The 57,671-nt window shown below is 43.3% G+C and carries 54 protein-coding genes (1 of these 54 running past the window's edge); 2 read left to right on the top strand and 52 right to left on the bottom strand.

All coding sequences use genetic code 11. The annotated features are described in order from the left end of the window. The 12 genes from smc to AC0VX1_RS08160 all read right to left on the bottom strand — a co-directional run. On the bottom strand, window positions 1-3,468 hold the 5' portion of the coding sequence (gene smc / locus AC0VX1_RS08215) for a chromosome segregation protein SMC (protein ID WP_413008760.1). Its footprint begins 96 nt before the window's first position; the window shows 3,468 of its 3,564 coding nt (coding positions 1-3,468); its start codon is at window positions 3,466-3,468; the stop codon falls past the left edge of the window. Window positions 3,469-3,488: 20 nt separating this feature from the next. After that, window positions 3,489-4,232: a ribonuclease III gene (rnc, locus tag AC0VX1_RS08210; RefSeq protein WP_034313726.1), complete on the bottom strand. Its 744-nt coding sequence runs from the start codon at window positions 4,230-4,232 to the stop codon at window positions 3,489-3,491. A 261-nt stretch (window positions 4,233-4,493) separates the two neighbouring features. After that, window positions 4,494-4,727: an acyl carrier protein gene (locus AC0VX1_RS08205; protein ID WP_034313729.1), complete on the bottom strand. Its 234-nt coding sequence runs from the start codon at window positions 4,725-4,727 to the stop codon at window positions 4,494-4,496. Window positions 4,728-4,784: 57 nt separating this feature from the next. Then, on the bottom strand, window positions 4,785-5,528 hold the full coding sequence (gene fabG / locus AC0VX1_RS08200) for a 3-oxoacyl-[acyl-carrier-protein] reductase (protein ID WP_034313733.1): 744 nt from the start codon (window positions 5,526-5,528) through the stop codon (window positions 4,785-4,787). Continuing rightward, window positions 5,525-6,472 carry an ACP S-malonyltransferase gene (fabD, locus tag AC0VX1_RS08195; protein WP_475470690.1) on the bottom strand — a complete coding sequence of 316 codons (948 nt, stop codon included), beginning with the start codon at window positions 6,470-6,472 and terminating at the stop codon, window positions 5,525-5,527. The genes fabG and fabD overlap by 4 nt, the downstream gene beginning before the upstream one ends. Before the next feature lie 24 nt (window positions 6,473-6,496). Continuing rightward, on the bottom strand, window positions 6,497-7,486 hold the full coding sequence (gene plsX, locus AC0VX1_RS08190) for a phosphate acyltransferase PlsX (protein WP_413021496.1): 990 nt from the start codon (window positions 7,484-7,486) through the stop codon (window positions 6,497-6,499). Window positions 7,487-7,509: 23 nt separating this feature from the next. Next, on the bottom strand, window positions 7,510-8,067 hold the full coding sequence (gene fapR / locus AC0VX1_RS08185) for a transcription factor FapR (RefSeq protein ID WP_034313744.1): 558 nt from the start codon (window positions 8,065-8,067) through the stop codon (window positions 7,510-7,512). Between the two features lie 118 nt (window positions 8,068-8,185). After that, the gene (gene recG, locus AC0VX1_RS08180) at window positions 8,186-10,237 is read right to left on the bottom strand and encodes an ATP-dependent DNA helicase RecG (protein WP_413021498.1); all 2,052 of its coding nucleotides are present in this window, start codon (window positions 10,235-10,237) and stop codon (window positions 8,186-8,188) included. Further along, a complete protein-coding gene (gene sdaAA, locus AC0VX1_RS08175) occupies window positions 10,234-11,118 on the bottom strand; it encodes an L-serine ammonia-lyase, iron-sulfur-dependent, subunit alpha (protein WP_063576897.1) in 885 nt (294 codons plus the stop codon). Before sdaAA ends, recG begins: the two co-directional genes overlap by 4 nt. Window positions 11,119-11,155: 37 nt before the next feature. Further along, the gene (gene sdaAB / locus AC0VX1_RS08170) at window positions 11,156-11,818 is read right to left on the bottom strand and encodes an L-serine ammonia-lyase, iron-sulfur-dependent subunit beta (protein WP_413000520.1); all 663 of its coding nucleotides are present in this window, start codon (window positions 11,816-11,818) and stop codon (window positions 11,156-11,158) included. A 428-nt stretch (window positions 11,819-12,246) separates the two neighbouring features. After that, window positions 12,247-13,917, bottom strand: a complete 1,671-nt coding sequence (locus AC0VX1_RS08165) for a DAK2 domain-containing protein (RefSeq protein ID WP_034313758.1) — start codon at window positions 13,915-13,917, stop codon at window positions 12,247-12,249. Between the two features lie 18 nt (window positions 13,918-13,935). Continuing rightward, complete coding sequence (locus AC0VX1_RS08160) at window positions 13,936-14,298, bottom strand: Asp23/Gls24 family envelope stress response protein (RefSeq protein ID WP_034313762.1); 363 nt, start codon at window positions 14,296-14,298, stop codon at window positions 13,936-13,938. A 252-nt stretch (window positions 14,299-14,550) separates the two neighbouring features. Between AC0VX1_RS08160 and rpmB the strand changes: the two genes are divergently transcribed. After that, entirely contained in the window at window positions 14,551-14,739 is a 189-nt protein-coding gene (gene rpmB / locus AC0VX1_RS08155; RefSeq protein WP_034313767.1) for a 50S ribosomal protein L28, read from the top strand. A 186-nt stretch (window positions 14,740-14,925) separates the two neighbouring features. Here the strand turns inward: rpmB and spoVM are convergent, their stop codons facing one another. The 18 genes from spoVM to AC0VX1_RS08065 all read right to left on the bottom strand — a co-directional run bounded on the left by spoVM (window position 14,926) and on the right by AC0VX1_RS08065 (window position 33,046). Further along, window positions 14,926-15,006, bottom strand: a complete 81-nt coding sequence (spoVM, locus tag AC0VX1_RS08150; RefSeq protein WP_034313769.1) for a stage V sporulation protein SpoVM — start codon at window positions 15,004-15,006, stop codon at window positions 14,926-14,928. A 122-nt stretch (window positions 15,007-15,128) separates the two neighbouring features. After that, complete coding sequence (locus AC0VX1_RS08145; protein ID WP_063591674.1) at window positions 15,129-15,782, bottom strand: thiamine diphosphokinase; 654 nt, start codon at window positions 15,780-15,782, stop codon at window positions 15,129-15,131. A 103-nt stretch (window positions 15,783-15,885) separates the two neighbouring features. Then, complete coding sequence (gene rpe, locus AC0VX1_RS08140) at window positions 15,886-16,533, bottom strand: ribulose-phosphate 3-epimerase (RefSeq protein WP_098184658.1); 648 nt, start codon at window positions 16,531-16,533, stop codon at window positions 15,886-15,888. Window position 16,534: 1 nt separating this feature from the next. Continuing rightward, window positions 16,535-17,416 carry a ribosome small subunit-dependent GTPase A gene (gene rsgA, locus AC0VX1_RS08135; protein WP_053534359.1) on the bottom strand — a complete coding sequence of 294 codons (882 nt, stop codon included), beginning with the start codon at window positions 17,414-17,416 and terminating at the stop codon, window positions 16,535-16,537. Between the two features lie 23 nt (window positions 17,417-17,439). Continuing rightward, entirely contained in the window at window positions 17,440-19,473 is a 2,034-nt protein-coding gene (gene pknB / locus AC0VX1_RS08130) for a Stk1 family PASTA domain-containing Ser/Thr kinase (RefSeq protein WP_063576900.1), read from the bottom strand. A gap of 5 nt (window positions 19,474-19,478) precedes the next feature. Continuing rightward, window positions 19,479-20,228, bottom strand: coding sequence for a Stp1/IreP family PP2C-type Ser/Thr phosphatase (locus AC0VX1_RS08125; RefSeq protein WP_034313784.1), 750 nt, complete (start codon window positions 20,226-20,228; stop codon window positions 19,479-19,481). A 4-nt stretch (window positions 20,229-20,232) separates the two neighbouring features. After that, window positions 20,233-21,327, bottom strand: coding sequence for a dual-specificity RNA methyltransferase RlmN (gene rlmN / locus AC0VX1_RS08120; RefSeq protein WP_034313788.1), 1,095 nt, complete (start codon window positions 21,325-21,327; stop codon window positions 20,233-20,235). Then, a complete protein-coding gene (gene rsmB, locus AC0VX1_RS08115) occupies window positions 21,327-22,679 on the bottom strand; it encodes a 16S rRNA (cytosine(967)-C(5))-methyltransferase RsmB (RefSeq protein ID WP_475470684.1) in 1,353 nt (450 codons plus the stop codon). Before rsmB ends, rlmN begins: the two co-directional genes overlap by 1 nt. Next, the gene (gene fmt, locus AC0VX1_RS08110; RefSeq protein ID WP_475470683.1) at window positions 22,666-23,625 is read right to left on the bottom strand and encodes a methionyl-tRNA formyltransferase; all 960 of its coding nucleotides are present in this window, start codon (window positions 23,623-23,625) and stop codon (window positions 22,666-22,668) included. The genes rsmB and fmt overlap by 14 nt, the downstream gene beginning before the upstream one ends. Next, the gene (def, locus tag AC0VX1_RS08105) at window positions 23,622-24,107 is read right to left on the bottom strand and encodes a peptide deformylase (RefSeq protein WP_098184662.1); all 486 of its coding nucleotides are present in this window, start codon (window positions 24,105-24,107) and stop codon (window positions 23,622-23,624) included. Before def ends, fmt begins: the two co-directional genes overlap by 4 nt. A 95-nt stretch (window positions 24,108-24,202) precedes the next feature. Then, window positions 24,203-26,614: a primosomal protein N' gene (gene priA / locus AC0VX1_RS08100; protein ID WP_475470680.1), complete on the bottom strand. Its 2,412-nt coding sequence runs from the start codon at window positions 26,612-26,614 to the stop codon at window positions 24,203-24,205. A 6-nt stretch (window positions 26,615-26,620) separates the two neighbouring features. Further along, window positions 26,621-27,829 carry a bifunctional phosphopantothenoylcysteine decarboxylase/phosphopantothenate--cysteine ligase CoaBC gene (gene coaBC / locus AC0VX1_RS08095; RefSeq protein WP_475470678.1) on the bottom strand — a complete coding sequence of 403 codons (1,209 nt, stop codon included), beginning with the start codon at window positions 27,827-27,829 and terminating at the stop codon, window positions 26,621-26,623. A gap of 225 nt (window positions 27,830-28,054) precedes the next feature. Next, on the bottom strand, window positions 28,055-28,261 hold the full coding sequence (rpoZ, locus tag AC0VX1_RS08090; RefSeq protein WP_101224607.1) for a DNA-directed RNA polymerase subunit omega: 207 nt from the start codon (window positions 28,259-28,261) through the stop codon (window positions 28,055-28,057). A gap of 3 nt (window positions 28,262-28,264) precedes the next feature. Then, window positions 28,265-28,879: a guanylate kinase gene (gene gmk, locus AC0VX1_RS08085; RefSeq protein ID WP_034313809.1), complete on the bottom strand. Its 615-nt coding sequence runs from the start codon at window positions 28,877-28,879 to the stop codon at window positions 28,265-28,267. 10 nt (window positions 28,880-28,889) lie between these two features. Continuing rightward, window positions 28,890-29,153 carry an extracellular matrix/biofilm regulator RemA gene (gene remA / locus AC0VX1_RS08080; RefSeq protein ID WP_034313813.1) on the bottom strand — a complete coding sequence of 88 codons (264 nt, stop codon included), beginning with the start codon at window positions 29,151-29,153 and terminating at the stop codon, window positions 28,890-28,892. A gap of 53 nt (window positions 29,154-29,206) precedes the next feature. Further along, window positions 29,207-30,082, bottom strand: coding sequence for a YicC/YloC family endoribonuclease (locus AC0VX1_RS08075; protein ID WP_475470675.1), 876 nt, complete (start codon window positions 30,080-30,082; stop codon window positions 29,207-29,209). Between the two features lie 157 nt (window positions 30,083-30,239). Further along, the gene (locus AC0VX1_RS08070) at window positions 30,240-32,918 is read right to left on the bottom strand and encodes a calcium-translocating P-type ATPase, SERCA-type (RefSeq protein ID WP_413021529.1); all 2,679 of its coding nucleotides are present in this window, start codon (window positions 32,916-32,918) and stop codon (window positions 30,240-30,242) included. Continuing rightward, entirely contained in the window at window positions 32,918-33,046 is a 129-nt protein-coding gene (locus tag AC0VX1_RS08065; RefSeq protein WP_262869245.1) for a hypothetical protein, read from the bottom strand. Before AC0VX1_RS08065 ends, AC0VX1_RS08070 begins: the two co-directional genes overlap by 1 nt. A 212-nt stretch (window positions 33,047-33,258) precedes the next feature. Here AC0VX1_RS08065 and AC0VX1_RS08060 point away from each other — a divergent pair, with 212 nt between their 5' ends. Beyond that, entirely contained in the window at window positions 33,259-34,980 is a 1,722-nt protein-coding gene (locus AC0VX1_RS08060; RefSeq protein ID WP_475470672.1) for an Rqc2 family fibronectin-binding protein, read from the top strand. 46 nt (window positions 34,981-35,026) lie between these two features. On the opposite strand, the gene pyrE is transcribed toward AC0VX1_RS08060, so the two are convergent. The 22 genes from pyrE to sigE all read right to left on the bottom strand — a co-directional run bounded on the left by pyrE (window position 35,027) and on the right by sigE (window position 57,661). After that, window positions 35,027-35,662, bottom strand: coding sequence for an orotate phosphoribosyltransferase (pyrE, locus tag AC0VX1_RS08055; protein WP_034313822.1), 636 nt, complete (start codon window positions 35,660-35,662; stop codon window positions 35,027-35,029). Further along, a complete protein-coding gene (gene pyrF, locus AC0VX1_RS08050; RefSeq protein WP_413021505.1) occupies window positions 35,656-36,372 on the bottom strand; it encodes an orotidine-5'-phosphate decarboxylase in 717 nt (238 codons plus the stop codon). The genes pyrE and pyrF overlap by 7 nt, the downstream gene beginning before the upstream one ends. Then, complete coding sequence (locus AC0VX1_RS08045; protein ID WP_413021506.1) at window positions 36,344-37,285, bottom strand: dihydroorotate dehydrogenase; 942 nt, start codon at window positions 37,283-37,285, stop codon at window positions 36,344-36,346. Before AC0VX1_RS08045 ends, pyrF begins: the two co-directional genes overlap by 29 nt. Beyond that, on the bottom strand, window positions 37,282-38,061 hold the full coding sequence (locus AC0VX1_RS08040) for a dihydroorotate dehydrogenase electron transfer subunit (RefSeq protein WP_054396938.1): 780 nt from the start codon (window positions 38,059-38,061) through the stop codon (window positions 37,282-37,284). Before AC0VX1_RS08040 ends, AC0VX1_RS08045 begins: the two co-directional genes overlap by 4 nt. Then, entirely contained in the window at window positions 38,058-41,264 is a 3,207-nt protein-coding gene (carB, locus tag AC0VX1_RS08035) for a carbamoyl-phosphate synthase large subunit (RefSeq protein ID WP_057278431.1), read from the bottom strand. The genes AC0VX1_RS08040 and carB overlap by 4 nt, the downstream gene beginning before the upstream one ends. Then, complete coding sequence (locus tag AC0VX1_RS08030; RefSeq protein ID WP_413021507.1) at window positions 41,243-42,349, bottom strand: carbamoyl phosphate synthase small subunit; 1,107 nt, start codon at window positions 42,347-42,349, stop codon at window positions 41,243-41,245. The genes carB and AC0VX1_RS08030 overlap by 22 nt, the downstream gene beginning before the upstream one ends. Next, entirely contained in the window at window positions 42,346-43,632 is a 1,287-nt protein-coding gene (locus tag AC0VX1_RS08025) for a dihydroorotase (protein ID WP_057278433.1), read from the bottom strand. Before AC0VX1_RS08025 ends, AC0VX1_RS08030 begins: the two co-directional genes overlap by 4 nt. After that, window positions 43,595-44,530, bottom strand: coding sequence for an aspartate carbamoyltransferase catalytic subunit (locus AC0VX1_RS08020; RefSeq protein ID WP_063576907.1), 936 nt, complete (start codon window positions 44,528-44,530; stop codon window positions 43,595-43,597). The genes AC0VX1_RS08025 and AC0VX1_RS08020 overlap by 38 nt, the downstream gene beginning before the upstream one ends. 197 nt (window positions 44,531-44,727) lie before the next feature. Beyond that, entirely contained in the window at window positions 44,728-46,017 is a 1,290-nt protein-coding gene (locus tag AC0VX1_RS08015) for a solute carrier family 23 protein (protein ID WP_413008732.1), read from the bottom strand. Between the two features lie 177 nt (window positions 46,018-46,194). Beyond that, entirely contained in the window at window positions 46,195-46,776 is a 582-nt protein-coding gene (gene pyrR, locus AC0VX1_RS08010; protein ID WP_057278480.1) for a bifunctional pyr operon transcriptional regulator/uracil phosphoribosyltransferase PyrR, read from the bottom strand. Between the two features lie 157 nt (window positions 46,777-46,933). Beyond that, window positions 46,934-47,851 (bottom strand): RluA family pseudouridine synthase, encoded by a 918-nt coding sequence (locus AC0VX1_RS08005; protein WP_413008730.1) that lies wholly within the window; start codon window positions 47,849-47,851, stop codon window positions 46,934-46,936. Further along, a complete protein-coding gene (gene lspA, locus AC0VX1_RS08000) occupies window positions 47,844-48,314 on the bottom strand; it encodes a signal peptidase II (RefSeq protein ID WP_034313851.1) in 471 nt (156 codons plus the stop codon). Before lspA ends, AC0VX1_RS08005 begins: the two co-directional genes overlap by 8 nt. A gap of 208 nt (window positions 48,315-48,522) precedes the next feature. Then, window positions 48,523-51,291 carry an isoleucine--tRNA ligase gene (ileS, locus tag AC0VX1_RS07995; protein WP_475471734.1) on the bottom strand — a complete coding sequence of 923 codons (2,769 nt, stop codon included), beginning with the start codon at window positions 51,289-51,291 and terminating at the stop codon, window positions 48,523-48,525. Between the two features lie 395 nt (window positions 51,292-51,686). Next, window positions 51,687-52,202 (bottom strand): DivIVA domain-containing protein, encoded by a 516-nt coding sequence (locus tag AC0VX1_RS07990; protein WP_034313857.1) that lies wholly within the window; start codon window positions 52,200-52,202, stop codon window positions 51,687-51,689. Window positions 52,203-52,287: 85 nt separating this feature from the next. Beyond that, complete coding sequence (locus AC0VX1_RS07985; protein WP_057278437.1) at window positions 52,288-53,061, bottom strand: YlmH family RNA-binding protein; 774 nt, start codon at window positions 53,059-53,061, stop codon at window positions 52,288-52,290. A 136-nt stretch (window positions 53,062-53,197) separates the two neighbouring features. Further along, entirely contained in the window at window positions 53,198-53,464 is a 267-nt protein-coding gene (locus AC0VX1_RS07980) for a YggT family protein (RefSeq protein ID WP_034313862.1), read from the bottom strand. A gap of 6 nt (window positions 53,465-53,470) precedes the next feature. Further along, window positions 53,471-53,935, bottom strand: coding sequence for a cell division protein SepF (locus AC0VX1_RS07975; RefSeq protein ID WP_057278438.1), 465 nt, complete (start codon window positions 53,933-53,935; stop codon window positions 53,471-53,473). Between the two features lie 21 nt (window positions 53,936-53,956). Beyond that, complete coding sequence (locus AC0VX1_RS07970) at window positions 53,957-54,628, bottom strand: YggS family pyridoxal phosphate-dependent enzyme (protein ID WP_413008728.1); 672 nt, start codon at window positions 54,626-54,628, stop codon at window positions 53,957-53,959. Window positions 54,629-54,630: 2 nt separating this feature from the next. Beyond that, window positions 54,631-55,458 (bottom strand): peptidoglycan editing factor PgeF, encoded by an 828-nt coding sequence (pgeF, locus tag AC0VX1_RS07965; RefSeq protein WP_057278440.1) that lies wholly within the window; start codon window positions 55,456-55,458, stop codon window positions 54,631-54,633. Between the two features lie 55 nt (window positions 55,459-55,513). Then, entirely contained in the window at window positions 55,514-55,783 is a 270-nt protein-coding gene (locus AC0VX1_RS07960; RefSeq protein WP_034313870.1) for a YlmC/YmxH family sporulation protein, read from the bottom strand. Between the two features lie 228 nt (window positions 55,784-56,011). Next, window positions 56,012-56,791, bottom strand: coding sequence for an RNA polymerase sporulation sigma factor SigG (sigG, locus tag AC0VX1_RS07955; RefSeq protein WP_034313871.1), 780 nt, complete (start codon window positions 56,789-56,791; stop codon window positions 56,012-56,014). Between the two features lie 150 nt (window positions 56,792-56,941). Further along, on the bottom strand, window positions 56,942-57,661 hold the full coding sequence (gene sigE, locus AC0VX1_RS07950) for an RNA polymerase sporulation sigma factor SigE (protein WP_034313874.1): 720 nt from the start codon (window positions 57,659-57,661) through the stop codon (window positions 56,942-56,944). Window positions 57,662-57,671 lie beyond the last annotated feature (10 nt).

The following is a 57,671-nucleotide window of genomic DNA, read 5'->3' as shown; positions in this document are numbered from 1 at the left end:
CTCTTCCATCGTGCCTTTGCGGTGAGTAATCACGATGAACTGCGTTTCCCTGCTGAACTTTCTTAAAAATTGGCTGAACCGGACGACATTCGCCTCATCTAGCGCTGCCTCGACTTCGTCAAGGATACAGAAAGGAACAGGACGCACTTTTAGAATGGAGAATAAAAGGGCTATGGCTGTCAATGCTCTTTCTCCGCCGGATAAGAGGCTCAAGTTTTGCAGTTTTTTTCCGGGAGGCTGTGCAATGATATCCACCCCTGTATTTAGCAAATCATCAGGATTCGTCAGTTTCAGCTCCGCCCTGCCTCCGCCAAATAAAGCTTTGAAGACTTGTTCGAATTCTTTACGGATCGAATAGAAAGTATCCGCAAAGCGGCGTTTCATTTCATCATCCATTTCATCGATGACTTGGAATAATGTATCTTTCGCCTGTTGAAGGTCTTCCTTTTGACTAAGAAGGAATTCATAGCGTTCAGCTACACGTGCGTATTCATCAATTGCACCTAAATTCACCGTCCCCAGTTCCTCGATAGCAAGCTTGATGAGCTTCACCCTTTTTTGAGCTTCGTCGGCAGGCATCATCAATGGATACTGTTCTTTAGCACCTTCAAAGGAAAGGGTATATTCTTCTCGCAAGTGGTCGAGACGATTTTCCAGTTCGACATCCAGACGAGTTAATTTCACTTCTTCATCCTTCATCACTTCGACAATGCCTCTATAAAGTCGATTTTCTTCTTTCAAGGACAGTTCGAGCGTTTCAACTTCCATTAGAAGCTCGTTTTTTTCCTGTTTTTTTATGGTGATTCCTTCAATTGCTCCATTTTTATCGAGCAATTTCTGCTGAGCCATATCTTCCAGGGACTCTTCCCCGCTTGAACTGTCTGTCATTTCATTGGTCAGGAGCCCTAAATCATCTTTGTTTTCAGCAAGCCTGCTTGATTCCTTAGAAAGATCCGATTCAATGCGTTCCATCTTCTCTTTTTGGTTTTGCAGCTGGCCACGCTTGGAAGCCAGCATTACCCTCAGTTCATTCGTTTCTTCAGCAAGGCTCTCTTTTGAAGATTGTTGTGATTGCTTTTGTTCGGTCATTTCGGAAATCAACCGGTCCAGACCATCAATTTCCGATTTACATGATTCCAAAAGTTCTTCCAGCTCTTCAAGTCTTGCCGTTTTTTGCTGTTGTTCTTCTAAATATGAATTTTTATCCAAATCATAAAGATGCAGCCGTTCATTCACATTTCTTTCCTGAAGCTCCACTTCACGGAGTTCCCCTTTAAGGGTTTGTTCTTGTAGCCGAAGTCTCTCTCCCGTTTTTCTGGTTTGTTCAAGCGTTTGCTCTTGAACACCCACATCCACTTTGAGCTGTTTGACTTGCTTTTCAAGCTGATTCGTTTTGACTTCCATGGCAGCAAGTTTTTGTTGGAGCTCCTCCAATTCCGTTTTCCTTGAAAGCAGGGAGGTCGTTTTTTGCTTTAAGGCTCCACCAGTCATTGAACCACCTGGATTGACGATATCCCCTTCAAGTGTTACGAAGCGGAAACGGTGCTGCATCATTTTCGCCAGGTCATTTGCCCCTTTTAAATCTGTGGTGATAATCACTGTTCCTAATAGGTTTTCAGCAATCGCTGCATGCTTATCATCATATTGGATCAATGAGGAACCAGTCCCTACAAAAGCTGAATGGCTCTTCAGCATCGATAATTGGTTAGCTGATATCTCTCTTGCCTTTATGACTGATAAAGGCAAGAAAGTCGCACGCCCATACCTATTTTTCTTCAAGAAGGAAATAGCTTCCCGTGCATGCTCTTCACGTTCCACGACAACATGCTGCATCGCTCCGCCCAAAGCCGTTTCAATGGCCGTTTCATATTCCTTTGGAACCTTTATCAATTCCGCAACTGCCCCTTCAATGCCTCGAAGAGTTTCTTTCGCTTTCAAAACCTCTTTTACACCCTGAAAGAAGCCAGCATAATCATCTTCCATTTCTTCAAGCAGTTCCTTACGCGATTTAGCCTGTTGAAGGAATTGATAGGCCTTATAAAGGGTGGTTTCTTGTTTTTGATACGTATCTTTTGCCGCATTCAATTTATTCTGCTGATTTCGGAAATAAGTGACATGCTCTTCAAGCTGCTTGGTCATATTGTCCATCAGCTGTGAATATTCCATTTTTTTAGCAGTGATTTCCATTCTTTCAGTTAAGAACTTTTCATTTTCCATATCAAGTTTTGCATTTTTATGTTCCTGCTGCGCAAGCTGCTGAAGCAGGTATTGTTTTTCGTTTTTGGCCGAGGCCTGCTTATTCAGCCACTCGATATAGTCACTCTTTTTCGCTTCGATCACCGCTTCGATATCACTATTGAATAGGCCGAGGCTTTTTTGTTTTTCATGTAAGGTTTCAGAAATCCCTTTCACTTCCAAATTCAGTGCATGCAGGATTTCCGTTTCCCTTTCCTTTTGCAAAGACAAACGCTCGACAGCGGCCTCACCTTCCACAATCGCTTTTTCCAGCTGTGACTTGTTTTGGGCGGCATTTTTTTTCCGTTCTTTCAAAACTTCTTTACGGCCTTCAAGCTTTTCAAGTTCTTCGCTGGCATTCAGGAGAATCTCCTGAAGGCCATTGATCGATGTCTCAAGCGTCGCAAGACTATCCCTTAACTTTTTGAGATGCGCTTCCCTGTCCTGAAGCTGTCCTGCCATTTGCTGTTCCATTTCATTATGTTTTTCAAGTTCCTGTGATAGTTTTTCCCATTTTTTATGAAGCTCTTCAATTTCATAAACGGTTAAAGCCACTTCTATTTGCTCTAGCTCGTCTTTCTTCGCCAAAAATTCCTTGGCGAGGGAAGACTGAATTTTTAACGGCTCAACCTGCCCCTCCAATTCATGGAGGATGTCATGGACACGGTTTAAGTTATCCTGTGTTTCCGTCAGCTTCGATTCCGCTTTTCGTTTTCTCGTTTTATACTTCAGGACACCTGCTGCTTCTTCAAAAATCACTCGTCTTTCTTCAGCCTTACTGCTAAGGATTTCTTCCACTTTCCCTTGGCTGATGATGGAAAACGCTTCTCTCCCAAGACCGGAATCCATGAAAAGGTCTATGATGTCTTTCAGACGGCAACCTTGATTATTAATGAAAAATTCACTTTCTCCCGATCGATATACACGTCTTGTCACACTGACTTCATGAAAGTCGATCGGCAGGGAATTGGTCTCGTTATCAAGGGTCAATGATACTTCCGCAAAATTCAACGCTTTCCTCGTGTCACTTCCCGAAAAGATGATATCTTCCATTTTTGCTCCACGCAGTGATTTCGCAGACTGCTCTCCAAGGACCCACCGGACTGCATCAGTCACATTACTTTTACCGCTTCCGTTTGGTCCAACCACTGCCGTGACACCAGGTACAAAATCTATCGAAATTTTCTCTGCGAAAGATTTAAATCCTACAACGTCCAAACGTTTGAGGAACATGACCTTTCCCCCTCTACTGTTCAACTATCTTGTTGATTTTTTTCTTTTAAAACGATCAATGCATGCTCGGCTGCATGCTGCTCCGCTTCTTTTTTGGACTTTCCTATTCCAGAGCCAAGTTCTTCCCCATTCAGGGAGACCGTCGAAACAAACTCCCGATTATGAGCCGGTCCTTTTTCCTGCAAGATCTTGTATTGCAGGACACCGATGGCATCGCGCTGGATCAGCTCCTGAAGCTGGCTCTTATAATCCATCACATGAGAAAAAGCACCCTCGTCTATCTTCGGAAACACGACATTCGTCAAAAACTGCACAACTGGCTCTAATCCTTGATCAAGGTACAAAGCACCAATATAGGCTTCGAATACATCCGCAAGCATGGCAGGTCGTTCCCTTCCACCTGTCATTTCTTCCCCTTTTCCGAGTAATACATATTCCCCGTAAGAAAGGCTATTGGCAAAAGCAACTAGTGAAGGCTCACACACAATGGCTGCCCTTAGTTTGGTAAGTTCACCTTCGCTCATCATCGGATATTTTTGATATAAGTATTTAGAGATGGTCAGTTCAAGTACAGCGTCCCCCAAGAATTCAAGCCTTTCATTATCTTCATAAGGCTTACGGCGATGCTCATTCACATAAGATGAATGTGTAAAAGCTTGTTTCAATAAATTTTCATCTTTAAAATGAAAACCCAGATTTTCTTGCAACTGTTTGAATTTATTTTCCTTGATTGATGGTTTACGATTATTTCCGTTCCTACGCATCACACAAAACCCTCCACGGTTCAAAAAGCATATTTTTCCAATATATAAAAAGAAACCTGGCAGGAATTCCTGTCAAGCTTTCCTATGTAACATCATACATGATTATCCGCTTAAAGAAAACTAAAGGCAAAAGACACTGCATGCAGGCGGAGCATACCCGTGAACATGCTCATTCCGTTATCTGCCGCTGAATCAAACTTCTTTAAGCAATAAGAGAAAGCCCCGTTAAAAAACGGAGCTTTTTAGTCAAATGACAATTCATTACATAGTGCTTTGTATGTAATTCACAGCATCACCTACTGTGGCGATTTTTTCAGCGTCATCGTCCGAAATTTCCATATCAAACTCGTCTTCGAATTCCATGACTAGTTCAACTACATCAAGGGAATCGGCACCAAGATCTTCTTTGAAAGAAGCTTCAAGTTTTACCTCTGATTCTTCTACGTTCAAACGATCTACAACGATTTTAGTTACTCTTTCTAATACATCTGCCAATGTGTTCACCTCCCCTCAAGACATTATAAATTATTTTCGAAAAAAATCAAAGAAAACTTACATGACCATGCCGCCATCTACATGAAGAGTTTGCCCAGTCATATATTTGCTTGCATCGGATGCAAGGAAAGACGCCACTGCAGCAATATCTTTAGGGTCACCGAAACGTGCAAGCGGAATTTGGTCCAGCATGGCTTTTTGGACGTCTTCAGGCAATTCCCCAGTCATATCCGTTGAGATGAAACCTGGGGCAATCGCATTGACCGTAATGCCTCTTGATGCAAGTTCCTTTGCCGTCGTTTTAGTCAAACCGATGACACCTGCTTTAGCCGCTACATAATTAGCCTGCCCTGCATTTCCGCTGACGCCGACGATCGATGCCATATTGATGATCCTGCCGCTGCGCTGCTTCATCATTTGCCTTGTAACAGCTTTGGTGCATAGGAACACGCCTTTAAGATTCGTATTGATCACAGAATCCCATTCATCTTCTTTCATGCGCATCAATAGGTTATCACGTGTGATGCCGGCATTATTAACCAGGATGTCCACTCTTTCAAATTGTTCGACGACCTCTTTGATCATGCTTGTCACTGATTCACTATTTGCAACATCGCATTGGATGGCGAATGCTTTCCGGCCCAATGCCTTGATTTCATCAACCACTTCATTCGCTTTAGCTTCACTGCCGGAATAGTTAATGGCAACGTCTGCTCCCTGACGGGCAAGTTCCAATGCAACTTCCCTGCCAATACCTCGTGATGCTCCCGTTACAAGTGCTTTTTTACCTTCGAGGATCATGCTTGTACCCCCTTCAATGTTTCAATTGTTTTAGTTAGAGTATCTATATCGGATACCGAATGAATTTGAACGGAACGATCAATTTTCTTTATCAATCCGCCCAACACTTTCCCTGGGCCAACCTCGATGAACGTATCCACGCCCAATTCAAGTAGACTTTTCACACTGTCCTCCCAAAGGACCGGTGAATACAGCTGTTCGATTAATTTTTCTTTTATTTCGGCAGGTGCCGTAATGGGCTGAGCCGTTACGTTTGAAATGACAGGAATTTCTGCCTGTTTGAAGCTTACTTCATCAAGGACACCCTGTAACTTTTCTGCTGCCGGTTTCATTAATTCAGAATGGAACGGTCCGCTCACTTCAAGAGGAAGAGCCCGTTTAGCCCCATTTTCCTTGGCTTTTGCACTTGCAAGTTTAACCCCTTCGGAGGTGCCTGAAATGACGATTTGCCCTGGACAATTAATATTGGCCAATTGAACGGATTCACCTGTGGCCGTAATTTCAGAAGTGACTTCAGATAGAGCTTCACGGTCCATTCCCAAAATCGCAGCCATTGAGCCTTGACCATTCGGTACCGCAGCTTCCATGAATTCACCGCGTTTACGCACTGTATAAACGGCATCTTCAAAAGAAATTGCACCAGATGCCACTAATGCCGTATATTCACCCAAACTGTGCCCGGCAGTATAATCGGGTTTGATTCCCGCTTCTTCCAACTCCTTGACAAAAGCATAACTCGTAGTCAATAAGGCTGGCTGTGCATTATAAGTCACCGTTAATTCTTGTTGTGTGCCATTAAAGATCAATTCCGTAAGCGGAAAATCAAGTTTTTCATCTGCTGATCGAAAAATTTGCTGAGCACGCTCTTTTTCCTGAAATATGCCATGCCCCATTCCTATTGATTGTGATCCTTGTCCTGGAAAGACAAAAGCAATTTTACCCATCTGTTACTCCCCTGCCTCTATGATTTATTTTTGTTTTTCTATTGTCTCCGCAATTGTCGATATAACATCATTTCCAACCATATCGCGAGTCTGGCGTATAGCATTATAGACCGCATTCGCATCTGAAGAACCATGCGCCTTAATGACAGGGGCCTTCAAACCGAAGAGGCCAGCACCGCCATACTCCGAGTAATCCATTTTATTTTTTATGACTTTTAGTTCTGGCTTTACCATTGCTGCAGCCAACTTACTTTTGAGGTTGCTCATCAAGGCAGCTTTCACCATTGTGAATACGCCCAAAGCAGTACCTTCAAGCGTTTTTAGCACCATATTTCCCGTGAAGCCGTCCGTCACGACAACGTCCGCCGGCCCGTTTAGGAGGTCCCTTGCCTCTACGTTACCTATAAAGGATATCTCCGATGATTGCTGCAGTAATGTAAAGGCATGCTTAGTCAGTTCATTCCCTTTTTTTTCTTCTGTTCCGATATTAAGTAATCCGACACGGGGCTTTTCGATTCCCCGCACTTTTTGGGCATAAACAGACCCCATTATGGCGAATTGAAGGAGATGCTCCGGTTTCGCGTCGGAGTTCGCGCCTACATCCAGTAATACAAAACCCTTGCCATCGATCGTCGGAAGGGTGGGAGCCAATGCCGGACGTTCAATGCCTTCTATCCTTCCGACAACAAACAAACCTGCAGCCATCAGCGCCCCCGTATTGCCTGAAGAAATGCATGCGTCCGCTTCTCCGTCAGCCACTTGCTGTGCAGCCAATACCATCGAAGCGCTTTTCTTGCGGCGAACCGCACGGACAGGTTCATCGGTACTTAATATTTTTTCATCAGTATGTATAACCCTTATTCGGCCATGCTTCGCTAAGTATTGGTCAATCTCGGATTCATTGCCTATCAAGGTAATTTCCACATCGGAAAAAGCCTCGACAGCTTTCATCGCTCCCAAAACCTGTGCCTTGGGAGCATTATCGCCACCCATTGCATCTATCGTTATCTTCATTTTTTTCATCCTTTACTAGCAAGTTAAGAGCGATACATTTCGAACTCGCCTTTAAAAACCAGTTCATTACCTACGTAACTTCTAACCTCCACCACGGAACGATCGTTGGTGTGGTCCACGTTTTTAACCCTCGCTTTAGCTACCACTCTTTCATTTTCCTTTACAGAACGAGTGAATAAAATGGAAGCTTTCGCAGTTAATGCCAATTCATCATTTATGACTGCCACAGCCAATGAGTTTGCTTGGGCAAAAAGGTGATGTCCCCTTGCGATTCCATTCCGCTTAAAGACATGCTCTTTATTTATATCCAAAATCGAAATTGCATTATCATCTAAATTAAGATCAATTACTTCCCCGATGATTTCATCCAAAGGCAATGCCCTGATTTCGTCACTGAATTTTTTCTCGGCCACGCTTTTAATCCGTTCACGCAGTTCCGGTATCGATAATTCAAGACGGTCAAGCCTAATGGTCTGGACGCTCACCGAATATTTTTCAGCCAGCTCCTCATCCGTTACAAAAGGATTCTGTTTAATCGTTTCGATTAATAATTGCTGGCGTTCCTTCTTATTTCTTCGCATTTGAAGGTCACCATCCGTAGTATTATGACTAGGTACTAATAGTAGTATATATATTTTAAAAACAGATTGCAAGATATTGCGTAAAATCTCACAATCTGCTATTGGTTTTTTATTCAGTTCAGTCCAGCTTTTCTCCCGTAAATACTCCCGTTCCCTCTAAATAGTCCCGCAAAGGTGCATACTCCGGGGAATGCCAAAAGCTTTGTGAGGCAATCAATTTTGCTGCATCCACCCTTGCCACTTCAAGGGTCCTGTAATCATGGACCATGTCGGCTACCTTGAATTCGGGAAGGCCGCTTTGTTTTTTACCGAAGAAGTCCCCAGGTCCACGGAGTTCCAAATCTTTTTCGGAAAGGGCAAAACCATCGTTTGTCTCTGTCATGATTTTCATCCGCTCTTTGCCGACTTCCGTTTTCGGATCAGCCAGCAGGATGCAAAAGGACTGATCGCTCCCCCGTCCAACCCTTCCGCGTAGCTGGTGCAACTGTGAAAGTCCAAAGCGCTCCGCATCATAAATGACCATAACCGTTGCATTTGGAACATTCACCCCAACCTCGACGACCGTCGTGGAAACAAGGATCTGCGCTTCATTGGCACTGAACTGCTGCATCACTTCTTCCTTTTCATCCGCAGGCAGCCGTCCATGCATAAGACCCACTTTGTACCTGTTCGCAAAGTATTGTGTCAGCATTGCATGAACATCAAGAACATTCTGTAAAGAATCGAGTTTCTCCGACTCCTCAATCAATGGACAGATGACGTAAGCCTGTCTCCCTTTCTTTAGTTCCTTTTCGACAAAGGATAAGATCCGATCAAGCATTTGGTGTTTCGCCCAATAGGTCTCTATCGCTTTACGCCCGGCAGGCATTTCATCGATCGTCGAGACGTCCATTTCCCCAAACACTGTAATTGCGAGAGTTCGCGGAATTGGTGTAGCCGTCATGAAAAGTACATCTGGATTGGTACCTTTTTCACGAAGGATGCGGCGCTGCTCCACTCCGAAACGGTGCTGTTCATCCGTTATGACAAGACCTAAGTTCCGGAAATTCACTTCATCTTGAATCAATGCATGAGTTCCTATCAAAAGATCCAGCTCCCCGGATTCCAGCATTTGCAATAGTTCCTTGCGCTTTTTGCCTTTTACCGAACTTGTCAACAATGCGACCTTTACTCCACTCGGTTCCAACATGGCTTTCAGCGATTGTGTATGCTGCTCAGCCAAGATTTCCGTCGGGACCATAAGTGCACCTTGGAAACCTGCTGTAATCGTCGCCTTCAGGCATATGGCGGCAACCACCGTTTTCCCAGACCCGACATCCCCTTGAAGCAGACGGTTCATCCTGTAGGGAGACTTCATGTCATTCATTATTTCCTCGACGACCCTATTCTGAGCGTTCGTCAAAGGAAAAGGGAGGGTTTCAACAAAGGCTTCCAGCCGCTCCATGTCAAACTCCTGGCCTATTCCTTTTGACTGCTCCCGCTGTACTTTACGAAGTGCCTGCATTTTAAGTTGAAACAATAAAAATTCTTCATACACAAAACGGCGTCGGGCCTTCTTCACCTCATTGGCCGATTGAGGGAAATGCATGGTACGAAGAGCATCATTACGCGGCATCAGTTTGTATGCCGCCAATAATTGCGGGGGCAGATTTTCTTCTATCATTGTCCCATATTCAGAAAATGCATTGGAGATGAAGCGGCGGAGCCCTTTGACGGTAATGCTGCCCTTCACTGAGTACACCGGTTCGAACTCTTTCTCCCGGCTCCGGTCACCAACATGGCATTCCGAGCCTGTAATGGTTTGACGATGACGATCCCACTTTCCCGTCACCGTTACGGTTTCGCCTATCGCAAGCTTCGGCTTCAGATAAGGCTGGTTAAAAAAAATGACATTTATTAAATATCTCCCAGTCAAAACTTTAATCGTGAGCCTGGATTTTTTCTTTCCGAAGTACCCTAACATAGGTACCGTATGAACTTTGCCTTCTACAGTAACCCGTTCATCATGCTCGACCGTTTCTAAATCCCTCAACCGGTAATCTTCATAGCGATATGGGAGGTGCTCAAGGAGATCCGCGACGGTATGGATCTCCATTTCCCCCAAAGCTGCTGCCGTTTCGGCCCCAATGCCTTTTACTGCGGTAATGGGTTCGCGTAAAGTCGAGTTCACTTCTTATTTAGCGGTAAGCCAAAGATTTTCGCTTCCAACTCCCGCCCAGTCGGTGTAGCCGCTAAACCTCCTTGTGCAGTTTCCCTAAGAGCAGATGGCATCGTTTGCCCGATTTTATACATCGCATCAATTACTTCATCACATGGTATGCGGCTTGTGATACCCGCTAAAGCCATATCTGCTGCAACCATGGCATTGGCTGCACCCATGGCATTACGCTTCACACAAGGCACCTCCACAAGCCCAGCAACAGGATCACACACAAGACCAAGCATGTTCTTTAATGTGATTGCCATCGCTTCTGCACTTTGTGCCGGTGTCCCTCCTGCCATTTCAACGATGGCTGCCGCTGCCATACCCGAAGCAGAACCGACCTCCGCCTGACAGCCCCCTGCGGCTCCAGAAATCGAAGCATTATTCGCTACTACAAAACCAAACGCCCCTGCTGTAAATAGGAACTCAATTTTCTGTTCCCGATTCGGTTTTAATTTATTTTGCAAAGCGAAAAGCGCACCAGGCACAACACCAGCAGATCCGGCAGTCGGTGTCGCACAAATCGTCCCCATGGCTGCGTTCACTTCGTTTGTTGCCACGGCTTTGCTTACCGCATCCAACAGCAGTTCACCGGATAAGGAGTTTCCGGATTTAATGTAATTCTGAAGAAGGACTGCATCCCCTCCCGTCAGGCCGGAAACGGACCGTACACCTTGAAGTCCTTTTTCAACTGCCTGTTCCATTACATCCAGGTTGACTCCCATCTGGCGGATGATTTCTTCACGGCTTTTTCCCGTTACTTCCATTTCCTGCTCGATCATCAGTGTTGAAATTTTTTTCTGCTTTGATTCAGCTAATTCTACTAATTCCGCTACATTTCGAAACATGATTTCTTCTCCTTCCTAAGTGGAAACGATTGCTCTATCAATCCACAATCCTTGCTACTTGAGTGATATTGGGGAGTGCTGTAATTTCAGCTATGACGTGATCCTCCAGGTTTTGGTCCACTTCAATCGTCATCAAGGCCATCTGCCCTTTCTCTTTTCGGGAGACTTCCATTTGGCCAATATTGATTTGATGCTTGGCTAATATGTTTGAAACATTGGCAATGGCACCAAATCGATCATCATGAACGACGAGTATGGCAGGGTTGTGCCCGGACAGCCTCAATTTAAATCCGTTCAATTCGATGATTTCGATCTTTCCCCCGCCTATCGATATTCCGACAAGTTCCAGTTCACCATCATCATCACCAACTGTTATTTTTGCTGTATTGGGATGTTCCGGCACTGCCTCTTCTTCTCGAAATGTAATTTTCATTTTCTTTTTGCGTGCTATTTCCAGCGATTCTTTGATTCTCTCATCAAATGTATCAAAATCAAGCAAGCCTCCTACAATGGCTACATCGGTTCCATGGCCTTTATAGGTTTTGGCAAACGAACCGTAAAAAGAAATATGGGCCCATTTTGGTTCCCGGTCGAATAAATTCCTGGCAACCCTACCGATCCTTGCAGCTCCTGCTGTATGGGAGCTGGAGGGGCCGATCATAACAGGACCAATTATATCGAATACACTTCTAAATTTCATGATTAGCTCCTCCTTCTATTCACTTGGAGTCAGTTTAATAATAAAGCCTGATATATTGTAATTACAATTATGCTGTCCGTAATCCTTCTTTTCATAAAAATAAAGGCCCTTTTCGTAAAGATTGTTGTTTTTAAAACGAAACTATTTAAGATTGATTGGAGCGGAAGTGCGAGACTCCTGCGGGAGCAGCGGGACAGGTGAGACCCCACAGACGTTTACGCCGAGGAGGCTCACCGCCCGCCCCGCGGAAAGCGAGCATCTGGAGGGGAAATCAACCACCCCTCCTGGTAAATAGCAACAAAGTATGTGAAAACAGCCAAAATAAAACTGCATAGCCTAATGACATATGCAGTTTATTGCCTTTTATTTTTTTCGGGATCCTCCAAACATTATGACGGATAGGTTTCCCTTATTTTCATGTTCTCTACTTATTCAATTGAAAAAATGAAAGAATATAAAGGTTGTTTCCCATTATGGACTTCAACTTCAACGTCTTCAAAATTCTCATTACAAAACGCAACAAGACTTTCGACATCTTCAGCAGTGGCATCTTCACCATATAAAATGGTAAGGATTTCTGAATCTTCGTCAATCATATCGGAAAGAAGATCTTTTGCCGCTTGAGTCATGTCTTTATCCTTCACCTTGATGGTGCCTTCAGCAATTCCCATGAAGTCCCCGGTCTCGATTGCAAGACCGTCAATGTTGGTATCCCGGACAGCATAAGTAATCTGGCCCGTTTTCACATGCGAAAGGGCTTCGATCATCGCTTTTTTATTCTCTTCGGCATCAAGTGAAGGGTTGAAAGCCAACAATGCAGCCATTCCCTGTGGTACTGTTTTCGTTGGAATGACAGTCACATGATCCCCAAGTACATCTGCAGCCTGATTGGCGGCCATGATGATATTTTTATTGTTAGGCAAGATGATCACATGATCTGCATATGCCCCTTCGACAGCTTTAACGATATCTTCCGTACTAGGATTCATCGTTTGCCCGCCTTCGATGACGGACTTAGCGCCGATGCTTTTGAATAATTCGCTGATGCCAGCGCCCATCGCCACTGACACTACAGCGTACTTCTCTTTGGTGGGCGGTTTAGTTTGAAGCGGTGTATTCGTCTCACCTACAATCGCAGTATGCTGTTCACGCATATTATCGATTTTCATTTTTATTAAACTACCATATTGCTGTCCATAATTCAGGCAGGTGCCAGGCTGTTCAGAGTGAATATGTACTTTGACGACTTCATCATCTGAGATGACTAGTAAAGAATCTCCGTATTCACTTAAATCATTTCTGAATTTTTCTTCATCAAATGATTGATTGGCAAGTTTTTCACTTTCCAACCGGACCATGAATTCCGTACAGTAGCCAAACACGATATCTTCCGTGTTCATATGTCCTTGTACATTCATATGATGTTCGGCACTGATCATGTCATCCATGCTTGGACCATTAGCGGATCGGACTGGAAGGGCTTCACCTTTCAGCTCAGCAAGGAAACCTTCATATACAAACACCAACCCTTGCCCCCCGCTATCAACGACACCCACTTCTTTTAAGACTGGAAGAAGATCAGGTGTGCGTTTTAATGAAGCATTGGCCTCCGTAACGATTTCTTCCATTACCTGAATTAGGTCTATATGCTTTGCTGCTGATGAAACCGCTTGCTTGGCTGCATCTTTTGCAACCGTTAAAATGGTTCCTTCAACAGGTTTCATAACGGCTTTATAAGCTGTCTGAACCCCTGCTTCAAAAGCTTGGGCAAATTCTTCACTATTGATTTCCGATTTATGTTCAATCGCTTTAGCAAAACCGCGGAACAGTTGCGAAAGGATAACTCCCGAATTGCCGCGTGCGCCCATAAGCAATCCTCTTGAAAGCGACGCACCCACTTTTCCGATGTGTTCCTGGACGTTATTTTGCACTTCCTTCGCTCCCGAAGTCATCGATAAATTCATATTCGTTCCTGTATCTCCATCCGGAACAGGGAAAACATTCAACGCATCAACCATTTGGGCATTAGCCGCTAAATGGTTGGCACCTTGAATGATCATTTCTGCAAAGCGCTTTCCGTTCAAACTTGTAATTGACACAAAACTTTCCTCCTATACTTAAGGGTTCGTCACACGAACTCCCTGTACAAAAATGTTAACGGAATCAACAGCTAATCCTACAGTTTTGTCCAGAGTGTACTTTACCTTTGATTGCACATTATGTGCAACTTCCGAGATTTTCGTTCCATAACTTACGATAATATACATATCGATATGAACTTCTTCCTCTTCTTGACGGACAATTACACCTTTAGTAAAGTTTTCTTTTCTTAAAATTTCGGCAATGCCGTCTTTAAATTGTTTTTTGGAAGACATTCCTATAATTCCGTAGCAATCCACGGCTGCGCCGCCTGCTACAGTAGCGATAACCTCATTAGAGATATCAATTTGTCCATACTTCGTTTGTAATTCGATAGACATTTTCTTTTCCCTCCCAAAAATCAAGTCAACTAAAGACATTTTACTATAATGTCTATGGTTTTAAAAGTAAATGTCTTACGGTACTCTATATAATTCAATTTTGAAGTATGTATGTCAAGGTTTTTTTCTTGAAAGTAATTAACTGAAGTATTGCATTCTAGCGGTAGGTATGATAAATTATTAAAGTATTTTACAAAGACTTAAGACGACTGCGAAAAACTTAAGCTTGTTGTAGTTAGGAGGGAATTTGACATGGCACGTAAATGTGTAATCACTGGAAGAAGAACTCGTTCTGGTAACAGCCGCTCTCACGCAATGAACGCTAGCAAGCGTACATGGGGCGCTAACCTTCAAAAAGTACGTATTTTAGTTGACGGTAAACCTAAACGTGTATACGTTTCTGCAAGAGCTCTTAAATCGGGCAAAGTAGAACGCGTATAATGTTACGGCATCCTCTTAGGATGCCTTTTTACTTGTAATGGCCGGTATTTAATGGGGATGGTTTCAAATCCTTGACCAGGTCCAGTCTGCATCAAGAAGGATGCCTTCACCCATTAATGGATGGCCGCCCTATTTAACTAAAAAATAACACCTCCCTTAATTTGAGAGGTGTCATGGAGATAAGTATCAGCCTTTTTTAAACGCTCCGAGCATAGCCCTTACCAAACTGCCCAGAACTTTTGGCAATTTAATCGTATAAAATTTCATCATGCCCCTCCTCTTTGCATCCCACAATTAAAGATGAAGTGGAATTTTTCTATTACAACATAAGCTTTTAAGCGGATATAGGATGATCGTAATTATATCCGAATCTGCTCTAAGCATGAATTTTAATCACTGCTTCTTATCACCATTAATATGCCTTTCTCAAATGAAACATTCCCAGATTCGGAAATTAGTTCATTGCTGATGCAAAGCGTCGAACCCATTTCCAAGCTTGCACCGTCCAGCGGATATTTGAAACCCGAAAGAGTAATGCCGGTGACTTCAGCGTTTACTGGGAGCAAGGACAAGTATTTCTTATCTTTCAAAGCAGTGACCTTATATGAACCTGCTGTCTTTACTGTGATTATATTTTGCCGATCGACTATGTATATATCCATATCACCATGATGAGGGAGGACACTTTCTTTTTGGAGCAGCTGGATATTCCCGAGAAAATGGTCCATTCTTCCCCCTGTTGCGCCCAGAATGTGAATTTCTCTTGGCTTTTGCCCCATTGCCCATTTAAATGCGATTTCTAAATCCGTTTCATCCTTTTCCGAGGAATATAGATTGATTTCTTCCAGCATTTGCTCAATCTTTTCGTATTCACCTTCCGAAACCGAATCAAAATCCCCAAAACCGTACTTAGGTTCGATACCTTTTTCAAGCAGAGACCATACTCCCCTGTCAACCCCGACCCAAAGATCTGTCTTCTCCTTATACCATGTCAAATCCGGCCAAAAACATTCCGGACCTCCAGCCATTATACTGATAATCATCGAAATCATCCTTTTCCAAATAAAAATCATATCCAAGGTGCCTTAGTTTAATTGATAAAAAAAGCCGATCACCATCATATGAATATGATAGTGTCGGCTTATATCACTTTCCCCGAATCTTTTGAATCGCTGCGTGTCGATCTTCCTGATCATATATTGCCGAACCGGCCACCAGGATTGTCGCCCCTTGTTCAATACATAGTTTAGCCGTTTCTTCATTTACTCCACCATCAATCTCTATCTCGAGATTTTGATTATACATTCCTGCCATCGCCTTCACTTCGGCAATTTTCGGAAGAACGGATTTAATGAACTTTTGCCCCCCAAAACCCGGATTAACCGTCATCAACAATACCATGTCAATATCTTCGATTATAGGTTGTATCAAGGAAGCCGGAGTGGCTGGATTAAGTACCACGCCTGCCTTTACACCAAAAGATTTGATCAATTGAACCGTTCGATGCAAATGTGTGCAGGCCTCTACATGTACAGTTATATAATCAGCTCCCGCTTTCGCAAAGGACTCGATATAACGATCAGGTTGTTCGATCATTAAATGAACATCAAGCGGAAGCTTCGTTACTGGGCGGATAGCATCAACAATTAGTGAGCCTATCGTTATATTCGGCACGAAATGCCCATCCATGACATCCACATGGATCAAATCCGCTCCGCCCCTTTCCACATCAAGAATTTCTTCTCCCAATTTTGCAAAGTCAGCTGATAAAATGGATGGTGCGATTTTAACCATTTTAATACCTCGGCTTTCTATCTCTTATTTCTTCTAAGAATTGCATATAATGCTCGTATCGATAACGGGGAATTTCCCCGGAATCAACCGCTTCCTTCACTGCACATTTCGGTTCTTTATCGTGGAGACAGGCCCTGAATTTACAGTCTTCCCCATGCTTATGCATTTCCGGGAAGCAATAGGATAGCCGTTCAGCTTCCATTTCCATGAATTCAAGTGAACTGAACCCTGGAGTATCCGCGACAAGTCCAGAGCCAATATGGATCAATTCAACGTGCCGGGTCGTATGCTTCCCGCGTCCCAGGTGGGAAGAAATATCATCCGTCTTTAAAGCCAATTCCGGATTAATCGCATTCAGCAAAGACGATTTCCCAACACCGGACTGACCCGCAAATACACTGGTTTTTCCTTCTAAATACGGCACTAGTTCTTCAATCCCTCCGGCGGTAACGGAAGATGTCTCCAGTACAGTATAGCCAAGTTTCTGATAGTCCTTGATATACTGAGACAATTTCTTTTGATTTTCAGCTGTAACCAAGTCCAGTTTCGTCACGACGATAATCGGTTCGATTTCGTTATCTTCGATCAATACGAGAAATCGATCAAGCAAGGCTGGACTGAAATCAGGTTCCACTGCCGAAAAGACAAGGATTGCCTGGTCCACATTCGAGATTTGCGGACGTATCAATTCATTCTTTCGCGGTTTTATTTCGGTCACGGTCCCGTCCGTTTTATTTTCCGCTTCAAAAACAACATAATCACCAACGAGCGGGGTTACCTTATTCTTCCTGAACAGGCCCCTTCCACGGCATTGATAGACCTCTTCACCATCAAGGACATAATAAAATCCACTTAATGCTTTGATAATTTTTCCTTCGGGCATAACCACACTCCTAATTATTAAATTTATTCTGGATATGAGACGGATTCGTCAATGATGACCTGATTGTCCCGCATGACTTTATATCCTGCTTTCTTATCCGGGGAAACCATTAATTCGATCGTTCTCTTCGCATCTTCCAATATATAGAATGTTTCTTGAGGCTCCGTCATGCTATTGTCGATATCCTCGATGAAAATTTGGATTTTTTGTGATTTGCCTGGCTCAACCGGATCATACTCGATTTTGACTTCCTCCGTTACACTCTTGGGCGGAATCTCTTCTTTCCCTTTTGAAATGACCACTTTCACAGTACTGCCCTTTTCCACCTTCGTAGCAGGTTCCGGTGACTGGGAAATGACAAGCCCCTCCGCTACGGAATCATCATAGATTTCTTCTTCGACATCGATCTTTATTCCACTTTCACTGGAATAATCATCAAGGGCAGCTTTATTGAACCCCGTTAAGTTCTTCAAGCTCAACAGATCTGCCCCTTTACTGACCGTCAGCTCAAGCTCCGTTTCGGATGGTACGACCTCAGTGGCACCCGAGGGAGATTGATCTATGATCGTGCCGGGAGCACTGTCATCATATTTTTCAGTAACGCTTATGTTTTTGAATCCCATTTTTTCAAGCAGGGATTTAACATCAGAGTAATCTCGACCTTCATAGCTGGACAATGAAATCGTCTCTTTACCAACGCTTTGATAAATATCGATCACTGCACCTTCCTTGACCGTCTTACCTTCCTTAGGATTGGTTTTGATCACAAGACCAGCTTCAACCTCTTCATCTTCAATCTCGATCGTCTCTCCAATTTCCAAATCCATTTCAAGCAATTCAGTAATGGCGTCATCCAATTCTTCCCCTTTAAGGTCAGGGATCGTCACTTCCTTCGAGACAAGGAGGGGAGGTAAAACTGTGACAGATAAAACAGCAAGCAGTGCGAGAACTAAAAAGGTGGTCACCAAGATCGCAGGCATGTTCTTTCGCTTTTTACCTTTGTGTTCCGACTTGTTTTTTTGTTTTTTCTGTTTCTTTTGTTTCTTCTGTTTCTTTTTTGAATTACTCTCTGCTTCTGATTCACTTTCCTCATCATCCGCATAAACTAACGTATTTTTTTCAGGACCCCTTATGATTGTCTCATCGATGCTTGAAAGCTGATCATCCGTTATGACGGGGATGGCTTTTGTTGCATCATGATCTTCGGGAATCGCAAAAGGAAGTTCATTTGAACGCTCCGGATTAAGCGACGTCCGTATATCATCCTCCATCGAGTCCACACTCTCATAGCGGTAATATGAATCTTTGGCTGTCGCTTTCAAGATAATATTTTCCACACTCTGGGGTATTTCAGAATTCCAGCGTTTTGGCGAAGGAGTTTCCGATTGTAAATGTTTAAGAGCTATCGACACGGCTGATTCACCCGAAAAAGGCAATCTCCCCGTCAACAATTCAAACATGACGATGCCAAGTGAATAAATGTCCGATTTCTTATTGGCCATACCGCCTCTGGCCTGTTCCGGAGATAAATAATGAACCGAACCCAAGACTGCGTTGGTCTGCGTTATGTTTGTTGCACTTAGGGCCAATGCAATCCCAAAGTCCGTAATCTTGACGGTTCCTTCCTTATCAATCAAAATGTTCTGTGGTTTGATGTCACGATGGATGATCCCATTATGATGGGCATGGGAAATCGCTGCCGTGATTTGCCTCATGATATCCAAGGCTTCATCAACTGGAATTGGATAATATTTTTGTATGTATTGCTTAAGTGTAAAACCGTCAACGTATTCCATTACAATATAATAGATGGAATCTTCTTCACCAACATCATAAATACTTACGATATTGGGATGGGCCAAACTGGTTGCCGATTGGGCTTCCCGATTGAAGCGCTTGATGAACTCTTCGTCATTATTAAAATCCATGCGAAGGATTTTCAATGCAACATCCCTATCCAAGATCATATCCCTTGCAAGGTAAACATTAGCCATACCGCCGCCGCCGACCATCTGGATCAGTTTATAACGGCCGTTGATCCTTCTGCCAATCAACATTCAATTCACCTGCTTTCACTTTCTTCAGTAAATTGAACAAGCACAAGAGTGATATTATCTTCCCCACCGTAGTGATTGGCCTTATCTATTAATGAATTCGCCTTTTCTTCAAGTGACTGTGCATTGGTTACCGTTTCTTCCAGTTCCAGTTCACTCACTTTATTCGTCAATCCGTCCGAACAAAGCAATAGTAAATCATTTTCTTCGAAGATGACCGTCATAATGTCCATTTCCACTTGCATTTCTGTTCCCAAGGCTCGTAATAAAACATTTTTCCGTGGATGGTTTTCGGCATCTTCTTTCGAAATCTGACCGGAACGGACCAATTCGTTAACGAGTGAATGATCTTCCGTGACCTGCTTAAAACCACTCTCATTATACAAATAACACCGGCTGTCCCCGATGTTGGCAATGGTAGCAAACTTGTCGGTGCAAATGGCTGCAACAATGGTGGTCCCCATGCCCTTACATTCCGTATTCGCTTCTGCATGTTCAAAAAGCAACTGATTGACCGTGAAGATTTGCTGCTTAAGCCAATCTTCGGCATCATTTGCCGTTTCGATTCCGGTGGATACTTCCCAGCCCTTTTTCAGAAGGTCTATCGTCATTGCACTGGCTACATCCCCGGCACGGTGGCCGCCCATGCCATCTGCAACGATGGCAAGGCGAACGCCTTCCGAGTTCTTAAAGATTCCGCCATTATCTTCATTATGCTGGCGGACTTTTCCACGGTCTGTCTTAAATATTGCCCTCATAGGGTCACCTCGTCTCTTCTTTGCGCTCCTTGGCCCGAAGCTGGCCGCAGGCTGCGTCAATATCACTGCCTTGTTCCCTTCGGATCGTTACATTAATTCCGCGCTTCTTCAATGTTTTTTCAAACTCAAAAATCTGGTCCCGAGGTGTTCGTACATAGTTGCGTTCCGGTACATAGTTAACCGGTATTAAGTTCACATGGCATTTTATCCCTTTTATTAAAGCTGCTAATTCTTCAGCGTGCTCCACTGAATCATTTTCGCCACCGAATAGACCATATTCAAAACTTACACGGCGGCCTGTTTTTTCTGTATAGTATTTGATGGCCTCAATCAGGTCTGGAAGTTTGTAGGCCTTATTGATCGGCATCAATTTACTTCTCAATTCCGTATTCGGTGCATGAAGGGAAACAGCAAAGTTTATTTGCATGCTTTCTTCGGCAAACTTATAGATTTTAGGAATGATTCCACTTGTGGAAACGGTAATATGACGCGCCCCGATGTTCAAGCCCTTTTCATGGTTTATATTCTTCAAGAATGACATCATATTATCGTAGTTATCAAACGGTTCACCGATTCCCATGATAACGACGGAACTAACACGCTCTTCCGACTCATCAAGTGCTTGCTGAACTTTAACGACCTGGGCAACAATTTCCCCTGATTCAAGATTCCGCTTTAAACCGCCAAGTGTCGAAGCACAGAATGTACAGCCAATTCTGCATCCTACCTGCGTTGTCACGCAAATGGAGTTTCCGTATTCATGACGCATCAGCACCGTTTCAATCGAATATCCATCTTGGAGTTCAAATAAAAACTTCATCGTTCCGTCATTGGACGTTTGCTGAATCAAAGTCTTCAATGTTGTGAAGGTGAATTGCGACTCCAACTTATCCCGTAATGATTTCGAAAGGTTGGACATATCTTCAAAACTGGAGACACGCTTTTTATATAGCCAGTCATATACTTGCTCGGCCCGGAATGCCTTCTCTCCATTTTGAAGAAGCCATTCTTTAATTTGGTGAAGCTCCAATGAGTAGATCGATGGTTTTTCTGGTGTCGTGTCTTTTCTTACTCTAGATGATTTAGTGATTTCTGCCATTACAGCACCTTCTTTCTAAAACTCGCAATAAAGAATCCGTCACTGCTAAAATATTGCGGAAAAACTTGCAGCGTATGACCCTCGATATATGGCTGAACGCTTTCAGGCATTCTTGTGGACAAGGTTGCATCGCTTTCAAAATCCGGATGGCTTTCCAAAAATGCTGCAGCGACTTTGTCATTTTCTTCTTTATCCACCGTACAGGTACTATATACTAACCGTCCTCCTTGCTTAACAAGCGGGGCAGCCGATTCCAATAATTGTTGTTGTATACTTGAGAGTTTCATTATATCATCTTTTGTTTTAGTATACTTTACATCAGGTTTCCGGCGCATGACTCCCAACCCGGAACATGGTGCATCGATCAGGACCCTGTCAAACCCTTCCTTATTAAAGTGCTCTTGCACTTTTCTGCTATCAAGGGCCATTGTCTTAATATTGTTTCTGAGTTTTAGGCGCTCCGCCTGCTCTTTAATTAGCTTGACCTTATGTTCATGAAGGTCGAGTGCATATACTTGTCCTGTGGTCAAGCCTTCTGCGATATGGGTCGTTTTCCCTCCAGGTGCAGCACAACAATCGAGCACAGCATCATTTTCATTCGCACCCAATGCATGGGCAACTAGCATTGAACTCTCGTCCTGAATCGATAAATACCCCATTTTATAGCTTTCTGAATGAGCAAGATTCCCTTTATAGCTGACGATTGCTTCGGGAACGACTTCACTCGCTTCAACATCATATCCTTCTTCCGTTAATATGCTGATCAGTTCACGGCGTGAGATCTTTTTTAAGTTAACACGTCCTGTCTGTAATGGCGCAGTTAAGTTGATTTCACACATTTCCTTGGTTTTTTCATAGCCAAATTGCTCTACCCAACGCTGGATCAGCCAAATAGGATGACTCACTTCTATGGAAAGCCGTTCCAGATCATTTTTAATTTCCTCTAAAGAAGGAACACCATTTCTTTGAATATTACGAAGCACACCATTGACCATCGAAGAGGTGCCCTTGTGTCCGCGCTTTTTGGAAATTTCTACGGCCTCGAAAATGATTGCATGATCAGGCACTTTATCTAAATAGACCATTTGGTAAACGGAAAGTCTAAGTAAATTGATGACCCAGCTTTGCGTTTTTTTAGGTTGTTTAATAAACGGGTTCAAAAAATAATCCAAAGTCATTTTCCTCTGGATGGTACCGTAGCTTATCTCTGTAAGCAAACCGCTGTCCACGGCGGATAACTGGTGCTTTTTAATCAAGTTGTTCAATAATAGGTTACTGTAGGATTGGTTTTTCTCTACAGATTCCAAAATATCGAGAGCGATTTCACGTACTCCCTTTTTAGTTTGCTTCATTCTGTTCTCCTAACTTCATGCCTGCTTTAATGAACGATCCGGCTCCGCGCAAGTAATCTTTCGCCGGCATTTTTTTCTTTCCTGAAGGCTGCAGTTCTGTTACTAGTATTGCCGTCTCATTGCCTGCCGAAACGATGAAACCATCATTTTGTACCTCAACGATCGTGCCCGGCAAGGCCTGCTTGCCAGCTTCTAATTTCTTTACTTGCCATATTTTTATAATGGAACCGTCTAAGGTTGTATAAGCAACAGGCCAAGGATTCAGGCCGCGTACATGGTTATAGATGTCTTCCCCTGATTTCGACCAGTCGATTTTTTCCTCCGACCGTTTGATGTTAGGCGCAAAAGATGCTTTAGCATCATCTTGCTTGATTGCCTGTAACTCTTCATTTATAAGTTTCGGAAGTGTCTCCGCAAGTAAATCCGATCCTACCTTACTTAATTTATCATGCAGTGTACCAACATTGTCTTCTTCCTCTATAGTAACTTCCGCCTGAGTCAATATATCACCGGCATCCAATTTTTCTGCCATATACATGATGGTTATCCCTGTCTTTTCTTTCCCCTGTAAAATGGAATAATGAATTGGCGCCCCTCCACGCAGTTCAGGAAGCAGGGAGGCATGTACATTAATACAACCGTACTTAGGGGCATCCAACAATTCATTCGGAAGAATTTGTCCGAATGCCGCCGTCACCACTAAATCAGCATTCAATGCAATGATTTTTTCAAGTTCTTCTTTTTCCCGGATTTTTTCAGGCTGATAAACGGGTATCCCATGCTTTTCGGCTTCGACTTTAACTGGCGGCGGCGTAAGCACCTTTTTGCGGCCCACTGGACGATCTGGCTGTGTAACAACAGCGATCACATCATACCCTTCATCAATGATTCTTTTCAATACCGGGACCGAAAAGTCCGGTGTACCCATAAAAATTATTTTTGTCATTCTTCTCCATACCTTTCTAACTCTTCTTCCGAAATATACCGGGAAACCTTACTTGTAAATAAGACTCCTTGCAGATGATCGATTTCGTGTAGAAGGGCCCTTGCAAGGAAATCCTCCGCTTCTATCTCGAAATAAGATCCTTTTCGGTCTTGTGCCCGGACTTTGACACGGAAAGGACGCACTACTTCACCATATAAACTCGGGAAGCTCAAGCATCCTTCAACACCTGTCTGTTCTCCTTCCAATTCCAGCACTTCCGGATTAATCAGTTCAATTGCACCTGATCCTTCCTCTATTTCAACGACGGCCACTTGCTTTTTCACGCCAACTTGAGGTGCTGCAAGTCCAACGCCATCCGCCTCCACCATCGTTTCATACATGTTATTTAACAGCTTTGCCAACTTTTTATCAAAACTTGTTACTTTATCGCATTTTTGTTGTAAAATTTTTTCAGGAAACAAAACAATCGGTAAAATAGCCAAAATTAAAGGTACCCTCCTAGATATGAAAAACAACACTTCATTATATAAAAACGCAAGCTGTTACAGCTCGCGGTAATCATCCATCTCTAAAATAATTACATCATGATCTGTGGATTTAAATCTATTGAAATCTGCAGATGATTTTGAGCGGTTTCTTTTTGGTAATGCTCTAAAAGTGTGCGTAAATGCTGATTCAGGTCCGGCTCTCGTTTGTATTTTATCAGACATTGATAGCGATATCTATTGTTGATTCGACTAATGGGCGAAGCAACCGGACCTAGTACGACAGAATCCCGATTCAATCGCGAGCCTAAATAATTGGTGATTTTCTCAGTAACACTCACCGTCTTCATTAAATCTTCATGTGAAACGGTTATAAGGACAACATAATAATATGGAGGGTAATGACTTTGCCTCCTTAGATACATCTCCCGTTCATAAAAAGCATCATAATCCTGCAGGGCAGAAAGCTCGATGCTGTAGTGCTCAGGCGTATAGGTTTGGATGACCACTTCTCCCGGAAGCTGATGACGTCCCGCCCTTCCGCTGACCTGCGTCAGCAGCTGAAATGTCTTTTCCGAAGAACGGAAATCAGGCAGATGTAGCATCGTATCGGCTGAAAGGACTCCAACAAGAGTGATATTAGGAAAATCAAGGCCCTTGGCTATCATTTGGGTGCCTAGCAATATATCCGCTTTTCCTTCACCAAAGGCATTCAGCAATCGCTCATGTGAACCCTTCTTACTCGTCGTGTCAACATCCATTCGTATGACCCTTGCTTCAGGCAGGATTTTTGCAAGCTCTTCTTCAACCTTTTGAGTCCCTGTACCAAAGAACCTTATATGTTCACTTTCACATTCAGGGCAAACGGAAGGCATTCCCTCTTCAAACCCACAATAATGGCATTTCATTATATCATTAAAGCGATGATATGTAAGTGAAATGTCACAATTAGGGCAGTTGATGACCAATCCGCAGCTTCGACACATCACAAAGGAAGAATGCCCCCTTTTATTTAGCATCAGGACAGTTTGCTCCCCCTTCTCAAGCCGGTCTTTCAGCTTGGTAAAGAGCAGCTCCGAAAACATGGAACGATTTCCCGTTCTTAGTTCTTCCCTCATATCTACAATATCCACTGCTGGCAAAGCATTTTTATTCATCCTCTGGCTAAGGGTCAATAATTTATAGACATTTTTCTTGGCTCGAGCAAAAGATTCAAGTGTAGGTGTGGCACTGCCAAGAATAACCGGACAACCATATGATTTTGCTCTTTCAATGGCAACATCCCTAGCATGGTACCTTGGTGTTTCTTCTTGCTTATAACTGGATTCATGCTCTTCGTCAATGATGACCAGCCCCAGGCTTTCAAAAGGAGCAAACACGGCAGAACGCGCCCCGACCACCACTTTTACTTCTTTGCGGTGAATTTTACGCCATTCATCATATTTTTCACCTACGGATAAACCGCTATGCATGACAGCTACCTGCTCCCCAAATCGTTCCTTAAACCTCTTCACCGTCTGTGGCGTCAAGGAGATTTCAGGTACAAGCATGATGGCTTCCTTCCCTTTTTCAATGACAGAGGCAATTGCCTGTAAATACACTTCCGTCTTCCCGCTGCCGGTTACACCATATAAAAGGAATACATCATGTTCATCATGATGTATTTTCTCTTGGATCGGCTTTAATGCAGCGGCTTGTTCAGCTGTCAGTGTAAAGGGAATGGATTTTTCGAACACACGGTTTTCATAAGGATCACGGTATACTTCTTGATCCATTTCAGCCAAGGCCCCTTTTGAAACTAGGGATTTGACGGTACCGCTTGATGTGTTTATCAATTCAAGCAATTCCTTTAACGGGATGGGTTCTTGATGTTCAATAAAGTATTGAAGGAGTTCCTGTTGTTTTTTTGCATGGCTGGATATGGCTGATGCCATTTCTTTCAGTTCCATAGGGGAAAGCAAAGATTTAATGACTCGGACCGTCTTCTTGTTAAGTCGGTTTTTCACATTGTATTCGAGCTCAAGATTGCCATTTTGCATTTCCTTTTGGACCAGGGAGGCATTCTCTCCTTCAATCACGTCTTTCCAAGATAGTGAATCATTTTTTCCGAAAAGGTTTTGAATGGAGGGAGGGATCTGGTCCTTTTTATCTTCAACGACTTTAATGACTTTTTCATACTTTGCTTTCATCGCTGCCGGAAGCATGGCCTGTAGCGCTGAAATTTTAAAACACATCGCCTCCTTGGTCAACCAGTCACCTAGCTGAAGCAATTCATCATTGATGATGGGCTCCAAATCCATTGGTTCCTTTATAAAGCGTAATTTCGCAAAGTCGCTTTTAGCTTTTAAGCCTGTGACGAACCCCTGCACCATTCTTGGACCGAATGGGACGATGACTCTCATTCCGGGCTTGATGACTTGGTTCCACTTTTCAGGGATGCGATAGTCGAATTCTCGATCCGTTTGTTTAGCAGGTACATCCACGATGACGGATGCTATATCCATAAGACATCATTCCTTTTGCTTGCGAGATACTTCTGCCAGGATGCTTTTAGCTATATCCGCTTTACTCATTTTTGGAAGTTCGGTCGCACTTCCATCTTTATCGTAAATGGTCACGATGTTCGTATCCGTTCCAAATCCTGCCCCTGCAACGGTAACATTATTGGCAACGATCATATCTGCATTCTTTTTGACCAATTTTCCTCTTGCGTATTCTTCAACGTTGTTCGTTTCAGCCGCAAAGCCCACCAAAATCTGATGCGTTTTATTTTCACCGAGTTCCTTTAGAATATCCTTTGTCCGTTCAAATTCAATCACATTTTCCCCTGGCTGCTTTTTCATCTTTCGAGTATGATAGACCTTCGGTTTATAATCCGCCACTGCAGCCGTCATGATTACGACATCACTGGCAGCGAACTGATCGAATACCGCATTATACATATCTGCTGCTGATTCCACTGGTATTACTCTGGCCTTGGGAGGTGGCGTCAAGTTCACTGGGCCGGTAATCAATGTTACCTCAGCGCCCATTTCAATTGCCGCTTCGGCTAAGGCATAGCCCATTTTGCCGCTGGAATGGTTCGTCACAAAACGCACCGGATCAATCGCTTCACGTGTCGGTCCTGCCGTGATTAAATATTTCTTTCCTTTAAGAGGCTGTTGCTGTAATTTGCGTTCATTGAAATATCGATTAAGATGTTCTACGATTGTTTCAGGTTCCTCCAATCGCCCTTTCCCTACATATCCGCAGGCCAAATACCCTTCACCCGGTTCAATGAATTGATATCCAAACGACCGAAGTGTCTCCATATTTTTCTGAACCGCTGGATGTGCGTACATGTGCACGTTCATTGCCGGCGCAACCCAAACAGGTGCTTCCGTTGCCAATAGGGTGGTCGTGATCATATCATCCGCGATTCCATTGGCTACTTTGCCAATGACATTGGCTGTAGCTGGAGCCAACAGGATGATATCAGCCCAATCAGCCAAGTCGATGTGGGCAATGACTGAAGAATCCTTCTCATCAAAAGTATCTGTGTACACATCATTTCTCGAAAGTGCTTGAAAGGTGAGCGGCGTCACGAACTTACGTGCTGATTCACTCATGATCACTTTAACATGCGCACCTTCCTGAGTTAATTTACTTGTCAGGGCAGCAGCCTTATATACAGCAATCCCGCCGGTGACACAAAGAAGTACTTTTTTATCGATAAGCATGCAAATTTCCCCTAACTATACATTCTATTCTTTCTAATTATGACGGAAAACCGAAGAAATTTCATTTGAAATTCGCAATAACCTATGGATTCCCCCAAACATTACTTTAAAAAAATCAAAACAAACAGGCCTGACACCTTGGCCGCAGAAAGGAAGCACTTTCCAAATGTAACGCTCCTGTTTGCTTTAGGGTGTCAGGCCCGATAGGTCAAGCTATGTGTTCTTTTAGTTTTCCTCGTAAGAATTATCGTAAGTCAATTTACCGGAATGAATCTCTTCAAGGGCACGACCTACTGATTTATGGGAAACCGGTTTCGTTATGAGGCAATTATCTTTAATTTGCATTTCCCTGGCACGCTTAGCTGCCACTGATACAAGTGAGTATTTTGAATCGATTTTAAGTAATAGAGAATCAATTGATGGATATAACATAATTTATTCCGCCTCCAGCATTTTTTTATATAAAACAGCAACTCTTTCCCGACGGCAATGCTCGGCTATTACAATTGCATTAATTCTAGCACATGCGGCATCCACATGATCATTTTCAACAACATAATCATACAGATCCATAAGTTCTATTTCTTCCTTGGCCACTTTCATCCGTCCTTTTATCGCTTCCTCCGTCTCGGTTCCGCGAGTAACGATGCGGCTTTCGAGTTCGGTCAAACTCGGAGGAGCAAGGAAAATGAAAAGTCCTTCAGGGAACTTCTCCCGGACCTGTTTAGCTCCTTGAACTTCTATTTCCAGAAATACATCTTTTCCGGAATCGATTGTTTCACGGACATAATCCACGGGTGTTCCATAATAATTACCGACGAACTCAGCATATTCCAGCAATTTGCCTTCTTCGATCAGTGCTTCGAATTCCTCGCGTTTTTTGAAGAAATAGTCCACTCCGTCCACTTCACCATGGCGAGGCAGCCTTGTCGTCATCGAAATTGAATATTCGAATGCCGTTCCTGGCTGAGAAAAAATCGCCTTCCTAACAGTTCCTTTACCAACACCGGATGGTCCGGACAAAACGATTAATAAACCTTTTTCTCTCATATTGTTTCAGTTACCCCTCTTCTACGCTGTCATCTCTATCTTGTAGCCGTGCAGCAACCGTTTCCGGTTGAACGGCAGATAAGATAACATGGTCGCTGTCTGTAATTATAACGGCCCTGGTTCTTCTGCCATATGTAGCATCTATTAAGGATCCGCGATCTCGGGCGTCTTGGATGATCCTTTTTATCGGAGCCGATTCAGGGCTCACGATGGATACGATCCGGTTCGCGGAAACGATATTCCCAAAACCAATATTAATGAGCTTAATTGACATTTTTGTCCCCCATTCATATCTATTGTCACCTTGTTAGGTTCATCATAAACCGACTACTCGATATTTTGAACCTGTTCCTTTAATTTTTCAAGCAAACTTTTCATTTCCACCACATCTTTCGTAATGGACGAATCATTTGCCTTTGATCCAATCGTATTGACTTCCCTATTCATTTCCTGGACAAGGAAGTCAAGTTTCCTCCCAATTGGTTCACTATGGGTAAGGGTCCTTGAAAATTGCTGTAAATGGCTATCGAGTCTGGTCAGTTCTTCATTTATATCACATTTATCTGCAAAAATGGCCGCTTCTGTCACAATACGGCTATCTTCAATCAAACCATCAGTCAACTCGGCCAGTTTGATTTCCAATCGGGCTTTATATTTTTCGACGACTGAAGGTGCATGCATTTTGACTCCTGCTACAATCTCACCAAACTTTTCAAGCTGGCGTTTCATGTCCGAGGCAAGTTCCTGACCTTCGAGATCCCGCATTTTTTTCAGATTTTCCAATGCCCCCGTGACGGCCTTCATTAAAAGGGATTCCAAATCGGCAGGAACCACAGGTACTTCTTCCGTCATGAAAATCGATTCAAGTTGCAGCATATCCTGTAATGTAATTGAACTTTCCAGATTGTATTTTCCCTTGACTTCATCCATCAATCCCACATATTGATCAGCAAGATCCCAATCGATCTTCACCTTTTTGGAAACCAGGCTCTCACCTTCCACTGTTATGAAGATTTCCACCCGTCCCCTTCTTATGTATTGATTCGCCTTCTTTTTCACCTTTTCTTCCAAAACCAAAAGCTGGCGCGGCATTCGAATCGTATATTCACAAAAACGATGGTTAACGGTCTTGATTTCAGCAAAAACCCTGACCTGTTCGTTTTCCGCTTCTTCTCTTCCATAGCCCGTCATACTGGTAACCATGGTTCCACATCCTATCAAAACATAATGTAGTAATTTGGCCTTTTGACATTCATTATATATTAGCTAAAGTACGGAAACATTAGCTTACAAATAAAATACCACAAAAATAAAAAGGCAATAGAGCAAGACTCTACCACCTTAAAGATTATACCATATATCACTGTGCTTTTCTTGCTAAAAAGGTTCCAGCCAGTAAAAAAGTTGGTATGGATGCCATTCCTATTACTAATAGCCAATCCCTTCCCGAAATCGGTACCGTATGAAAGATGGTTTGTAAAGGCTGCACATACATGACGGCTACCATCAATAATAGGGAGGAAAGTACCGCCCCCACTAGATAAAGGTTACCGAATGGATTTCTCGAGAAGATCGAACGTTCACTTCGGCAATCGAATACATGTATAAGCTGAGCCAAGACCAAGGTAGCGAAAGCAATCGTTTGTGCATAAGCAAGATTATCCGGATTTGCACGATATACAACATAAAATGCAATCAATGTGGAAACCCCTATCAGAAAACCGCGTGAGATGATCTTCCAGCCAAGCCCCCTTCCAAAAACACCTTCATTGGCATTTCTTGGATTTCTTTTCATTACATCTTCTTCTGCGGCATCCAGGCCCAATGCCATCGCGGGCAGTCCGTCGGTTACAAGGTTTACGAATAAGATCTGGATTGGTATCAATGGTAATGGCAAGGCACATAGCATCGCAAAAAACATGACCAAAATCTCCCCAACATTGGAGGCAAGCAGGTAACGGATGAACTTCCTGATGTTTTCGTAAATATTCCTGCCTTCTTTAATGGCCGATTTTATTGTGGCAAAGTTATCGTCAACCAATATCAGGGAAGAAGCTTCTTTAGCAACATCAGTCCCCGTGATGCCCATGGATATACCAATATCCGCTGATTTTATCGCAGGGGCATCATTGACACCATCCCCTGTCATTGCAACGACATGTCCTTTATTTTGCAAGGCTTTTACGATTTTCAACTTATGTTCCGGGGAAACTCGGGCAAATACCGAAACAGTTTCAACAACTTCCTCAAGTTCCCCGACTTCCATGTCCGCCAATTGCCGTCCTTCAAGTACACGGTCTTTTCCTTTTAAAATTCCAAGTTCTTTAGCAATTGCCTTTGCAGTTATCACATGGTCGCCTGTAATCATGACAGTTTTGATCCCGGCGTCCCTGCATTCCTTAACTGCCTGTTTCACCTCCGGACGCGGGGGATCGATCATGCCCTGAAGTCCCATGAAGGTCAAATTACGCTCAGCTTCGGTTTCATGCAGCAAAATCGTTCCTTTTGAAAGTGGTTTATAACCTACAGCAATCATTCTAAGTGCCTGCGAAGCAAGCCCATTCATGTCCTGTTGCACCCTTTCCTTGCTCTCCCGATTTAATATTTCCGACCTTCCTTCCCAAAGAATCGTGTCGGACTGGGCAATCAATACGTCCGGGGCACCTTTTACGATAACGAAATGATTCTCTTTATCATCCTTCACTATGACACTCATCATTTTGCGGCTCGAATCAAATGGAAACTCCTTTACTATCGTAAACCTCTTAGATAGGTGTTCCCTCGTCAATCCAGCTTTCATTGCCGCGACCAACATCGCCCCTTCTGTCGGATCACCGTCTAGAATATATTGTTTACCATTCTCCTTTAACTCTGCTTTATTACAGAGCATGCCGAATGTAATTATTTGAAGCAAGGCATTATGGTTTTTCGGGGCAACTGAAACTCCATCTATAGAAAATTCTCCGACCGGATTGTAACCAGTACCGCCGACATCCCAAGTTTTTCCTCCACTCCAAACCTTCGTCACCGTCATTTTGTTTTGTGTCAGTGTACCTGTTTTATCTGAGCAAATCACTGTTGCACAGCCAAGCGTTTCTACGGCAGGAAGCTTACGGACAATCGCTTTTTGTTTGATCATACGCTGAACACCTAAAGACAAGGCTACGGTCACAATGGCCGGCAAGCCTTCGGGAATCGCCGCAACAGCCAGAGATACCCCGGCCAAAAACATCGTATAAAGGTCATGTCCTTGAATGACACCAGTCAGGACTACGATTACAGTTAATATTAAGGCCGTGACGATCAAAATTTTGCCTAGCTGCTCCAACCTCCGTTGAAGCGGTGTTTCTTTTGTTTCCGCAGTCTGCAGGAGATCCGCAATCTTTCCCATCGCCGTATTCATTCCAGTAGCGATCACGATTCCGACTCCATTCCCTCTTGTCACCATCGTTCCCATAAACGCCATATTTTCCTGATCACCGATACCTTCAACCTCATTCATCAATGGATCAGAACATTTAACGGCCGGGAGTGACTCGCCGGTAAGTGCCGACTCTTCTATTTCAAGGCTTGAATGGTCGATGATCCGTAAATCGGCACCAATACGGTCACCGCTCGAAAACTTCAGGATATCCCCAACAACCACTTCTCTCGATGGGATTTTCATCCACTGGCCATCTCGAAGCACGTTAACTTGCGGTGCAGCCATTTCCTTTAAGGCATCCAAGGATTTTTCTGCCTTCCGTTCTTGGAAAAAACCAAGTAATCCATTCAAAAAAACAATCGCCATGATGGCAATCGCATCGATATATTCACCCAATATCCCGGAAACCAATGTCGCGGCAAGTAAAACTATGACCATGAAATCTTTGAATTGGGCGAAAAATAAAAGAATGGCTGACTGTTTTTCTCCTTCCTTCAATTCGTTAAAACCATTCTTTCGCAGCCTGTCCTTTACTACATCATCGTCCAAACCGTGTGTAACGTTTGTTTGAAGCGCTTTCTCCATTTCTTGATTATTCATTTCCCTGAACTCCATCAAGTATCACACATCCCTTTGAATAGAATGAAATAGGCTCCTGTATACATCTCAACAGGCGCTTTTTGCTTTACTCTTCCAACACCTGCCTGCTTACCGATACATAAAACAACCTGCTCTTCTTCCATGATTATTCAGACTCGTCCAAAATAATGCTATAATTAAACAGAATTGCGGAAAGAAGAACGATCCGGTTAATTTTTTGAATGAACGAATTGTAATCATGATGAATGGACCAATTTTGTATTCACTATCAGGAAAATGGGCAGCCGTGATGCATTTATAACGCCCGGCAAAAATGAGTTCTTAGAAAATCTTATGTAAAGGAAGTAAAAATAGAATGTCATTTGATGGATTATTTACGAAAGCGATGACGGAAGAAATCGCTTCTTTATTAGAAGGTGGACGAATCAATAAGGTACATCAGCCTTATAAAAATGAAGTAATACTGGTTGTTCGTGCTGGAGGTAAGAACCATAAGCTCTTATTATCAGCCCATCCAAGTTTTTCGAGGGTGCAATTGACCGAAGAAAGTTATGAAAATCCCAAAGAGGCACCCATGTTCTGCATGCTTCTTAGGAAGCACCTCGAAGGCTATACGATAGAAAACATTTATCAATATGAACTTGATAGGATGATCATTTTTGAAGTGAAGGGCCGTAATGAGCTTGGCGATGTCTCTCAAAAGCAGTTAATCATCGAAATCATGGGGCGACACAGCAACATTGTTTTAGTAGATAAAGAACGAAATATGATTTTGGACAGCATTAAGCATGTTTCACATGCCGTCAACAGTTATCGGGCGATATTGCCGGGCCAGGAGTATAAGGCTCCACCCGCACAGGAAAAGAATGATCCCTTCAAGGCTACCGAGGACGATATCAGGAAGAATATTGACTTCAATGCAGGAAAGCTGGATCGACAGCTTGTTGCCCATTTTTCAGGGGTTTCACCATTAGTTGCAAAGGAAGCCGTCTACCGGGCCGGACTTGCCAACAGCACGACCCTTCCAACAGCCTTTTTAAAGATTATCCAGGAAATCACGGAACGGAAATATGCTGCCACGATCAAACAAGATGGAAATAAAGAAGTTTTTTATATGCTTTCACTAGAGCATCTGTCTGGGAATCAACGTACGTTTTCTTCATTGAGCGAGATGCTCGACCGCTATTACTTCGGAAAGGCAGAAAGAGATCGGGTTAAGCAAAAGAGCCAGGATGTAGAACGTTTCATTACTAATGAAATCGAAAAGAACTCAAAAAAAATCGGCAAGCTCGAACGTACATTGAAAGATACGGAACGCGGTGAACAGTATCAGTTGTTCGGTGAGCTGCTTACAGCTAATCTATATCAAATGAAAAAAGGCATGAAGGAAATAGAAGTCGTCAATTATTATGATGAAGAACAGAGTATGGTCACCATCCCGCTTGACCCATTAAAAAATCCGTCAGATAATGCACAAAAGTACTTCTCAAGATACCAAAAATCCAAAAATGCAGTCGGAGTCGTCCAAGAACAAATCGAAAAGACAAAATTGGAATTGACCTACTTCGAAGCCTTGCATCAGCAGCTCCAATCAGCGTCACCCAGGGATATAGAGGAGATTCGGGAAGAACTTCAGGAAGAAGGATACATTAGGCAAAAAAAGAAAAAAGGCATGAAAAAACCTGCAAATGCAAAACCGCAGCTTGAAACATATTATGCTACGGATGGAGATCTCATTTTTGTCGGGAAGAATAATAAACAAAATGATTATTTAACGAACAAGTTTGCACGCCGTGATGAAATATGGCTTCATACCAAAGATATACCCGGCTCACATGTTGTGATTCGAAATGAATCGCCAAGTGAAAAAACAATAAAAGAGGCCGCCGTATTAGCAGCTTTCTTCAGTAAAGCAAAGCAATCGAGTTCAGTGCCCGTTGATTTCACACAGGTTCGCCATGTTAAGAAACCGAATGGTTCCAAGCCCGGGTTCGTAATCTATGACCAGCAGCAGACCGTTTATATTACACCGGATGCCGATACTGTCATACGCTTAAAGGAAGCGGTAAAGGAGTAAAAAAATAGAGGGGGCCCAGTCCTGAGTGATTGGGCCCCCTCTATTTTCATGCCGAAATCCAAGCTGTATCAGCCGGATTCTCCCGCCATTTTTTTAGCTTTTCCAATTCTTCTGCCGTGATGTACCCTTTATCATTAGCGACTTTTATCAAAGTAGAGTAGTCACTCAACGAATGGTTAATAATGCCCTCAGCTTCGAATTTTTCTTTTCCCTTTTCCAATTCGTAAGTAAAGATCGAAACGACTCCTAGAACATCACATCCAGCCTCTTTCAGCGCGTTAACAGCAGTAATCACACTTCCGCCGGTTGAAATCAAGTCTTCTACAACGACCACTTTTTGTCCTGGAACTGCGCGGCCTTCGATTTGATTGCCCTTACCGTGCTCCTTAGCTTTGGATCGAACATAGCACATCGGTGCATTTAATTTTTCACTCACCCAAGCTGCATGCGGAATGCCGGCAGTTGCTGTGCCTGCAATCAGTTCAGCCTCAGGGAAATGCTGTTCAATCAAACCTTTCAATCCTTCCGCTATTTCATTGCGAACCTCTGGGTATGAAAGGGTCAAGCGATTATCACAATAAATGGGTGATTTAATTCCAGATGCCCAAGTAAAGGGGTCATTCGGCTGTAGGTACACTGCTTTTATTTCCAATAGATGTTCAGCTATCTTATTATTTAACATGATATTCCCTCCCAAGCTGCTTTCATATCCAAATACGCCCTTAATGGATCTGCCGCCCCCGTTATGGCTCTCCCTACAACGATGGCATCCGCTCCAAAATCCCTAGCTTGTTCAGGCGTGGCAATTCTCTTTTGATCATGCGTCTGTCCACCTGCACTTCGGATTCCAGGTGTAACGGTCAAGAATTCATGACCGATGCGTTCATGTATGTTCTTTACTTCATGGGTAGAACAGACGACGCCATCCAATCCTGCCTGTCTAGTAAGTTTTGCATAATGGAGGACCGAATCTCCCAGAGACCCGGCAATGTTTTGCTCAGCATTCATTTGTTCTTGTGACGTACTCGTCAGTTGGGTAACCCCAATGCATAATGGACGTTTTTTACCAGCGGACGTACCCTTATCCAGACCTTCCATGGCTGCTTCCATCATCTTTTGTCCACCTGCCGCATGTACATTGACCATGTCAGCGCCTAAAGCTGCCAATCCGGTCATGGCCATTTTAACGGTATTTGGAATATCATGAAGCTTCAAGTCCAAAAACACATCGTGGCCTTGCTCCTTTACGAAAGAAACGATTGATGGACCATTCTGATAAAATAATTCCATCCCCACTTTTACAGCCAGTTTTTCCGAATGGAACTGTTTTAGGAATGTCTCCGTTTGAAGGAGGTCAGGGAAATCAAGAGCGATTATTAGTGACTGTTTCATTTTGCTTCCAGCTCCTTCCGGTACATTCTGAAATATGGTCAAATCCCAGCTCATCCAACAATTTCGGTAATTCTTCGATGATGGTCGGGCATACAAAGGGATCCACGAAGTTCGCGGTTCCCACTGCAACAGCACTGGCACCCGCATAGAAAAATTCAATGACGTCTTCCGCCGTAGCGATGCCGCCCATTCCGATTATTGGAATAGAAACTTGCTGGCTAACCTCATAAATCATCCGGAGCGCTACAGGTTTTATTGCAGGACCAGATAATCCACCCGTTCTGTTAGAAAGGATCGGTTTGCCCGTTTTTAAATCCAGTCGCATGCCGACTAATGTATTTATCATGGTCAACCCGTCGGCCCCGCCATCTTCAACTGCTTTGGCCATATCCACAATATTACTGACATTCGGTGAAAGCTTCACATAGACTGGGACGGAAGATACTTTCTTTACCGCCTTGGTTACCTCTTTGGCAACTTCCGGTACCGTACCGAAAGCTATGCCTCCTTCTTTTACATTCGGACAAGAGATATTCAATTCAAGTGCTTTCACATTCCCCGCCTTGCTTATTTCACTGGCAACTTTTACATAGTCTTCTATTTGCGAACCTGCAACGTTGGCAATGATGGGAACATCATACCTACTTAGCCAGGCCAGCTCTTCACTGATGACCTTTTCCAAGCCTGGATTCTGCAGACCGATGGCGTTCAGCATTCCCGAAGAGGTTTCCGCAACACGCGGAGTCGGGTTGCCGAACCTCGGCTCAGGAGTGGTCGCTTTGATCATGATCGCCCCAAGAATATCCAAGTCGAAAAATTGACTGTATTCACGGCCGAACCCAAAGCATCCAGACGCTGGCATGACCGGGTTTTTCAAGTGTAATCCTGGTAATTCAACTGAAAGCCTGCTCATAATACCACCTCTCCTGCCCGGAATACGGGTCCATCGCTGCAAACCTTTTTATAACTGAAACCAGTTGGGTCATCCCCTGTATGACACACGCAAGCAAAGCAGGCACCGATGCCGCATCCCATCCTTTCCTCAAGGGACAGGAAAAGCTTTTTCTCACGATAGCCCGATTCCAAGGCTCTTAACATTGGTGTAGGCCCGCATGAAAAGATCGTTGCAAACTCTTGCTCCAGATTGTCTATTACCGTCGTAACAAATCCTTTTGTCCCGTATGAACCATCCACCGTGGCAATATAGGTATCACCTAATTCACTGAATTCTTTTTCGTAAAAGATGGCTGACTTGGTCTGGAAGCCCAATACATGGATTACCGTAACACCTTTCGCAACCAACATTTGTGATAATTGATACAGGGGCGGGACACCAATCCCGCCGCCAACCAATAATGCCGTTTCACCCTGTTTAGCCTCATGAACGGGAAATCCGTTGCCAAGGGGTCCAAGGATATCGACCGCTTCCGCCTCTTTACGCTGCGATAACAGTGTCGTTCCTTTACCTTCAGCCCGGTATATCATCGTGAACTGTTTTTCACTGCTGTTGTAAGAAGAAATCGAAATCGGGCGTCTTAACAATGGCTCAGTGCCTTCTGTTGTCTTGACTTGGACAAACTGGCCTGGTTGATTCATCTCTGAAACCAATTCACCTTGCAGGGTAAGTTCAAAGATGGACGGGGCCAGTTCCTTATGATTTAACACCTTCATTCTTTCCTTCTTGATCATATATAGCTCACCTCACGACTTTTTTCCGTTTTTCCCATTGCTTCTGCCGAGAAGGTCATGGATTCTATCACTCTTAAAATGGCTTCTGCCGTATCAAGTGATGTTAGGCATGTCACTCCATTTTCAACCGATTCACGTCGGATTCTGAAACCATCCCGTGCAGGCTGCTTACCTTTTGTCAAAGTATTTATAACAAATTGCGCTTCCCCGTTCCGGATGACATCCAGCAGGTTTGTACCTTCTTCGCCAATTTTTCCGACAATCGCAGTCGGAATTCCTGATTGCTCCAATAGGGCAGCAGTTCCGCTGGTGGCTATCAGCTTGAAGCCGATATTATGGAAACGCCTTGCTAAAAGCAGCGCTTCCTGCTTATCTTTATCCGATATCGTCAATAACACCGAACCATGCCCCTTGATCTTGAAACCGGAAGCGACCAGCCCTTTATATAAAGCTTTTTCAAGGGTGGTATCTTTCCCCATTACTTCACCAGTCGATTTCATTTCAGGTCCGAGTGAAATGTCCACACCTCTTAATTTCGCAAATGAGAAGACCGGCACTTTCACATAGACCCCCGTTTGTTCTGGCACTAACCCCGATTTGTAACCTTGGCTTTCAAGTGTGTGGCCCAAGATGACCTTCGTGGCTAAGTTAGCCATCGGGACATTCGTAATTTTACTTAAGAATGGAACGGTTCGGCTGGAACGTGGATTTACTTCAATCACATACACTTCTTCATTGCTGATGACATATTGGATGTTCAAGAGACCGATTATATTCAAGCCTTTTGCCAACCGGGTCGTATAATCAATGATTACTTCTTTTTGTTTTTCCGTTAAGTTTTGTGGCGGATAGACTGCAATCGAGTCACCTGAATGGACGCCGGCGCGCTCAATATGCTCCATGATCCCAGGGATAACGACCGTTTCGCCATCGGAAATACCATCCACTTCGATTTCTTTACCCGTTAAGTAGCGGTCTATCAGGACAGGGTGATCCGGATTTATTTTCACGGCATTTTTCATGTAATGCAGCAATTCTTCTTGTTTATAGACGATTTCCATCGCTCTTCCTCCGAGGACATACGATGGCCTTACTAAAACCGGGTACCCGATATCTTCAGCGATGACGATCGCTTCATCAACCGATGTTGCAGTTTTACCCTTTGGCTGGGGAATGCCTAAATCCTGAAGTGCTTTTTCGAATTTATTGCGATTTTCCGCCCTATCCAGGTCTTCAAGTGAAGTACCTAGGATTTTCACTCCTCTTTCAACCAGACCATCTGCAAGGTTGATTGCTGTCTGTCCGCCAAACTGGACGATGACCCCTTCCGGTTTTTCCAAATCGATGACATGCATGACATCTTCAATAGTCAATGGTTCGAAATAAAGTTTGTCGGAGATACTGAAATCCGTCGAAACTGTTTCGGGATTGTTGTTGATGATGATCGCTTCATATCCCGCTTCCTTAATGGCCCATACCGAGTGTACGGTCGCATAATCAAACTCTACTCCTTGCCCGATCCGAATTGGGCCTGATCCCAGAACAATGACACTTTTCTTGTCAGTGACGATGGATTCATTCTCATCTTCGTATGTCCCATAAAAATACGGAGTTTCCGATTCGAATTCGGCAGCACATGTATCAACCATTTTGTAAACAGGGATGATTCCTTGCTGTTTCCGGTATTCATAGACATCAATTTCGGGAACTCCCCATATTTCCGCGATCGTTTTGTCAGAAAACCCTAGTTCTTTAGCCTTTTGCAATACTTCACAATCAAAAGAATGTTCTTTAAGCTGCTTTTCAAAGTCGATTATCTTTTTCAACTTATGCAAGAAGAATAAATCGATCTGGCTCCATTCGTGGATGGTTTCGATCGTTTTTCCCCTTCTTAACGCTTCACCGATATAGAATAACCGTTCATCTCCGGCTTTTCTGATCCGTTTCTCTATCTTTCCATCCTCAAACTCGTCATTCAAATTAAGGTGGAATATACCCGCTTCAAGGGAACGGACAGCTTTTAAGATTGATTCCTCGAATGTACGGCCGATTGCCATGACTTCTCCGGTCGCTTTCATTTGGGTACCGAGCCTACGGTTGGCGCTTTCGAACTTATCGAAAGGCCAGCGCGGAATTTTCGTAACGACATAGTCCAGTGCAGGTTCAAAGCTGGCATAGGTTTTGCCAGTGACAGGGTTCATCATCTCATCGAGCGTCAAACCAACGGCTATCTTTGCTGCTAGCTTTGCAATTGGATAACCAGTCGCTTTTGAAGCAAGTGCCGAAGAACGGCTGACCCTTGGGTTCACTTCAATGACATAATATTGATAGCTGTTTGGATCTAGCGCAAGCTGAACATTACATCCACCTTCAATTTTCAAGGCGCGGATAATCTTCAAAGACGTATTTCGAAGCATTTGATACTCTCTGTCACTTAATGTTTGGCTTGGTGCCGCAACGATTGAATCGCCTGTATGGACACCGACAGGATCGAAGTTTTCCATATTACAAACGACTATTGCATTATCATTGGAATCACGCATCACTTCATATTCCACTTCTTTGAAACCGGCAATGCTCTTCTCAAGCAGACATTGGTGAACCGGGCTGCTTTTCAGGCCACCCTCAACGATCTCGATAAGCTGCTCTTCGTTATCACAAATCCCACCGCCTGTTCCGCCAAGCGTGAAGGCTGGACGAACAATGACCGGGTAGCCGACTCGTTCAACGAATGTATACGCTTCTTCCAAGTTATGAATAATGTCGCTGTCAGGCACTGGTTCCCCAAGATCGTTCATTAGCGTACGGAAAAGGTCACGGTCTTCCGCTTGTTGTATAGCTGAAAGTTTGGTCCCAAGAATTTGGACATTGCATTCTTCCAGAATTCCTGATTCGGCAAGCTCAACTGCCATGTTCAAGCCAGTCTGTCCGCCCAAGGTAGGTAACAGTGCATCCGGGCGCTCTTTACGAATGATTTTGCTGACAAATTCCAATGTGATCGGTTCGATATAAACCGCGTCAGCCATTTCAGTGTCTGTCATGATTGTCGCAGGGTTAGAGTTAATCAGGATCACTCGGTAGCCTTCTTCTTTTAAGGCTATACACGCTTGGGTTCCTGCATAATCGAACTCGGCGGCCTGTCCGATGACGATCGGACCGGAACCAATTACTAGGATGCTTTTTATATCATTGCGTTTTGGCATGTTTTTTCCCCCTTGTTGGTTGCAGCTTCAATCATTTGTAAGAATTCATTGAATAAGTAGTTGGCATCTTCCGGACCTGGCGATGCTTCCGGGTGATATTGTACGGTGAAAGCCGGATACTTTTTATGGCGCAGGCCTTCAATCGTATCGTCATTCAATGCTGTATGTGTCACAATAAGATCTGTACTTTCAATGGAAAGCTCTTCAACTGTATATCCATGATTTTGAGATGTGATGGATACCTTTCCGGTACGAAGGTCCCTGACCGGATGATTCGAACCTCGATGGCCGAATTTTAATTTTGCCGTATCCGCCCCGTTTGCAAGTGCGAATAATTGATGTCCTAAACAGATTCCGAATAACGGTACTTGCGTTTGGATTGTACGGATCATTTCGAGCGTCTCATGAACACTTTTCGGATCTCCAGGGCCGTTTGAAAGCATTACGCCATCCGGATGGTATTGCATCACTTCTTCGGCCGTGACGTTATAAGGTACAACCACGACATCACAGCCGCGCTTCGTCAACTCACGTAAAATCCCATGCTTCATGCCGTAGTCTACAAGAACAACCCGCGGGCCTCTGCCCGGGCTGGAATAAGGTGCTTTTGTTGAAACCTGTTTTACCTGATTAGAAGGAATCACCGTTGCCTTCAATTGGGAAACCACTTCATTTACATCTTTATTGATATTGCAAAGCGCCCCTTTCAGTGCACCTGATTTCCTGATGATTCTTGTCAGCTTTCTCGTATCGATTCCGCTTATTCCAGGTATGTTCTTCATTTTCAGATATTCATCTAGTGATAGTTGGTTTCGCCAGTTGGAAGGAAGTTCTGCTGTTTCCTTAACGACGAATCCTGCTATCGCTGGATTGATGGATTCAAAGTCATCGCGGTTTATCCCGTAGTTCCCGATTAATGGATACGTAAGTGTAACGATTTGACCGCAATACGATGGATCGGATAGAATCTCTTGGTAACCCGTCATTCCTGTGTTAAAAACGACTTCACCTATTTTTTCTACGTCCCCTCCGAATGCTTCCCCAAGGAATACTGTCCCATCTTCTAAAATTAGCTGTCTTTTCATCCTTGAACACGTCCTTTTTCCCAAGCTATTTTTCCTTCTGCAATCGTCATGACTGGCCAGCCATAACATTTCTTTTCATTAAAAGGTGTATTTTTCCCTTTTGAAGCAAACTCTTCAGCATTGATTTCTTTTTCTGTTTCCAAATCGATGAGTACGATATCCGCAGTAGCACCTTCTTTTAGCTCTCCATAAGGAAGGGAGAAGCTTTCGGATGGTTTGATTGTCATGAAATCGATCAATTGCTTTAATGTTATGATGCCCTTTTTAACCAATTCGGTGTAAAGCAGCGGGAAGGCCGTTTCCAATCCTACTATTCCGAAAGGAGCCAGCTGCATTCCCTGCGCCTTTTCCTCTGCCGCATGCGGGGCATGGTCTGTTGCTATAAAATCGATGGTTCCGTCAAGCAATCCTTCTATCAACGCATCCCGATCTTCACGGCCCCTTAATGGCGGGTTCATTTTATAATTCGTATCAAGTCCCGGTATATCATCTTCACACAATAATAAGTGATGCGGTGTAACTTCGGCGGTGACACGGATACCGGCCCGTTTGGCATCCCTTACCGTCCTTACCGATTCCTTCGTGGAAATATGGCAAACGTGATAATGGCAGTCCGCCGCTTCGGCAAGAAGGATATCCCGGGCGATATGTACAGCTTCACATACCGACGGAATCCCATTGATTCCCTGTTCTTTTGAGAATCTTCCTTCATGGACGGAGCCTTTATTGATTAAGCTATTGTCTTCACAATGAGCAACAATGGCCATATCTTGAGCGGCTGCCCGTTTCATCGCTTCCAGCATCATCCCGGCTTCTTGAATTCCTACGCCATCGTCCGTAAAGGCGAAAGCACCCGTTTGTTTTAGTGAAGCAAAGTCGGTCAGCTCCTTGCCAGCTTCCCTAATCGTGATGGATGCATATGGGAGTACCCTGACATGAGCCGTTTCTTCAATTTTCCTGTTAAGCGCTTCTAGGTTCTCCACTGTATCAGGAACTGGCCTAGTATTAGGCATCGCCGCTACCGTAGTGAAACCGCCTCTTGCCGCTGCAAGCGTCCCGCTTGCGATTGTTTCCTTATGTTCGCCGCCCGGTTCGCGTAAATGGACATGCAGGTCAACAAGCCCAGGTGTAATCAGTAATCCTCCAGCGTCAACTACGTTACAATTTTCCGTCTCCAAGTTCTCGCCGATCTTTGTGATGACCTTGCCTTCTATCTCAATGTCCGCTTTTTTGAATGAGTTTTGATTATCTAGCAATACTCCATTTTTGATTACTGTTTTCATGGATGTTTCCCCCTTCGGTTTGTTCAAGCACATTTTTTAATACGGCCATTCTAATGAATACGCCATTTTCCATTTGTTTAAAAATTCTCGAGCGGCTGCATTCGACTAAATCACTGTCTATTTCAACACCGCGGTTTATTGGTGCAGGATGCATGATGATCGCATCCGGTTTCATATTTTTTTCACGTTGTTTGGTCAGGCCGAATTTTTCCAGGTAATCTCCATTTGCCTGATCGTATTTATCAATATGCCTTTCATGCTGTATTCTGAGCAGCATGACCACATCCGATGTAGCTACCGCATGATCGATGTCTTCATACCTTCCTAAACTGTTTGATCTGTCAAACCATTCAGGCGGGCCCGAAAATACGACATTCGCTCCTAAACGAGTCAGTGCTTCTGCATTAGATTTCGCAACCCGACTATGCCTTACATCACCGATTATCGCAATCTTAAGACCTTTGAAACTTTTAAACTCTTGTTTAATCGTCAATAAGTCCAGTAATGATTGGGTTGGGTGATTTCCGCAGCCATCCCCTGCATTGATTATTGGAATCCCGATCTTCTCATTCAATTCATCAAAATAATTATCCTGTTCATGACGGATGATCAAGGCATTTACACCTATCGCTTCTAACGTTTTAACTGTGTCATATAAGGTTTCGCCTTTTAACACGGATGATGTACCCGCATCAAAAGGAATGACCTCAAGTCCCAATTTTCTTTCAGCCATTTCAAAGCTTGATTTTGTACGTGTACTTGGTTCAAAGAAGAGATTGGCAACTGTGGTCAGCTGCTTTGGAATCCAGCTGGCTCCGTTGGCAAAACACTCTGCCTCATGTAAAATCCTTTCAATTTCACTTATTGTCAATTCATTCATGGTCAATAATTTTTTCATCGATCCTGCTCCTCTCACATTTGTGATGCGGGGCATAAAAAACACCCCGCCATTAAGGACAGGGTGTAGGTCATAAAGATTGTGAGGACACGGATTGGTTTACACTTTTCCCCGTTCTCATTCATCTTTACAGCAACACCCTTTTAAGCCTCTCTGGACTTCTTTTAAAAGGTGATCTATTGTTTTGATGCAATATCTTATTTTCCAAATATATCTCCGGATATTTTTTCCCGGTCAGGAAGAATCAAGTTAAGAAGGATTCCGACGATGGCTGAAAGTGCCATTCCGGAAAGCGATACCGTTTCCGATAGTTGTACAAACGCTCCTCCGATTCCTAACACCAGGATGACTGAAGCTATCATCAAGTTTCTTTTTTTGTCAAAGTCGACCTTATTATCAATCAGCATCCTCAATCCACTTGAGGCGATGATACCGAAGAGCAAGATGGAAATGCCGCCCATCACAGCTGTAGGTATCGAGCTTATGACTGCTGAAATCTTACCGTTAAAGCCAAAGATGATTGCAGTCAATGCTGCCCCTCCGATGATATAGACACTGTACGCCTTCGTCATGGTCAGGACCCCAATATTTTCACCATACGAAGTCAGCGGCGGCCCACCGATGAAGGACCCAATCATGATTCCTGCGCCATCTCCTAAAATCGAGCGATGCAAGCCTGGCTTTTCCAAAAAGTTTCTGCCAACTACTTTGCTCAGTACCATCTGATGTCCGATATGTTCTGATAAAGTTACGATGGCAACCGGTACCATGATGGCAATGACTTCCCATGAGAAGGTAGGTGTATATGTTACATACGGAAACATGAATTCAGGCATTTCCCACCATTTTGCTGCCTTGATCGGTTCATAATCTATTATTCCTGCTACAGCCGAACAGCCGTAGCCCACTATGATTCCCATTAAAATGGGGATCAAGTTAATGAATCCCTTAAAGAACACGTTGCAGATGATGGTTACCGCTAAAGTGATCAGCGCTATAATTATATAAGTGCCGCTATATTTATCTTGCGGATCATACATTGCCATGTCCACTGCCGTTCCGGCAAGGCTTAATCCGATTACGATAATCACCGGTCCCACCACAACCGGAGGAAGTATGTTCATTAACCAGCGCAAACCTACTTTCTGGATGATCAAAGCTACAATCCCATATATGAACCCTGCCGCAAAACAGCCAATCATGGCCGCTTCCGGACCTCCCAAAGCCTTAGCCGCGATGATTGGCGTAATGAAAGCGAAAGATGAACCGAGATAAGCTGGTATCTGACCTTTCGTTATCAGTAAGTATGAAAGTGTTCCCAACCCGCTTGATACCAGTGCTACCGCCGGGCTTAAACCTACCAGGAATGGCACCAGCACCGTTGCACCGAACATGGCGAACAAATGCTGGATGCTTAACGTAATCCACTGTCCAGCCTTTGGCACGTCCTCGACATCCAGTACGATGTCCCTTTTCGTTTCTTCCATTTCCGTATCCCCCTCATGAAAATTCCATCAAAACTGTAAAAACCCTCTTTGCTATATACAAAGAGGGTTTCTCAGAAGGTAAATGCCTATGCATAGGGCACAGCTCTTCCGATTGACTCCCCTTTGCCAGCCTCTCTGGACTGTCTTTAAAAGGGTAATATGAAATTTTCATGGTGTTTAGTTTTCTAATATAGTAACTTGATCTACTTGATCTACTTCTGTTAAAGTAACTGTAATTTTTTCAGATTGTGAAGTCGGAACGTTTTTACCGACGAAATCCGCGCGAATCGGCAATTCCCTATGTCCCCTATCCACTAATACGGCAAGCTGGATCTGCGAAGGTCTTCCCAAATCCACCAGAGCATCCATTGCGGCTCTAACGGTTCTGCCTGTGAAAAGAACATCATCCACTAAAATCACTTTCTTGTCAGTGATATTGACCGGAATGTCAGAGCCTTTTACGATGGGTTCCCCATCATTGCTCTTTTTCGAAAGGTCGTCGCGATAAAGCGTAATATCCAGTTCACCCAGCTCTATTTCCTTGCCTTCTATTTGATTGATGCGCTTCGCAAGTCGGTCAGCGAGGAAAATCCCGCGTGTACGTATCCCGATTAAGACGCAATCCTCAATCCCCTTATTTTTCTCAATGATTTCATGGGCAATCCTCGTCAAGGCTCTGCTAATGGCCTGCTCATCAAGTACTATGGCTTTCTCATTCAACACGTCGGCCACCCCGATTCTTTTTTCTGATAAGTCCATTTCAACAAAAAAATCCTCATGCCAAGAAGGCATGAGGATTTTACCGCCGTGGGCATAATTATCCCACTTTGCGTATCCGTTTCCTTCTCAGTCTCTCTGAACTGTGTTAAAGGTTCTTATTAAGTTGTTATTATAATATATCAAAAAAGTGAATGTGTCAATCCTTACTTCTACGTAATTGATTAATTAGATTTTCAAACTCCTCCGGAATCGGAGCTTCGAATTCCATATACTCATTAGTACGTGGATGAATGAAACCTAGAAGACCGGCGTGCAACGCTTGTCCATCCAATTTCAGGGTCTTTTTCGGACCATATTTCGGATCTCCCGCCAGTGGGAAGCCAATGTATTTCATATGAACACGGATTTGATGTGTCCTTCCCGTTTCAAGCTGGCATTCAACCAAAGTGAAATCTTTGAAGCGTTCGATGACACGGAAATGGGTGACGGCATTTTTGGCATTCGAATCTGTGACAGTCATGCTTTGGCGATCTTTTTTATCGCGGCCGATCGGTGCATCGATCGTTCCAAAATCATGAGGGATCACACCATGAACTACAGCTTGATACTTACGGGTAACCGTTTTGTCAACGAGCTGCTGTACCAGTTTCTCATGTGCCATATCATTTTTGGCAACCATCAATAGACCTGATGTATCTTTGTCGATCCGATGGACGATTCCAGGACGCATGACACCGTTGATTCCAGAAAGATCCTTGCAGTGAGCCATCAATCCATTTACAAGCGTGCCAGATACATGTCCCGGTGCCGGATGGACGACCATACCGCTCGGTTTATTAACCACGAGTACATCTGCATCTTCATAATAGATATCCAAATCCATTTCCTCTGCTACCGCATCCAATACCTCAAGTTCTGGAATCGTCACTTCGATTGTATCGCCAGTAACAGCTTTGTAATTCGTTTTAATAACCGCGCCATTTACCAAAACATGATCTTCCTTGATCCATTGCTGGACCTGAGTGCGAGACCATTCCTCATTCAAAGTGGAAAGGGCCTTATCAATCCTAACTCCTTTTAGTGTTTCATCGATGCTGTATAACCTTTTATCCATTATCTTTCTCCTTAGCGTTTTTTTCTTCTAAAAACATATGAATCACGAGCAGTCCGACACCAATTGAAAGCGCAGCATCAGCAACATTAAATACCGGGAAACTGTAGCTGAAAATATAGGTATGAACGAAATCCACTACTTCCTGACGAGCAACACGATCGATGAAATTACCAATCGCACCGCCTAGCATGAGACCAAGTGCAACTCCAAGTAAAATGCTTTCCTTCGCCATTTTCTGAATATAATAGACAAGTCCAATGATGACAGCGATGGTGATGATGTAGAAAAACCACATTTGACCTTGTAGAATTCCCCATGCTGCCCCACGATTACGATGCGAGGTGATATATAGAAGGTTTTCAATAATTTCAATGCTTTCTCCGTACTCCATTTTTTTCACAATCATCCATTTTGTCAGCTGATCGAGAGCTATGACCAAAAGGGCAATCAAATAATAAAACACATTTTTTCCCCCAAACTAATCAAATCTTCACTTTTGAATTGTAGCATAAACTAGAAATAATGACTAATCCGAAAAACAGAAGTCCGCTAACTGCTCCTTAAGAATATCGGGAAGATTGGATAAAGGCAAAATTCCACGATTGGGGTTTTAGCTTTCATTCACACAAAAAAGCCGGCCCTTCATATAGGGACCGGCATTTTTGCAGGAATTATTGATTCACGTAATGTTCTTTCACAACTGTAGCACAACGCGGGCAAAGTGTTGGATGATCCTCCACTTGACCTACTTCCTTCGAAACATTCCAGCAACGTTCACACGTTTCACCTTCTGCTTTTGTAACAAGTATCGCTATATCCTCAAGTTTAACCGCTTCGGCTGGGGCACTTGCCACATCTCCAGCGATTTCAAATTCGGATACGATGAATAGCTGTTCAAAGCTTTCCTTGATGCCATCAAGCAGATTTTTCGTTTCTTCATTAACATATACCGTCACTTTAGCATTCAGTGATTTTCCGATGACCTTCTGGTTCCGGGCCTCTTCCAATGCTTTCAGAACATTATCCCGGACATCCATGAACGCCGTCCATTTTGCTTCAATGACTTCAGCATCTTCAATGGAAATTTCTTCAGGCATCAATGTCAACTGTACGCTTTCTTCCGTTACACCCGGAATGAACGCCCATACTTCATCAGCTGTATGAGAGAGGATCGGTGATACCAATTTAGTCAAGCTGACCAATGATTCGTAAAGGACCGTTTGAATGGCCATACGCTCTTTCCCATTTGGTGCTTCACAATAAAGAATGTCTTTTGCATAATCAAGGTAGAACGAACTTAAATCCTGTGTACAGAAATTATTGACCATATTATAAATGGTAGCAAACTCATAATTTTCATAACTTAGCTTCGACTGTTTGATCAGTTTATTTAATTTAACCAGCATGTATCGATCGACTTCAGGCAATTCTTGAACAGCCACTTTATCGGTCTTAGGATTGAATCCATCCAAGTTCCCTAACAGGAAGCGGAATGTATTACGGATCTTGCGGTAAACTTCCGAAACTTGTTTTAAAATAGGATCGGAAACCCTGACATCCGATTGGTAATCCACCGAAGCTACCCAAAGGCGTAAGATATCTGCACCAAGTTGATTCATGACCTTCGATGGCAGTACGACGTTCCCAATCGACTTACTCATTTTACGGCCTTCGCCATCCAATGCGAACCCGTGGCTAAGTACACCTTTATATGGTGCTTTGCCTGTAACGGCAACGCTTGTTGAAAGTGATGAGTTAAACCAGCCGCGATATTGATCGGACCCTTCCAAATAAAGGTCAGCAGGGCGTTTCAAGTCGTCTCTTTCTTCAAGTACCGCTTGATGAGAAGAACCGGAATCGAACCATACGTCCATGATATCCGTTTCTTTCGTGAAGATACCATTCGGGCTGCCTTCATGTGCATAGCCTTCAGGCAGAAGATCTTTCGCTTCACGCTCAAACCAGATGTTTGAACCGTGTTCGCGGAATAGGTTTGAAATATGGTCGATGGTTTCATCCGTAATGATCGGCTCGCCATTTTCTGCATAAAACACTGGAATTGGTACGCCCCAAGCGCGTTGGCGGGAAATACACCAATCCCCACGGTCACGGACCATATTGAATAGACGCGTTTCGCCCCAAGCCGGTACCCATTTCGTTTCTTCAATCGCTTCCAGAAGTTCATTGCGGAAGTCCTTGATTGACGCGAACCATTGTGCTGTTGCACGGAAGATCGTTGGCTTCTTCGTCCGCCAATCATGTGGATAAGAGTGTGTGATGAACGTCAAGTTCAATAACGCGCCTGCTTCAGTTAATTTTTCGGTAATCGGTTTATTCGCTTGATCATAAAATAATCCGGCAAATTCCCCTGCTTCTTCCGTCATGACCCCTTTTTCATCTACAGGACAAAGTACGTCCAAGCCATACTTTTGCCCAATGATAAAGTCGTCTTCACCATGGCCTGGCGCAGTATGAACACAACCCGTTCCAGCTTCAGTCGTTACGTGCTCACCTAACATCACTAAAGATTCACGGTCATAAAGAGGGTGTTTGGCAACAGCACGGTCCAACTCGCTCCCTTTTACTGTTTTTTGGATGGACGGGTTTTCCCAGCCTAATGTTTCCGTAACCGATTCAAGCAGTGCCTCAGCAATTAAGAATTTTTCATTTTCGACAGCCACTACTACATAATTTAATTGTGGATGCAATGAGATACCAAGATTAGCTGGAATCGTCCATGGAGTTGTCGTCCAGATGATGATCTTGACGCCTTCATCGATCACACCTTTGCCATCTGTGACTTCAAAAGCAACATAGATCGACGCAGAGCGTTTGTCTTGATATTCAATTTCAGCTTCGGCTAGCGCCGATTCACTTGAAGGGGACCAGTAAACAGGTTTTTTCCCTTTATAAATGTAACCTTTTTTCGCCATTTCACCGAATACCTTGATTTGCTGTGCTTCATATTCAGGCTTCAATGTGATATAAGGATTTTCCCAATCACCACGGACCCCTATTCTCTTAAACTGCTCCCGTTGATTGTCAATCTGGCCATAAGCATACTCTTCACAAAGCTTTCTGAATTCGGCAACGCTCATTTCTTTCCGTTTCACGCCTTTTTTCGTCAATGCCGTTTCGATTGGAAGCCCATGTGTATCCCAGCCAGGTACATACGGTGCTTGAAAACCGCTCATCGATTTAAATCGGACAATGAAATCCTTTAAAACCTTATTCATTGCATGGCCCATGTGGATATCGCCGTTGGCATATGGAGGTCCATCATGCAAAATGAATAAAGGACGTCCTTCCGTTTGTTCTTGCACTTTTTTATAGATGTTCATTTCTTTCCATTTTTCTTGGATTTCCGGTTCACGCTTCGGCAAATTCCCCCGCATTGGAAATTCAGTTTTAGGCATCAATAAGGTATCTTTGTATTCCATCATAAAATCCTCCATCCGTCTTTTAAAAAAATTCATTCGAACCGATGACTTGATATCCGGCCAAAATAAAAAGCCCTCTCATCCCTAAAAAAGGGACGAGAAAGCTTTGCTTCCCGCGGTACCACCCTGGCTAGAAAGATTCACAAAAGTGAATCCAACCTCTCGAGCATTCGTAACGTGAATGAAACGCTTCATTTACTTACTGCAAAAGCAGGTTCAACTCAGAACTCAAGGGTGATCTTCAATATCTTCGCTTATTCCGGGCTTTCACCATCCCCGGTTCGCTAAAAATAAGTGTGTGAAGAATTTACTTTCCCTGTCATCGTCTAATTTCATAATGAATTGTATTGTTAAAAAATTATATGCGAAAAAAGTGTTCAAAGTCAAGGAATCGTTTAAATTTCCTCTTCCACTCTCTCATTTAATTCTATTTCAGTCGCATCCACTTCATAATCCAGAAGATGATCCCAATCGTCATTGTCCAGCAAATCCAGCTGTGCACCGACAAGCATTTTGAAACGTGTCCGGAATACTTTGGATTGCTTTTTCAAATCTTCAATATCCATCGCTATTTTCCTTGCTTTCACAAGTGACTCATTTACGATCCTGTCAGCATTTTTCTCTGCTTCCTTTATGATCAGTTTCGCTTCTTTTTGGGCATTGCGCCTTAATTCTTCGGCTGCTTCCTGTGCGACAATAATCGACTTGTTAAGTGTACCCTCAATTGTCGTAAAATGTCCCAAACGATCAAAAGTCTCGTTCAGTTTATCTTCAAGTTCCTTCTTCTCCCTCAAAATCAGTTCATAATCTTTAATGACCTGGTCGAGAAATTCATTTACTTCATCTTCATCATACCCTCGAAATACTTTGTTAAATTCCTTGTTATGTATATCTATCGGGGTTAAGGGCATTACGGCACCTCCAGAACGGTTTCTACTCTAGTATGTTAAAACTCTATATTCGACAATAAATTTATGATTCCTGCTTTTTCTTGAATTATTTTTGTCTGCCTAACGAGATTCTCCACTTATCCTTCTTGGTTTTCCCATCGATTGAAGCTATTTTACATCTGCCAAAACCTCTGATGGAAAGTGTGTCACCCTCACGGCATTCTTCCGAGACGTTTTCCGTTTGCTTGAAATTCACCTTTACTTTTCCTGACGTTATCAAGGACTGGGTTTTTTGACGGGACAAATTCAGGACGGCCGATAGTACACTGTCAAGCCTAAGAGAACTGACGGTGGTTACTTGCTCTTCCCATTTTTCCTTAACTTGAACGATATTCCCGATTGGAAGCCGTTTGATGGAAACGGAAGCATTACCTATTTTCTCCAGATTTCCAGTGAGATATGAATCCATCTCTTCGGCAGCTATAAATTGAATATCCTCTTCCGTCACTATTATATCACCAAATTTTTCACGTTTTACCCCTAGTGACATCAAGGTTCCAAGTATTTGCCTATGTTCAAGCGTTACAAATTTTTTTGGATAGGAGATATCGTATAAGGAGATATTGAAATCAGATGGTTCAGGAGAGTAATAATCAGGGTAAATGAGCACACGTTTTCGCTCTACGAAATCGCTCCCGCCATTGAATTGCAGTTTCGCTTCCGGATCATTCCCTATAAGGGAAGTAAGGATTTCCTGCTGACGCGGATCAAGAAAATCAGATAGTTTCGGAGCGTAGGAATGTTTAACCTGATCAATCCAATTCATGGCCTGGTCGATAAAATCTTTTTCCTCCGGCCTGAAATGCTGATAAATACTCATGATTGAATAAATGCTCCTTAGTTATCAAATTAATGGTCGATCATATGGAATTGATTGAACTCATTCTGCGTTGAACAACTACACAGCGGAAATTGTTCCGACTGTGTAGTAATATGCATGTCAGGTTAATTGTTGATCATCCAATTAATGTCTGTAAGTAATAGATTCCATAACCGCTGGCAAAATTAAGAACCAGCAAGGCCACAAGAGGTGAAAGATCAATCATGCCAAGTGGCGGAATGAACTTTCTGAACGGTTCCAAATACGGTTCGCAAATTTTTTCCAAAAACTGACCGATTGATGTCTCCCTTGCATTGGGGAACCATGACATCAATATGTAAACGATTAATGCCATTGAATAAATTTCAATTAAATAATATAAACCCTGAAGCACTAGACCCATTAACCATTACCACCTCGCTTCTTCGTACTCCTCTTCGGCGGCGAAGCCGGTAATATTACCGGAAACATCGACGTTGTCCGGGGTACATAAGAATATATCTGTTCCTATTTTTTGGATATCCCCGCTGATTGCATAGACAGTCCCACTTAGAAAATCGATGATTCGCTTTCCTTGGTCATGCTGGATCCGTTGAAGGTTCACGACTACTGCGCGCCTGTTTTTCAAATGATCAGCTACCTCCTGGGCTTCTGCATAAGCACGCGGCTCCAATAATACTACTTTAGAAGATTTTTGTACGCTTTGCAAACTTACGATATTCTGATTGGTATTATTCCCTGCAGAAGCGGACTGCTGCTGTTTAGCTGACTTCACGACTTTTGGTTCAGCCTCCTCTTCTTCCACCACTTCTTCCCTGTACTCATACTCATCATCCAGCGCGAAATAAGATTTAAATTTTGATACGAACGACATCTATAGCGTACCTCCTTAAAATTATTCGCCTACAAGTGCTGTACCAATCCGGATCATTGTGGCGCCTTCCTCAATCGCAATCATGAAATCATTGGACATACCCATGGACAATTCAGTACAGGGGGCATGCTTCAACTCCAAAGCTTGTATTTCAGCCTGGATGCCTTTCAGTTTCCGGAAGCATTCCCGCAAAACCCGTTCATCATCGGTCAATGGAGCCATCGTCATCAATCCTGCAACATTCACCTTATCAAAAGCAGATAACCCTTTTATGAAATCAATAGTCGCCTCTGGATTCAGACCATGTTTTGATTCCTCACCAGATACATTCACCTGGACTAAACAGTTTATCGGCTCATTAGCGCGTTTTTGAATTTCTTCTGCCAAAGAAATGCGATCCAATGAATGGATATAGGAAATTTTATCGATGACATTCTTAACTTTGCGTGTTTGCATGGAACCAATATAATGCCAGTTTGGCTTGTCCTTCAACACTTCATATTTAGCCAATAGCCCTTCGTCACGGTTTTCGCCCAAATCAAGTATTCCCGCTTCCAATGCTTCATTCGCTCTCTCGACCGAAACATATTTCGTCACTGCGATCAACTTTATCGCTTCACGGTCCCTTCCACTATTTTCACATGCTATATTTATTTTTTCTTCGATGTTTTTTAAATTGTCCACTACTTTCACTGTTACTCTAAATCCTCCTTCCAACCGATAAAACTCATCAATCTGCCTGTCTTCCCGTTATCACGGCGATGTGAAAAAAATAATTCATGATCACAGCTTGTACAGTATGATGTAACGTCGATCTGACTATTTGGAATTCCTGATTTTTGAAGAATCAATGCATTAAGTTGCTTAAGGTCTAACTGATATTGTCCTTCACTGATTAAATTATAGGGCTTTTCGTCAATATCTACCAGCAAATTCTGCACTAAATCCATGACATAATCATCAACTACATAGCATTTTGAACAAATCGAAGGTCCAATAACAGCAAATATCTCACTTGCTTTTATACCCTCATTCAGCCATGCCTCAACCATCTTTCGTGCAATCCCATTAACCGTGCCCTTCCAGCCAGCATGTGCCACCCCAATCATACCATGAGCCGGAGCAAGAAAGTATAAGGGCACGCAGTCTGCATAGCAAAGGGTCAATAGAACGTTTGGGTCCTTCGTATAGAATCCATCAGTCGCTTTAAAGGCTGAATCATAATCCGCAGCACCTCTCCCGCAATCGCGGCTGGTAACCTGATGGATATTCGTTTCATGTGTCTGCTCGGCCCCTATCCATTCATTAAGCGGAAACATCAGCTTATCGGCTATAATCCTGCGGTTTCCCTGGACATCACCAAGTTTATCCCCGACATGAAAACCGGTATTCAATGTTTGAAAATCACCTGTACTGACTCCCCCATTTTTTGTGGTGAAGCCCGCTACGAGCTGGAGATTTTTTTGTCTCCAGCTGTCAATGAGCATATATTGGTCTTTTATTAAAACAAATGGCTCTTTCATGCTATAAACCTCTTTATTTTTAGTCTAGTGTATCATATATTTGCGCCATGCACCTTTAAAAACGTTCATCTTTCAGTTCTCCTTGAAATACCGTCTGATGTTCAACAAGTATGACATCCGCACCGATCTTTTTTATTTTCCGCCATGGAATCACAATGTCTTGTTCTCTTCCAAAAAAGCCCATTAATCGGGTGCCATTTGAAACGACGATGGCCTCTATTTTCCCCGTGGCCGTATTTATTTCAAGGTCTGACATATTACCCAACTTCTTCCCATCCGCTATATTGACGATATCCTTTATTTGAAATTCTGAAATCCTGGTCACATCACTCAGCTCCTCAAAAATTCATCATAGATGAAGGTCCTATTCCTATGTATATGACAAGATGCGCTCAAGGATGAAGATTACGATAAATAAACGTCCCCGATTCACGATCCCTTCCGGAAGGGATTTTCAACAAAATAAAAAAGCCGCAATGGATAAGTAGCTATGAAGCGGGTATCGACATTTTTGCCCTGCCCGCTTCAGCTAACTTTTTCTCATGCTCAGCTTCTACTGTTGGATATTTTTATTCATTTGCTTGATTGCCGCTTTTTCCAAGCGGGAGACCTGTGCTTGTGAAATGCCGATTTCCTCGGCTACCTCCATTTGCGTCTTCCCTTGGAAAAACCGTTTGCGAAGGATCATTTTTTCCCGGTCATTCAACCGTCTCATGCCTTCATTTATAGCTATTTCATCAATCCAGGTACTATCTTTATTTTTTTCATCACTCAGTTGGTCGAGTACATAAATCGGATCCCCGCCATCGTTATAAATCGGTTCAAAAAGTGAAACTGGATCTTGTATAGCATCTAGTGCAAAAACAATTTCTTCATGAGGTACTTCCAACACCTTGGCGATTTCTTCAGCTGTCGGCTCACGAAGGGTCTGGCTTATGAGCTTTTCTTTTACCTGCAAAGCTTTGTAAGCGATGTCTCTTAAAGAACGGGATACCCGAATCGGATTATTGTCACGAAGATATCTTCTGATTTCTCCAATAATCATCGGTACAGCATACGTTGAAAACTTAACATTTTGACCTAGGTCAAAGTTATCTATCGACTTCATCAACCCTATACAGCCTACCTGAAATAGATCATCTACATACTCTCCCCGATTGTTGAAGCGTTGAATGACGCTTAGAACGAGTCGAAGATTCCCGTTTACCAGTTTCTCTCTTGCTGAAATATCGCCATCTTGCAGTTCTTTAAAGAGTTTTCTCATTTCTTCATTCTTTAAAACCGGTAATTTTGATGTATCCACACCGCAGATTTCAACCTTATTACGAGACAAAATTATTCCCTCCTCACAGGAGCGCTGTACAAAAAACAGTATTTCCGCGGGAGGAAAAAATATGCACATGGCTAGAACAGAAAATCCCGATTATTTTTCAATATTACTACCGAAGTATTGATTTGATTGACATTTAAGCCCTTTATTTTTTTACACCATTTTATTAAATTCTTTACGAAGCCTCTTAATAATCCGTTTTTCCAAACGCGAAATGTAAGATTGGGAAATCCCCAGCATGTCGGCAACGTCCTTTTGGGTTTTTTCTTCTCCTCCTGCAAGTCCAAAACGGAGTTCCATTATCTGTTTTTCACGTTCCGATAACTGTGTAAGTGCTTTTGTCAGCAACTTACGGTCAACGTTTGCCTCAAGGTCTTTCGTGATAATGTCATCATCCGTTCCAAGTACATCGGATAACAATAGTTCATTTCCATCCCAATCAATATTCAGAGGTTCATCAAAAGAAACTTCAGAGCGGATTTTGTTATTTCTGCGTAAATACATCAATATTTCATTCTCGATGCATCTCGATGCATATGTAGCCAGTTTTATTTTCTTCTCTGGATTGAATGTATTCACAGCCTTGATCAAACCTATGGTACCTATGCTGATTAAATCTTCAATGTTGATGCCTGTATTTTCGAATTTCCTGGCAATATAAACAACCAGCCTTAAATTACGTTCAATCAAGATCGAGCGTGCAGCTTCATCGCCATTTGGTAATTTATTGATCAGTATTGCCTCTTCTTCCTTTGAAAGGGGCGGCGGCAGTGCCTCACTCCCTCCTATATAAAATATTTCGTCCGTTTTCAATCCGAGCTTGAACAATAGTTTGTACCAAAAGTAAGTAAGCCGAAGAATGAATTTCTTCAAAATAATTCTC

It is taken from the genome of Peribacillus sp. QJM3NY_7, assembly GCF_056173225.1.
This window is presented reverse-complemented; position numbering and strand designations above follow the sequence as displayed.

Excerpts from the sequence above, each read along its gene's own strand:
- rnc (WP_034313726.1), bottom strand. The coding sequence starts at position 4,232 with ATGCGTAGGAACGGAAATAATCGTAAACCATCAATCAAGGAAAATAAA.
- fabG (WP_034313733.1), bottom strand. The coding sequence starts at position 5,528 with ATGATCCTCGAAGGTAAAAAAGCACTTGTAACGGGAGCATCACGAGGT.
- fabD (WP_475470690.1), bottom strand. The coding sequence starts at position 6,472 with ATGGGTAAAATTGCTTTTGTCTTTCCAGGACAAGGATCACAATCAATA.
- plsX (WP_413021496.1), bottom strand. The coding sequence starts at position 7,486 with ATGAAGATAACGATAGATGCAATGGGTGGCGATAATGCTCCCAAGGCA.
- fapR (WP_034313744.1), bottom strand. The coding sequence starts at position 8,067 with ATGCGAAGAAATAAGAAGGAACGCCAGCAATTATTAATCGAAACGATT.
- sdaAA (WP_063576897.1), bottom strand. The coding sequence starts at position 11,118 with ATGTTTCGAAATGTAGCGGAATTAGTAGAATTAGCTGAATCAAAGCAG.
- sdaAB (WP_413000520.1), bottom strand. The coding sequence starts at position 11,818 with ATGAAATTTAGAAGTGTATTCGATATAATTGGTCCTGTTATGATCGGC.
- AC0VX1_RS08160 (WP_034313762.1), bottom strand. The coding sequence starts at position 14,298 with ATGTCTATCGAATTACAAACGAAGTATGGACAAATTGATATCTCTAAT.
- rpmB (WP_034313767.1), top strand. The coding sequence starts at position 14,551 with ATGGCACGTAAATGTGTAATCACTGGAAGAAGAACTCGTTCTGGTAAC.
- spoVM (WP_034313769.1), bottom strand. The coding sequence starts at position 15,006 with ATGAAATTTTATACGATTAAATTGCCAAAAGTTCTGGGCAGTTTGGTA.
- AC0VX1_RS08145 (WP_063591674.1), bottom strand. The coding sequence starts at position 15,782 with ATGATTATCAGTATAATGGCTGGAGGTCCGGAATGTTTTTGGCCGGAT.
- rpe (WP_098184658.1), bottom strand. The coding sequence starts at position 16,533 with ATGGTTAAAATCGCACCATCCATTTTATCAGCTGACTTTGCAAAATTG.
- rsgA (WP_053534359.1), bottom strand. The coding sequence starts at position 17,416 with ATGCCCGAAGGAAAAATTATCAAAGCATTAAGTGGATTTTATTATGTC.
- pknB (WP_063576900.1), bottom strand. The coding sequence starts at position 19,473 with ATGTTGATTGGCAGAAGGATCAACGGCCGTTATAAACTGATCCAGATG.
- AC0VX1_RS08125 (WP_034313784.1), bottom strand. The coding sequence starts at position 20,228 with ATGAGGGCAATATTTAAGACAGACCGTGGAAAAGTCCGCCAGCATAAT.
- rlmN (WP_034313788.1), bottom strand. The coding sequence starts at position 21,327 with ATGGCAGAAATCACTAAATCATCTAGAGTAAGAAAAGACACGACACCA.
- rsmB (WP_475470684.1), bottom strand. The coding sequence starts at position 22,679 with ATGAAGCAAACTAAAAAGGGAGTACGTGAAATCGCTCTCGATATTTTG.
- fmt (WP_475470683.1), bottom strand. The coding sequence starts at position 23,625 with ATGACAAAAATAATTTTTATGGGTACACCGGACTTTTCGGTCCCGGTA.
- priA (WP_475470680.1), bottom strand. The coding sequence starts at position 26,614 with ATGGATATAGCATCCGTCATCGTGGATGTACCTGCTAAACAAACGGAT.
- coaBC (WP_475470678.1), bottom strand. The coding sequence starts at position 27,829 with ATGCTTATCGATAAAAAAGTACTTCTTTGTGTCACCGGCGGGATTGCT.
- rpoZ (WP_101224607.1), bottom strand. The coding sequence starts at position 28,261 with ATGTTATATCCATCAATTGATTCTCTATTACTTAAAATCGATTCAAAA.
- gmk (WP_034313809.1), bottom strand. The coding sequence starts at position 28,879 with ATGAGAGAAAAAGGTTTATTAATCGTTTTGTCCGGACCATCCGGTGTT.
- remA (WP_034313813.1), bottom strand. The coding sequence starts at position 29,153 with ATGTCAATTAAGCTCATTAATATTGGTTTTGGGAATATCGTTTCCGCG.
- AC0VX1_RS08075 (WP_475470675.1), bottom strand. The coding sequence starts at position 30,082 with ATGGTTACCAGTATGACGGGCTATGGAAGAGAAGAAGCGGAAAACGAA.
- AC0VX1_RS08070 (WP_413021529.1), bottom strand. The coding sequence starts at position 32,918 with ATGGAGTTCAGGGAAATGAATAATCAAGAAATGGAGAAAGCGCTTCAA.
- AC0VX1_RS08065 (WP_262869245.1), bottom strand. The coding sequence starts at position 33,046 with ATGGAAGAAGAGCAGGTTGTTTTATGTATCGGTAAGCAGGCAGGTGTT.
- AC0VX1_RS08060 (WP_475470672.1), top strand. The coding sequence starts at position 33,259 with ATGTCATTTGATGGATTATTTACGAAAGCGATGACGGAAGAAATCGCT.
- pyrE (WP_034313822.1), bottom strand. The coding sequence starts at position 35,662 with ATGTTAAATAATAAGATAGCTGAACATCTATTGGAAATAAAAGCAGTG.
- pyrF (WP_413021505.1), bottom strand. The coding sequence starts at position 36,372 with ATGAAACAGTCACTAATAATCGCTCTTGATTTCCCTGACCTCCTTCAA.
- AC0VX1_RS08045 (WP_413021506.1), bottom strand. The coding sequence starts at position 37,285 with ATGAGCAGGCTTTCAGTTGAATTACCAGGATTACACTTGAAAAACCCG.
- AC0VX1_RS08040 (WP_054396938.1), bottom strand. The coding sequence starts at position 38,061 with ATGATCAAGAAGGAAAGAATGAAGGTGTTAAATCATAAGGAACTGGCC.
- carB (WP_057278431.1), bottom strand. The coding sequence starts at position 41,264 with ATGCCAAAACGCAATGATATAAAAAGCATCCTAGTAATTGGTTCCGGT.
- AC0VX1_RS08030 (WP_413021507.1), bottom strand. The coding sequence starts at position 42,349 with ATGAAAAGACAGCTAATTTTAGAAGATGGGACAGTATTCCTTGGGGAA.
- AC0VX1_RS08025 (WP_057278433.1), bottom strand. The coding sequence starts at position 43,632 with ATGAAAACAGTAATCAAAAATGGAGTATTGCTAGATAATCAAAACTCA.
- AC0VX1_RS08020 (WP_063576907.1), bottom strand. The coding sequence starts at position 44,530 with ATGAAAAAATTATTGACCATGAATGAATTGACAATAAGTGAAATTGAA.
- AC0VX1_RS08015 (WP_413008732.1), bottom strand. The coding sequence starts at position 46,017 with ATGGAAGAAACGAAAAGGGACATCGTACTGGATGTCGAGGACGTGCCA.
- pyrR (WP_057278480.1), bottom strand. The coding sequence starts at position 46,776 with ATGGACTTATCAGAAAAAAGAATCGGGGTGGCCGACGTGTTGAATGAG.
- AC0VX1_RS08005 (WP_413008730.1), bottom strand. The coding sequence starts at position 47,851 with ATGGATAAAAGGTTATACAGCATCGATGAAACACTAAAAGGAGTTAGG.
- ileS (WP_475471734.1), bottom strand. The coding sequence starts at position 51,291 with ATGGAATACAAAGATACCTTATTGATGCCTAAAACTGAATTTCCAATG.
- AC0VX1_RS07990 (WP_034313857.1), bottom strand. The coding sequence starts at position 52,202 with ATGCCCTTAACCCCGATAGATATACATAACAAGGAATTTAACAAAGTA.
- AC0VX1_RS07985 (WP_057278437.1), bottom strand. The coding sequence starts at position 53,061 with ATGAGTATTTATCAGCATTTCAGGCCGGAGGAAAAAGATTTTATCGAC.
- AC0VX1_RS07980 (WP_034313862.1), bottom strand. The coding sequence starts at position 53,464 with ATGGGTCTAGTGCTTCAGGGTTTATATTATTTAATTGAAATTTATTCA.
- AC0VX1_RS07975 (WP_057278438.1), bottom strand. The coding sequence starts at position 53,935 with ATGTCGTTCGTATCAAAATTTAAATCTTATTTCGCGCTGGATGATGAG.
- pgeF (WP_057278440.1), bottom strand. The coding sequence starts at position 55,458 with ATGAAAGAGCCATTTGTTTTAATAAAAGACCAATATATGCTCATTGAC.